Genomic DNA, 57,079 nt, shown 5'->3' on the forward strand with positions numbered 1-57,079 from the left:
TTCCTACTTCGCCAACCGCCGCCCGCGCTTCCTCGTGCGCCGCACCACCGGCCGGCTGGGCGTCGCCATGAAGATCGAAGGTAAGGAAATCATCGCCCGGACTTAAGCGAAATCGCGAAAGTCCCAATGTGGTAATGCCATTTTGAAACCCGGCGCCCGCGCCGGGTTTATCGTTTCATTCATCGTCCCAATCAGGGAATGGCGAAGAGCAGCGAGACGAAAAGGCCGAAGAAGATGATCAGGCCGACGCGGTTGTTTGACTTGAAGAGCGCCAGGCACTGGTCGGGATCGTTGATATCGAGCCGCACGATCTGCCAGGCGAACATGCCGGCGGCGCCGAGCAAGGCCAGAAATGCGATGAGATTGGCGCCGGCGAGAGCGAAAGCGATAAACATCAGCAGCAGCGTCAGCCCATAAAGGCCGATCAGCCATAACCGTGTCCTGTCGCCGAACAGGCGCGCGGTGGAGCGGACGCCGATCAGCTCGTCATCCTCCTTGTCCTGATGCGCATAGATCGTGTCATAACCGATCGTCCAGGCGACGGAGGCGGCGTAGAGCAGGATAGCGGCGAAGGAGAGGCCGCCCATAATCCCGGCCCAGCCCATCAGCGCGCCCCAGGAGAAGGCAAGTCCGAGGTAGAATTGCGGCCAGTCGGTGAAACGTTTGGCAAAGGGATAAAACGCCACGATCCCGAGCGAGAGCACGCCGAGGAAGACGTTGAGCCAGTTGAACTGCAGCAGCACGATGAGGCCGACCAGCGCCTGCAGGCCGATGAAGATCTTCGCGTGGGCGCGCGTGACGCGGCCGGAGGGCAGCGGACGCGACCGCGTGCGCGCCACTTCCATGTCAATCTCGTGGTCGACGAGATCATTATAGGTGCAGCCGGCGCCGCGCATGGCGACCGCGCCGATGAAATAAAGGAACAAATGAGACACCAGCAAGCTGCCGGAATAGATCCCCTCGCCGATCGCCGCATTGGCCGCAAGTGTCGCCGACCAGAAGCACGGCCACATCAAGAGCTGCCAGCCGATGGGGCGGTCCCAGCGTGCGAGCTGTGCATAAGGCCAAAGCCATGGCGGCAGGATCCGGTAGACCCAGTTATCGGAAGGTGCGTCGGAGACGCGATCGTTGAAGTCGCCGGTATCGTGCATGCCGCTCATCTAGCGGCGGGCCGTCGATGCGGTCAAGAAGCGATCATTGCACTGCCATTTGCATCACCGTTGGATCGATTCTGATCCAACGGTGAAATTATAGGGCAATTCAAAGCATTACAGCGCTGCGCATCTGAGATGGGATGCGCAGCCGCGTCAATCACTGCAGTGAGAAATTGAACTTGTAGGTCGCCGAGACGCCGATCAGGACCTGGTTCTTCGAGCCGCGGTCACGCACGAGGCTGCTGTCGGCGGCAGGGCCTGCCAGCCGCTTATATTCGAGGAAGGAACTTGCCGAGAGGTTTTCCGTCGCCTTCCAGGTCAGCGCCGCGCCTGCGCCATAGGATTGGATGCCAGACGACGGCTTATAGGGATCAAGGCCGCTTGCCGCCGCCTGCTTGGCGTTGACGCCATAATAGGCGTCGTAATAGCCGCTGGTGGCGAAGGTCGCACGCGGGCCGCCTGATAGCTGCAGGTCGGGGGCGATATCGGTGAAGGCATCGACCGCGAGATCGGCGACGATGCCGTCATGCGAGCGGATGCCCTGGCGGACTTCGGCGCGGGCACGAAGGAAATCTGTCGGGTAGACCTCGACGAAACCGCCGGCTTCCGCCCCCCATTTGACCTTCTTCAAGCCCTTCAGCTCGCTGCCGTCGCCGTCATCGCGCGACGGCACGAACCTGCCGACGATGCCGGCGCGGAAAGCGCCCTTGTCGATGAGGGCGAAGGACGGATTGTCGTTGCGCGAGGAAAAACGCGGGCCGGCGCCTTGGCGACCGACCGAGATCAACGGGCTGAACTTGAATTCATTGTGCGACGAGCCCTCGAATTTCGGGGCGGAGAAGCCGGCGACGCCGACGCTCAGATACCAGTCGCCGGACCAGAAGTGCTGGCCGCTTTCCTGGGCGGCCGCCGAGCCAGCAGATAAAAGGGCAATAGCCAAAGAGATCGATACGACTGATCGATGAGACACGTCCACACTCCAGAAAACGCAAAAACAAAGCCGCGGAGGGCGGCGCTCGCTACATCTATCCCGATGTCGTTACCCCAATGTTAACCACGGCGGCGAGATTGAGCAGGCAGACGACTGCGTCTGGTTTTTACCGCTGGTTCCAGCGGCGGATGACCGGCTCGGTCAGATCGTGCTCGTAGCCGAGCACGCTGATGCTGGCCGTATCGAGTACGAAACGGGAGCCGTCTTCCGGCGGCAGGCCGAGCCAGCGGGCGGCGAGGACGCGCAGGAAATGCGAGCTCGAAAAGACCAGGATGGTGCCGGCCGTTTGACGAAGTCCGCTAATCACGGCGTCGGCGCGATCGCCGACATCGGCGGCGAATTCGCCCTTCGGGCAGCCGTCGCGAAAGAGCTGCCAGCCGGGGCGGTTGGCAAGGATCGCCTTGGTGGTGATGCCTTCATAAGAGCCGTAGTCCCATTCGGCGAGATCGTCCTTGATCACCGCGCCCGATCCGAACCCGGCGAGCGCGCAGGTCTTGCGGGCCCGCTCGGACGGGCTCGACCAGACGGCGGAGAAGCTAAGGCCCGCCAGCCGGTCGGCGAGTTTGCGGGCGGCGGCCTCGCCGTTCGCCGTCAAGGGAATATCGCTGCGTCCGGTATGCCGCCCCGACAGGCTCCATTCGGTTTCACCGTGGCGGACCAGGTAGATCTCGGGAAACGCACTGCTCATCGGCACAACCTTTCATGAGAATTGGCTCCTCGGCAAAATCGCCAGCGGAAGCGGCATTTCCGGGGGATCAGAATGTCACCTTTTCGAGCGGGGCGCGCCTCGCCTCGAATTCCTTCAACTTCGCTTCATTCCGCGCAATGTAACTACGATTGTCGGGAACGGCGAACTGGTTCTTGGCGATCTGGATCTGCAGGATGAAAAGCTCGTCCCAGCGGAAGCCCATTTCGGAACCCGCCAGATAGAATTCCCACATGCGGAAGAACTGCTCGTCGTAAAGTGCCACCGCTTCGGCCTTGCGCGCCACGAAACGCTCGCGCCAATGACGCAGCGTATAGGCATAATGCAGCGGCAGGATTTCGATATCCTTGACCAGCAGCCCGGCCTTTTCAAGCGGCGGCACGACCTCGCCGACGGAAGGGATGTAGCCGCCCGGGAAAATGTATTTCTCGATGAAGGCATTGGTGCCGAAGCTCGGCTTGGGGCGGCCGATCGAATGCAGCACCATGACGCCGTTGTCATCGAGGAGATCCGATACCTTACGAAAGAAATTGCCGTAATGGCCGATGCCGACATGTTCGAACATGCCGACCGAAACGATGCGGTCGAACTTCCTGCCCGTCATGGTGCGGTAGTCCTGCAGTTCGAAACGCACCCGATCGGCAAGGCCGCGCTTTTCGGCGCGCTTACGCGAGACCTTGAGCTGTTCCTCGCTCAGCGTGATGCCGGTGAACTCGGCACCTTCCGTCGCCTCCGTCAGGTACATGCCCATGCCGCCCCAGCCGGAGCCGATCTCCAGGATGCGCTGGTTCGGCGCGAGCAGAAGCTTGGCGGCGATATGGCGCTTCTTGGCGAGCTGCGCCTCGTCGAGACCAATCCCCGGCGGCTCGAAATAGGCGCAGGAATATTGCCAGTCCTCATCGAGGAAAAGATCGAAGAGCTTGGCCGACAGGTCGTAATGATGGGCGACATTGTGCTTGTTGCGATTGACCGGCACGCGGTTCTTCAGTTGCTGCCAGGCAATGCGGCCGAGAAGCAGTGCCGCCATCTTGAAATCGAAGATCTCGTTGGTGGTGTTCTGCTTCACCAGCGACAGGAAATCATAGATGTTGCCCTGTTCGAGAATGAACCGGCCTTGCATGTACATTTCGCCGAGCTTCATGGTCGGGTCGCGCCGGATGGCGTCCTCGGCCTCTTGATCGGCAAGGCGGGCGACAACGGGTTCACCGGTGCCGTCGCCGATAATGTGGGTTTCGCCATTGGCAAGGGTAAGTTTTAATGAACCCTTGCGGACGATTTGCTGGACGATCGATAAGAATGCCGACGCCATGGACGCCTCGCAAATGTGACAGGATAGTCACATCAACTTAATAGCTCTCTTTCGCCTTACAAGCGCCCGATTTAGCACTCCGCTCAGAACGCTGCCAAACTGTTGCATTTTTGCCGAAATTCCGGCTAAACCTTTATTTTCGCTTCATGGCTTCGGCAAGTGCTGCACCGAATGCACCCTGGCTTTCGGCTTTCTGCGCCGCCGGCCGGCGTTCGTTCTGCGGCCGGGAACCCTGACTTCCGCGAGAATCACCACGCGGCGGAGAGGCTGAAGAGCCGTCATCACGTTTCATCGAGAGAGCGATGCGCTTGCGCTTGGCATCGACTTCGACAACCCGCACCTTGACGACATCGCCGGCCTTCACGACTTCGTGGGGATCCTTGACGAAGCGATCGGCAAGCTGGGAGACATGCACCAGGCCATCCTGGTGCACGCCGATATCGACGAAGGCGCCGAAGGCGGCGACGTTGGTCACCGTGCCTTCCAGCACCATGCCGGGCGTCAGGTCGGAAATTTCGTTGACGCCCTCGGCAAAGGTCGCGGTCTTGAAGCTCGGACGCGGGTCGCGGCCAGGCTTTTCCAATTCCGCGATAATGTCCCTGACCGTCGGCAGGCCGAATTTCTCGTCGATAAACTGGCGCGGATCCACCGATTTCAACACGGCACTATCGCCCATCAGCGCGCGCAGATCGCGGCCGCAGGCGGCGACGATCTTCTTGGCGACGCCATAGGCCTCCGGATGCACCGAGGAGGAATCGAGCGGCTCCTTGCCGTTGGGAATGCGCAGGAACCCGGCGCATTGCTCGAAGGTGCGGCCGCCCAATCTGGCGACCTTCAGGAGATCCTTTCGCGTCTCGAAACGGCCCTCGCTGTCGCGGTGGCGGACGATGGCGTCGGCGATCGACGGGCCGAGGCCGGAGACACGCGCGAGCAGCGGCGCTGACGCCGTGTTGAGGTCGACACCGACGGCATTCACCGCGTCTTCCACCACGGCATCGAGCGAACGCGACAGCTTCTGCTGGTCGACATCATGCTGATATTGGCCGACGCCGATCGACTTCGGCTCGATCTTGACGAGTTCGGCCAGCGGATCCTGCAGGCGCCGCGCGATGGAGACGGCGCCGCGCAGCGACACGTCGAGATCGGGGAATTCTGCCGCTGCGGTCGCCGAGGCGGAATAGACCGAGGCGCCGGCTTCCGACACGATGACCTTGGTCGGCTTCGGCGCCGGCAACTCGGCCAGCATGTCGGCCACCAGCTTTTCGGTTTCGCGGCTGCCGGTGCCGTTGCCGATCGAGATCAGCTCGACATTGTGCTTGCGGACCAGCGATGCGAGCTCGACCTGGGCACCGCGCACATCGTTCCTCGGCTGGAATGGATAGACGGTCGATGTCGCCACCACCTTGCCGGTGCCGTCGACGACAGCGACCTTGACGCCGGTGCGGATGCCGGGATCGAGACCCATCGTCGCGCGCGAGCCGGCGGGCGCTGCCAAGAGCAGGTCCTTCAGATTGCGGGCGAAGACATGGATCGCCTCCTCTTCGGCCCTTTCGCGCAGTTCCCGCATCAGGTCGAGCGAGAGCGACATGGAAAGCTTGACGCGCCAGGTCCAGCTTGCGACCTCCATCAGCCAGCGGTCGCCGGGACGGCTCGTACCGATCTCGTAAGCCGCCACGATCATGCGTTCGACCGGCTTGTTCGGAGAGGCGGTTTCGGCGTCGGCCTCGATCGTCAGCGTCAGCACCTCCTCGTTCCAGCCGCGCAGCATCGCGAGCGCGCGGTGGCCCGGCGCAGTCGCCCAGCGTTCGGAATGGTCGAAATAGTCGGAAAACTTCTCGCCCGTTGCCTGCTTGCCGTCGACGACTTTTGCCTTCAGCAGTGCGGCCTGGCGCATATGGGCGCGCAACTTGCCGAGCAGGTCGGCATTTTCGGCAATGCCTTCGGCGATGATGTCGCGCGCGCCTTCGAGCGCCGTCTTCACATCGGGCACATCAGCTGTGACGAAGCCTTCGGCCAATACCGCCGGTTCCCTGGCTCGGTCGGCAAGGATCGTCTCGGCGAGCGGGCCGAGGCCGCGTTCGCGGGCGATTTCCGCCCGTGTGCGGCGCTTCGGCTTGTAGGGCAGATAGAGATCTTCGAGCTCGGCCTTGGTTTCGGCGCCTGCGACCTTGGTCATCAGCTCGTCGGTCATCTTGCCCTGGCCGGTGATCGATTCGACGATCGCGTCGCGCCGGGCTTCGAGTTCGCGCAGATAGACCAGCCGTTCGGCGAGATTGCGCAGCTGCGTATCGTCAAGCCCGCCCGTCACTTCCTTGCGGTAGCGGGCGATGAAGGGCACGGTTGCGCCCTCGTCGAGCAGCTCGATGGCGGCTTTGGCCTGTTCGGGCCGGGCGTTGATTTCGGCGGAGATGCGGGCTGCGAGAAAACGGAGGTCTGCGGCCATGGGATTTCCTGTTTCGTCAGAGGTGGCGGGACCATAGCGGCGAAAAGCGGCAAGGCAATGCCCGACTGTGGTTTTCACAGGTTAATGGATTGGAGGATCATCGACGTGTTGCCGTGTGGCCCCCTCATCTGCCTGCCGGCATCTTCTCCCCGAGGGGAGAAGGGATATGCCGTACTGCTTTCCTCCATCACAAACGGCAGCGGCAAGAATGGATCGCTGCCGCAACTCCCCTTCTACCCATCGGGGAGAAGGTGCCCGGCAGGGCGGATGAGGGGCCACGCGGCAACACGCCTGCCGGTTGCCCCACCCCATCGCTCTCGTCCGTTTTTGCGGTTGTGCAGATGCGGCATTCTTTGATAGCAGAAGCAACGTTTTTGGATCGCCCTGCCCGCGGGCGCAAGGAAAAGATTGACATGCCAAACCTTCTTCTCGAACTCCGCTCCGAAGAGATTCCGGCCCGCATGCAGCGCAAGGCTGCCGGCGACCTGAAGAAGCTCGTCACCGATGCGCTTGTCGAAGCGGGTCTATCCTACGAGGGCGCACGCGAATACTGGACGCCGCGGCGGCTTGCGCTCGACATCCATGGGCTGACGGCACGCTCCGCCGATGTGCGCGAGGAACGCAAGGGGCCGCGCACCGACGCCAACGAAAAGGCGATCGAGGGTTTTCTGCGCGGTGCAGGACTGTCCTCCGTCTCCGAGGCGCAGGTGATGAGCGATCCGAAGAAGGGCGATTTCTACGTCGCAGTCATCTCCAAGCCCGGCCGTGCGACGGAAGAGATCGTCAGCGATGTGATGCCCGGCATCATCCGCGATTTTCCCTGGCCGAAGTCGATGCGCTGGGGCAAGGCTTCATCGAAGCCCGGTGCGCTACGCTGGGTGCGGCCGCTGCAGTCGATCGTCTGCACCTTCGGCCCGGAGCATGAAGAGACCACCGTCATCCCCTTCGAGATCGACGGCATCACCGCTTCCAACATCACCTACGGCCACCGTTTCCACGCGCCCGAGGCGATCACGGTGCGGCGCTTCGACGATTATGCGGCGAACCTGGAAAAGGCGAAGGTCATCCTCGACGCCGAGCGGCGCAAGGACATCATCCTGCACGACGCCCGCGACATCGCCTTTGCCAACGGGCTGGAGCTGGTGGAAGACGAAGGCCTGCTGGAGGAAGTCTCCGGCCTCGTCGAATGGCCGCAGGTGCTGATGGGCAGTTTCGAGGAGGATTATCTCTCGATCCCCTCAGAAATCATCCGGCTGACGATCAAGACCAACCAGAAGTGTTTCGTGACGCGCGCGAGCGGCAGCGAGACGCTGTCGAACAAGTTCATCCTGGTCTCCAACATCCAGGCGAGCGACGGCGGCAAGGAAATCGTCCACGGCAACGGCAAGGTGGTGCGGGCAAGGCTTTCCGATGCGCTGCATTTCTGGAAGCGCGACCAGGGCGATCTGCCGGATCTCGAAACGCTGACGGCTTCGGCGGCAAAGTTCGGCCTCGACATCAAGAAGCCGCTCGACCAGCGCATGGCCAAGCTCGACGCGCTCGACGTGACCTTCCATGCCAAACTCGGCACGCAGGGCGCACGCGTTGCCCGCATCCGCGCCCTGGCCAAGGAATTGGCTGGCATCACAGGCGCGGATTCAGCTCTCGTCGATCGTGCTGCGGTACTTGCCAAGGCCGATCTGCGCACCGAAGCGGTTGGCGAATTCCCGGAATTGCAAGGCTTGATGGGCCGCAAATATGCGGTGCTGCAGGGCGAGAATGCCTCCGTTGCCGCAGCAATCGAGGATCACTACAAGCCGCAGGGTCCGTCCGATCGCGTGCCGGAGGATAAGGTAGCGATCACTATCGCCCTTGCCGACAAGCTCGATACGCTGATCGGCTTCTGGGCTATCGACGAAAAGCCGACCGGGTCGAAGGATCCGTTCGCCCTGCGGCGGGCGGCGCTCGGTGTCGTCAGGATCCTCTTGGAGCGAAGAATCCGCCTGCCGCTTTTGGCGTCTTTAATTGGGGTAGCCTTCGACGCTAAGGTGCTCGGAACGGAGAAAATCGAGGTTACCGGAGAAGCCATCTCCGACCTGCTCTCCTTCTTCCACGACCGTCTCAGGGTCTATCTGCGCGACCAGGGCGCCCGCCATGATCTGATCGACGCCGTGCTGACGCCCGATGCCGACGACCTGTTGATGGTGGCGCGCCGCGTCGAAGCGCTGACGGCTTTCATCACCTCGGAAGACGGCAAGAACCTGCTTTCCGGCACAAAACGCGCGACGCAGCTGCTTGCCGCCGAGGAAAAGAAGGGCACCGTGATCGCCGACGGCGTTTCGCCAGCGCTTCTGAAGCTCGATGCCGAGAAGGAGCTCTTCGCCGCAATCTCCAGCGCCTCGAAGGATGCCTCGGGCGCCGTTGCCGGAGAGGATTTCCGCTCGGCGATGGAAGCGCTTTCCAAGCTGCGCGGCCCAGTCGACCGCTTCTTCGAAGAGGTGCTCGTCAACGACGAGGACGCTGCCATCCGCGCCAACCGTCTCGCGCTGCTGCGACTGATCCGCGAGGCGACGGGAACGGTTGCGGACTTCTCGAAGATTTCGGGGTGATGTTCGGCCGCCATCGGCGGTCTGGCATTGCCGCCGCCGTGGCGTTATTCATGCAGACATGCAGAGCAAGATTCTCGTCAGCGCCTGTCTCATGGGGCACGCCGTCCGCTATGACGGGCGGGCGAAGCCGTTGCTTCACCCTGCGATCGAGCGTTGGCGGGCCGAGGGCCGGCTGGTGACGATCTGTCCCGAGATGTCGGCTGGCATGACGGTGCCGCGGCCGCCCGCGGAGATCGCAGAGGCGGCAACCGGCGAAGAGGTGCTGGCCGGCAAGGCGCGGGTTGTCGAGCTGACGGGCGCCGATGTAACGGAAGAATTCCTGCAGGCTGCCAAGAATGCCGTGACGCTCGCACTGCAAGCCGGCTGCCATTATGCGCTGCTCATCGACGGCAGCCCGTCCTGCGGGTCCGGTTTCATTTATGACGGCACGTTTTCCGGCCGTAAGCAGGCCGGCAACGGCGTGACGGCGGCGGCGCTGAAGGCAGCCGGCGTCGAAGTGTTTTCCGATCACGAAATCGAGCAGTTGATCGACCGTATCGCGGAATAGGGGTCCAAATGGCACGGCCGCCGGAGAACCGACGGCCGCTAAGAATTTGGTGATAAAAACGCTTTTGTCACGCGCCGTTTAAGCGGCACGGCGACCTTGATGCATAGCCGGGGCAGCGCTTTCGCCACTGACGCGGAAGCCGCGGATAAGGTCGATCAGCTCGTCGGTATCGCTGGCCAGCGTCTCTGCCGATGCCGTGGTCTCCTCGGCCATGGCGGCATTCTGCTGGGTGGCGGCATCGAGCTGGTTCATCGACGACGAGATCGAGCGCAGCGTCGTATCCTGTTCGGAGGCGCTGTGGGCGATCTTGGCGACGATCTCGTTGGCGGCTTTGATCTGATCGGAGATGCGCTTCAGCGCCTCGCCTGCCTCGCCGACCAGACGGACGCCGTGGTCGACCTGGCTGGAGGAGCGGGCGATCTGATCCTTGATCTCCTTGGCCGCAGCGGCGGAGCGCTGGGCGAGTTCGCGGACTTCCTGAGCGACGACCGCAAAACCCTTGCCGGATTCGCCGGCACGGGCTGCCTCGACGCCGGCATTCAGCGCCAGCAGATTGGTCTGGAACGCGATCTCGTCGATGACGCCGATGATCTTGGTGATCTCCGACGACGACTTCTCGATGCCGCTCATCGCCTCGATCGCCTGGGTGACGATCGCATCGCTATGGGTGGCTTCGGTGCTGACCGAATGGACGCGCTTGCTGGCTTCATGGGCGCCATCGGCCGTCTGACGGACGGCGACGGTGAGTTCGTCGAGGGCCGCCGAGGTTTCTTCGAGGCTGGCAGCCTGGCGTTCGGTGCGCTGCGACAGTTCGTTCGAAGCCCGGCGGATCTCTTCCTTGCTGGTGCCGATATCGGTGCCCTTCGCGCTGACCTTGGCCATGGCGGCTTCGAGATGCGACAGCGCATCGTTGAAGTTGTCGCGAAGGGCGGCGTATTTCTGGCCGAGATCGGCGCAGCGGACGGTGAGATCACCGCGGGCGATCATCTCCAGCGCCTGGCCGATCGTCGTCACCACGCGCGCCTGCAGCGTTGCCTCGTCCTGCTGCTGGCGCAAGTTGTTTTCGCGCTCGCTTTCCAGCGCCAGCTGCTGGGCCGCCTCGCGATCGGACATCTGATGGCGCTCCCTGATCTTTTCCTGCAGCGAGAGAGTCGCCTTGGCCATCATGCCGACTTCGTTATTCATGCCGGTATGCGGGATGGCGATGGAAACGTCCTCTTCCGAGACCGCCTTCAGGGCGGCGTGGACATTGTTGAGAGGCCCCGATATGCCGCGAATGACGATGTAGGCGGCTGCCATGGCAAGGAAGAACAGAACGATGCTGCCGGAGAGTGCAGTCAGGATCGTGCTGTTTATCTGAGCATCAAGATCGTCCATATAGACGCCGGTAACGACGACAACCTTCCAAGGTTCGAAGGCCTGTGCATAGGCCGTCTTGCGGAAATCGCCCGCCGGCTGGCCCGGTTTGCTGGTGGAATAAAATTCGACGAGACCGCCGCCCTGCTGCCCGAGCTTGACCAGCTCTTCGCGATAGAGCTTGCCTTTGCTGTCCGGCTGACCCTTCAGGTTCTGCCCGACTTTCGCGGCATCATAATGGAACATCATCTGGACGTCGTAGCTATAACCGAAGAAATAGCCGTCCGGATCGTATTTCATCCCGTTGACGGTGGTGTAGGCCTGCTTTTGGGCATCCTCGAGCTTCATTTCGCCCGCGGTTACCTTGGCCTGGTAAAGCTTGAGGACCGAGACCGCCGACTGAACCTCGGCGCGGAGCATGTCATAACGCTCCTTGTAGATTGCATCGACCGAGGAGCGGATCTGCAGAGAGGTGGCGATCGCAAAGGCGATCATCAGGCCGACGACCAGCAATATGAGCTGCTTCGATATCTTCAAATTTTTCATGACGCCTCGCAACGGGAATGGATGGCTGCATTCCGGTGCGGTTTTCTACCGCCTGTGCGAGCGCGCCGAAAAAGAGGACGCGTCTACCGCTGCTAAAACAAACATGCTGCGACCGGGTGAGGAACAATTGATGCCCACCCGATAAAAAAGCTTTAACTTTATTGTTCGCGATCCGAATTTCCCTTAAAATCCAGGGTGCTTACAAAGAAAAACCGCCGGATCTTCATCCGTCGGCCAAATATCATTTTTTTTCGAACTCTCGGCGTGCCCGGCGCATCAAAACATGAATGCACCCTCGCTGCTCATCGAGGGTGCATTCGGTCCACCGGTGGTGGAACCCCAATCGATCGAAACCTTGATCAGGCAGGGGCAGGGAACTTTTTTGTTTTTCGCAATTCCCGGCAAAACCGCTTCGCGCTTTGCCTGGGAAAGCCGTTGCGCACTTTTCCAGGAAGTTGCTGTTAGAAACGCAGCTTGAAATCGGAAGCGTTAAGGGCTGCCGGTTGTTCCGCCATGCCGGCCGCAACGGGCCTGGCGTCGCCGCCGATGACGGCTGCCGTCGTCGCACTCATGTCGATGCCGTCGACAGGCGGGGCGGAAGGTGCCGCGGCAAGCATCGCTTCCGGGGTTGCCTTGCTGACGAAGACGACGGGCGAGCCGCCCATCCAGCCTTCGGTGCGATAGAGCTTCTTTTCGCCGCCGACATCGCGGATTTCACTCGCCTGGAGGACGCCGGGCTTCAGCTCCGGCACCGTATAGTCCCTCTTGGTCAGCTCGGCCTGGAGCGGCGGGCAATGGGCGCAGGTTTCGGTGACGATGCTGCCTTCAGCGGACGGCGCGGTCTTGCCGACCACCTCTATCGAGGACGCCATCGCAGAACCTGCCATCAGCAGGATTGCCGCACCGAGGAAAATCTGACGCATCAAAGTTACTCCCTCTCATCTCAGGAGCAAATTAGCGCAGCTTTGTTTCCATCCCGTCAGGGGAAAGGGTAAAAATTTAAAGAACTTGGCGGTTTATACTCATTCCGAGCCGGTTTCGCGCTCGATCGCCCGCCAGCCTATGTCGCGCCGGCAGAAGCCGTTTTCCCATCTCACCCTGTCAAGCAGCGTGTAGGCGCGGTCCTTGGCCTCGGCGACCGTGCCGCCTGACGCGGTAACATTCAGCACACGGCCGCCAGTCGCAACCAATGCGCCGTCCTTCAGACCCGTACCGGCGTGAAACACCTTCTCGCCCTCGCCTGCATCGGGCAGGGAGAGAATCGGCGTATTCTTGTCGTAGGCGCCGGGATACCCCTTCGAGGCCATGACCACCGTCAGTGCCGGATCGTCGCTCCATTCGGCCTTGACCTGATCGAGCGTGCCATTGGCGGTGGCGAGCAGCAGCGGCAGGAGATCGCTCTTCAACCGCATCATCAGCACCTGGCATTCGGGGTCGCCGAAGCGGACATTGTATTCGATCAACTCCGGCCCCTTGCTGGTGATCATCAGCCCGGCGAAAAAGACGCCGGAGAAAGGATGACCGCTCTCGGCCATGCCGCGCATCGTCGGTTCGATGATCTCCTTCATAGTGCGCTCGACCATTTCGGCAGTCATCACAGGCGCCGGCGAATAGGCGCCCATGCCGCCGGTATTGACGCCGGTATCGCCCTCGCCCACCCGCTTATGATCCTGGGCGGTTGCGAGCGGCAGCGCATTTTTGCCATCGCAGAGACAGAAGAAGCTCGCCTCCTCGCCATCGAGATAGGCTTCGACGACGACTTCAGCGCCGGCAGCGCCAAAGGCGCCCTCGAAGCAGTCGTCGACGGCAGCCAGGGCCTCGTCCAGCGTCATCGCGACCGTCACGCCCTTGCCGGCGGCAAGACCATCGGCCTTGACGACGATCGGCGCGCCCTGTGCCCGGATATAGGCTTTCGCCTTCGGTCCATTGTTGAAGCGCTGGTAGGCGCCTGTCGGAATATCGTAGCGGGCGCAGATATCCTTGGTGAAGCCCTTGGAACCCTCGAGCTGGGCGGCGGCAGCGGAGGGACCGAACACCGCCAGGCCATCGGCGCGCAGCCGGTCGGCAAGGCCGGCAACCAGCGGCGCCTCCGGGCCGACGACGACGAAATCGATCGCCTTCTCCTTGCAGAAGGCCACGACTGCTTCGTGATCCTCGATGTCAACGGGCACGAGGATGGCATGTTCGGCAATGCCGGGATTGCCGGGTGCGGCGTAGAGTTCCGTCATCAACGGCGATTGCGCCAGCTTCCAGGCAAGCGCATGCTCGCGTCCGCCCGATCCGATCAACAGAACCTTCATGCGCCACCCTTTCCTTTTCTGTCTGGCGGTTAAGGGCCAGGGGCCGAAAGGTCAAGCAGGAAAGCTTACCAGCCCCCGCCTCCACCACCCCCGCCACCGCCGCCGGACGAGCCGCCGCCGGAAAAACCGGAGGATGAGCTCGATGGCGGCGGCGAAGGTATCGTCGACGCAATGGTCGAGGCCATCGAAGAGGAAAAGCCGCCGATACGATCGGAGAAGCTGCCACTGTTGAAATTGCCGGAATACCAGGCGGGCGCATAGGCAGCAGCCGCGCCGGCGGCAGCGGCCGCAAGCCAGGTTTCGAAGGTGCGCGACCAGGGCTTTTCGACGCCCAGCGCCACCGCATAGGGCAGCAGCGTCTCGAAATGCCGCGGCGACATTTCCGGGGCGCCAGTCGTGTTCATCCGGTCTTTCTCGGCAAGCGTCAGATACTGGCGCAGGCCGTCTATGCCATCCATCATCTTGGCGCCGAGCGGGGTCGGCGCACCCATGATGAAAAAATAGAGAATGTTCAAAAGCACGATGCCGCCGACAGCAAAGAGCATCGGCGTTTCGTGCAGTTCCACCAACGAGGAGGCAAGCGCCAATCCCATGGTCGCCAGGATGCTGGTGCCGACGAAGACGCCGATCGCGGCGGAGATGATGGCGATGATCTTGCCGAACAGCGACTTGCCGCGATGCAGCGACCTGACGAGGCCGGCGACGAAGACCGAAACGAAGACCGAGATGACGATCGGGATCAGCATCACCGCGATGGTGTCGGGCTCCAGCGAACCGAAAACGAACAGGATCACCAGGGCCGCGGCACTGAGCGCGATGCCGCCTGCGGTATAGATCAGGTTGGAATTGTAATATTTACCGCGATGCTCCTTCTCGATCGCCGAGCGGAAGGACTGGCCGACGGACTTCACCCGCTCGCCATTGGCCTTGTCGATCGTCAGCGTCGCGCCGGCGCCGCCGGCAACTCTCAGCAATTCGATCTCGCCGGCCTGGAACTTCTCCTTGCCGAGCGGCTTGCCGGTGCCTTGGATGACGATCGAGTTCTTCAGGTCTTCCAGCTTGACGTAACCGCGGACGGCAAGATTGAGCGCGGTGGCGGACAGCGCCGTCCAGCCCTCACCGGAGAAGCCCTTATTGTCGATGTAGTTGACCAGCGCCGGCGAGATGCCGTCAGGCGCGTCCCAGCGCGGCACGACGACACCACGGGCGGGATCGCGACCGACCTTCAGCCAGGAGCGCGTGTAATAGGCGAAAACCAGGATCAGGCCGCCGAAGCCGATAAAATAATTGCGGTTGTCCTTCAGCCACCAGGTGCTTTCCATATCCGCGCTCGGCGGGTCGATCGAACCCTTCGGCATGCGGATCGCAAACGTCAGGCCTTCGTGGGCATCAAGCGGCGCGGTGGTGGAAAAGACCAGGCCGGCGCCGGTTTCGCTGACGCGGGCATCCTTTTCCGTCGCGCCCTCAGGGCCGGTGAAGAAAGTCGTCTCCGTCGCAGCGACGCCGGGCGGCAGCTTCACCGCCGCGGTTGCCAGGCGGATCGGGAAGTTCCAGCCATTGCCGGTGACGTTCCAATAGAGTTCGTCATGATCGTCGAAATAACGGATCTGGCGATTGGTCCTGTAGGTGAAGACATAGCGATGACGGCCCGGCGTTACCGTCACATCGACAGAACCGGCATAGATACGGATGCCGCCTGAGATCGATTCGGTGTGCCAGGGCTCGTCCTCGCCGTCGCGCTGAACCGAGACCATGTCGAAATCGACGCTGCGGCGACGGCCCGCGGCATCGGTGAAATAGAGCGGGAAGTCACGGAAGATGCCGTGGTTGATCTGATTTCCCTCGGCATTGACGGTGATCGTCTCCGTCACCGACATCGCGCCGTTCTTGTCGAGCGTGATATCGGAGGCGAAACTGTCGATCACCTCGGCGGCAAAGGCCGCGGGGGCGGCAAGCATCAACAGGAGTGCAAAGCAAAATCCGAAAAACCGACGCCCCATCCCTGTCTCCCCGCCGGCAGCCTCGGCTGCGTGTTTCGTCAATCTTAGTCCTGATAGGTCACGCCAAGTGCTGCCAGCGTCCGCCAGTAGGCGGGGAAGGTCTTGCCGACGCAATCGGGATCGAGAATGGTGATGCCGTCGATCTTCAGCCCGGCGAGTGCGAAACTCATGGCGATGCGGTGATCGGCGAAGCTGTCGATCTCAGCCGGCAGCGTCTGACCGGCGAGAGCAGGATCGGAATGGACGATCAGATCGTCGGCGTCCTCGACGGCTAGGCCTGCGCGGATATTGTTGAGCCCCGTGGACAGGGCGCGGATGCGGTCGCATTCCTTGACTCGCAGATTGGCGATGCCAACGAAGCGGACCGGCGTCTCATTGAAAGCGGCAAGTACCGCGATCGTCGGAACGGCATCCTGCATCTGCGAGCCGTCGATTTCAGCCGGCAGATGCGGGAATTTGGCGATCGCCTCGTAGGCCTTGGCATCCGGCTGGGTGAAGGCATCGTTCGGCACGCCGAGATCGATCCTGCCACCACTCAGCACTTCGGCCGCCCAGAGATAGGTCGCGGCGGATGCATCCGGCTCGATGATGAAATCGGCGGCCCGGTAGCCGGTCGGCTCGACGCGCCAGGTGGCGGGACTGGTCTTTTCGACGTTGGCGCCGAAGGCCTTCATCGCCGCCGTCGTGAGATCGATATAGCCAAGCGCGCCGATATCCTCACCGACGAGTTCGATATCGACAGGACGGTCGCCGCCGGCCGCCATCATCAGCAGCGCCGAAACATATTGGCTGGACAGGCCGCCATCGATCAGGATTCGGTCGGCCTCAAAGCGGCCGGTGCCCCTGACGGTGACCGGCGGGCAGCCGGTCTCGGCGGTGACGTCGATGCCGAGCGTGCGCATCGCTTCGACCAGCGGGCCGATCGGGCGCTTGCGCATATGCTCGTCGCCATCGACGATGACGGTGCCGTCGACCAAAGCCGCAGCCGCGGTCAGGAAGCGCGTGGCCGTGCCGGCATTGCCGAGGAAGAGCGGCGCTTTCGGCGGCAGCAGCCTGCCGCTGCCGGTAACGACGAAGGTGGTGTCATCGGGTTCGTCTATCGCGACACCCATGGCGCGCAACGCTTCGGCCATATAACGCGTGTCGTCGCTCTTCAGCGCCCCGGTCAGCCGGCTCGTGCCCTTCGCGAGGCCGGCGAGCAGAAGCGTGCGATTGGTGATCGACTTGGAGCCCGGCGGCATGGCGCGGCCCGAAAGCGGCCTGCCCGGTGGGATGATCGTGAGTTTGGCTGTGCGTGTCATGCTGTTCTTCCGTCCACAGGGCGACCCTAAAACGCGTCGCCATCTGCCCCTGCTCTTAATCGCTTTTTCGCAAAGGCAAAATGCCGGATCGTCAGAATTTCACGGTGGGAACAGCGCGGTCGGCCTCGTTGGTGATTTCGAAATATTCCCGCTTGGCAAAACCGAACTGGCCGGCGACGAGATTGGACGGAAAGCTCTCGACCTTGACGTTCAGGTCGCGGGCGGCACCGTTGTAATAACGCCGCGCCATCTGCAGTTCGCCTTCCATGGTTTCCAGCGAGGCCTGCAGCTCGGCAAAGTTCTCGTTGGCCTTGAGATCGGGATAGGCCTCGGCGAGCGCGATGACGCGGCCCAGCGCCTGACCGAGCAGACCTTCCGCCTGCGCCCTGCCGGCGACATCGCCTGATGGCACGGCTTGCGCCTTGTTGCGAAGGGAAACGACCTCTTCGAGAGTGGTCTTTTCGTGAGCGGCATAACCCTTGACCGTCTCGATCAGGTTCGGGATCAGGTCGGCGCGGCGCTTGAGCTGGACATCGATACCCGACCAGGCCTCTCCCGCCATCTGCCGCGCGCGAACCAGGCCGTTGTAGACGAAGACGAGATAAAGCGCGACCAGAACGATGACGCCAAGCGCAATATACATCGCGAATCCCCCGCAGCGAAGCAATGACGGGCGGAGACTACGCGGGTTTGCCGGCTGCCGTCAAACGCCGATATCCGCGACGATTCGGGGTGCCCGACCAGCCGTCGATATCGACGATACGGCTAGCAGGCTTTGCGTTACGCCGCCTCTTTGGGGAGGTTGACGCCGCCGGCGTCGGTCAGCAGGAAGGCTTCGCCACAGGCCTTGGCGAGCGTACGCACGCGCAGGATATAGCTCTGGCGCTCGGTGACCGATATGACGCCGCGGGCATCGAGCAGGTTGAAGACATGGCTTGCCTTGATGCACTGGTCATAGGCCGGGAAGACGCATTTGTGCAGGCGCTGGTTTGCGTTATCGCCGGGGGCGCCGGCATCGAGCAACGCCCGGCATTCCTTCTCGGCATCGACGAAGTGGCGATGCAGCATCTCGGTATTGGCGAATTCGAAATTATGGCGCGAATATTCCTGCTCGGCCTGCAGGAAGACGTCGCCATAGCTGATCTTCTCGTCGCCGTCGCGGCCGTTGAAGTTCAGGTCGTAGACATTGTCGACGCCCTGGACATACATGGCGAGGCGTTCGAGACCATAGGTCAGTTCGCCGGCGACGGGCGAGCATTCGATGCCGCAGACCTGCTGGAAATAGGTGAACTGCGAGACTTCCATGCCATCGCACCAGCACTCCCAGCCGAGGCCCCAGGCGCCGAGCGTCGGGCTTTCCCAGTCGTCCTCCACGAAGCGGATATCATGCAGCAGCGGATCGAGGCCGATCGCCGCCAGCGAGCCGAGATAAAGCTCCTGCAGATTCGCAGGGTTCGGCTTCAGGATGACCTGGTACTGGTAATAATGCTGCAGCCGGTTCGGGTTCTCGCCATAGCGGCCGTCGGACGGGCGCCGCGACGGCTGGACGTAGGCCGCCTTCCAGGGCTTGGGGCCGAGGGCGCGTAGCGTCGTGGCCGGGTGGAAGGTGCCGGCGCCGACTTCCATGTCGTAGGGCTGCAGCACCGCGCAACCCTTGTCCGCCCAGTAGTTATGCAGGGTCAGGATCAGCGCCTGGAAGGAGCGCTTCGGGTTCATATGGTCTGGTATAGCTGACATCGAACGGCACCGATTGCTTGGGATTTATCGGCGCGACAGGTGCCATGGAGGGCGGCGGGGGTCAAGACTTTTGCGGCGGCGGAGAGATCTAAAACCCCTCCCCAACCCTTCCCCACAAGGGGGAGGAACTAACTCGGAGTACCACCTCGCTCCTCCCGAAACGTCGAAGATCTGGAAAGCGGGTGTGGCAAGTTAAGCCCCTCCCCCTTGTGGGGAGGGGCTGGGGAGGGGTCTAGGATGCCGGATGGGCAGAGCAGTGGCGAGGCCCCTTTAATTTGTGCTCTTAATTTTATTCTCCCTCGCGCTTCAGCCGGTATTCTCCCGTCGCCGGGTCCTTGACCAGCGTGCCGATCGCGCCGGTCTGGCGCTCCTTTTCAGCGCGGCGCGACTTTTCGGCGAGCTTGCGGGCATCGGAGACGAAGCGGCGGTAGAGCCACCAGGCTGAGAAAACCAGGACCAGGATCGTAATAAGCTGTGCCATGCCCCTCTCTTGCTCCTCTCAAAGTCCGAAACGGCTCCACAATGCTCTCTCTTCCGCCGCTTCGACAAGTCCCGTCGCGAGACCGAATGCAGCACCTTCGAGCGAGACCGGCGATACACCGGGAATCCGGCGGCCGAACAGGCCGCGGCCAGCGGTGACGAGCTCCAGCTTGGTCTTCTGGCCGTAGCGCCGCTTCAGCTCCTGGCGCATGTCGCCGAGGCCGTCGATGAGGCCGAGTTCGAGGCCGCGTGTGCCGCTCCAGAACAGGCCGGAAAACACCGCCGCATCGTCCCTCAGCTTACCGGCGCGACGTTCGCGCACCATGGAGATGAAGACCTGGTGGATTTCGAGCTGCAGGCTCTTCAGGTACTCGATGTCCTTTTCCTTTTCCGGCTGGAACGGATCGAGGATCACCTTGTTTTCACCCGCCGTATAGACGCGGCGTTCGACGCCGATCTTCTTCAGAAGCTCGGGAAAGCCGAAACCGCCGGAGACGACGCCGATCGAGCCGACGATGGAGGTGGCGTCGGCGATGATCTCGTCGCCGGCAAGCGCGATCATGTAACCGCCCGAGGCGGCGACATCCTCGACGAAGACCAGAACCTTCTTCTGCTTCTCGCGGGCGAGCTCGCGAATGCGGGTGAAGATCAGGCGCGACTGCACGGGCGAGCCACCCGGCGAATTGATCGAGATGGCGACCGCCGGTGCGTCCTTCATGGCGAAGGCCTTTTCCAGAACCGGAGAGACATTGGCGAGGTTGAGGGTCGGCCGGAACTGGCCACCGCCACTGATGATCGCCCCCTGCAGGCGAACGACCGGAATGGTGATGCCGTCCTTGCGGAACCGTTTCGGCATCAGTTTTCTCAAGAGTCCGGCCATTTCCCATCCTTCGCTTCGGGTCGCACGATCGTCACCCATGTATGCGCTGGAACGACAAACACAATGGCTGCGTTCCTGAAAACATTGGGCTTGAATTTGTTGTTGCGAATGACTTGCATTATCATTCTAACTCGTCATAGTGCGTGCACGATAAAACAGGTGGAAATCGCATGGACGTGCTCAATCCGAATACAAAGAGCGGCTGGCGGCACGAACGCGGAGAAGCGTCGCTGTCGGATGTCTACCGCACCGTCGGAACCGGGCGTCACAGCTCGATGTGGCGAAGGGCGGCGGCCTTCGCCGGGCCGGGCTACATGGTCGCTGTCGGCTACATGGACCCCGGCAACTGGGCGACATCGCTCGCCGGCGGCTCGAAATTCGGCTATGCGCTGCTCACCGTCGCGCTGCTTTCCAACCTGATGGCGATCGTGCTGCAATCGCTCTGCGCGCGCCTCGCGATCGCCTCCGGCCGCGACCTCGCGCAGGCCTGCCGCGACGCCTTTCCGAAATATGTCTCGCTGCCGCTCTGGGCCTTTGCGGAAATCGCCATCATCGCCACCGATATCGCCGAGGTGATTGGCACGGCGATCGGCCTCAACCTGTTGATGGGCATCCCGCTCGAACTCGGCGTGCTGATCACCGCGCTCGACGTCTTCGTGATCCTCTTCCTGCAGAAGCTCGGCTTCCGCTGGGTGGAAGCCTTCATCATCGCGCTGCTCGGCGTCATCGCGGTCTGCTTCGGCGTGCAGATCCTGCTGGCCGACCCGCAATGGGGCGCGGTTCTCACCGGCTTCTTCCCGACGACCGAGATCGTCACCAATCCCGAGATGCTCTACCTGGCGCTCGGCATTCTCGGCGCGACCGTCATGCCGCACAATCTCTACCTCCACTCCGGCATCGTGCAGACGCGGGCCTATGGCCATACGGTTCCCGAAAAGAGGGAGGCGCTGACCTTTGCGACGATCGACTCGACGGTCGCGCTCTGTTTCGCGCTGCTGATCAATGCCTCGATCCTGATCCTGGCGGCCGCCGCCTTCAATGCGCACGGCAAGACCGACGTCGTCGAACTCGGCGATGCCTATTCGCTGCTGTCGCCGCTACTCGGCCTTGCCATCGCGCCGACGCTGTTTGGCATCGCGCTTCTCTGCTGCGGTCTCAACTCGACGGTGACGGCGACGCTTGCCGGCCAGATCGTCATGGAAGGCTTCCTCAAGATCCGGCTGAAGCCGTGGGTGCGCCGCCTGATTACCCGTGCCATCGCCATCGTGCCGGCGGCGATCGTCACCATCTGGTATGGCGACCAGGGCACGGCGGAGCTGTTGATCCTTACCCAGGTGGTGCTCAGCCTGCAGCTTTCCTTCGCCGTCTTCCCGCTGGTGATGTTTACTGCCAACAGGGCCAAGATGGGCGAGCTCGTGGCGCCGCGCTGGCTGAGCGGCATCGCCTATCTGATCGCGGTCGTGATCGCCGGACTGAACGTCAAGCTGCTCCTCGACTTCGTCACCGGCTGAAGCATTTTCAGGAAAAGTGTGAAGCCAGCCTAAAGCCTGGCATAGGCCGCCCGGCCATTGTTGAAATCATCGACGAGAGGGGAGAACTTGTGGCTCCCCTCTTCGTGCATGATGAGGGCCGCACGCAGCGACAGCCGCGCCCGCGATCCCTTGATACCAGTCACCAGTATCCGCACGGCATTTTCGCCCGGACGCGGATGGATGGCGGTGATCTCGATGCCGCCGAAGCGCCGGCCGCAGGCCGTGATGATCTCGGCGATCGACTGGGGCCTGGCGATCAGCGACAATTGTCCGCCTGGGATCATGATGGCGCCGGCGGTGCGGATCCAGCTTTCGAACAGACCATCGGTCATGGCATGAGCTTCGGCCTTCAGCACATCCGGCGTGCGCCGGTCGCCGGCGTCGTTGAAGGGCGGGTTCATGATGACGTGGTGGAAGCTCTCATCGGTGAGCCCCGCATCGTTGCGCGCCTTGGCGGTCAGCGTCACATCGGCCGTAACGACGCTGACGCGGCCGGCGACATGGGCATTGCCGAGCAACAGGATGCTTCGACGGGCATAATCGGCCATCTCGGCCGAGCGTTCGAACAGCACCACTTCTGCATCGGCAAGGCGCGAGGCGACGGCAAGGCCGGCAGCGCCGGCGCCGGCGCCGAGATCGGCAACCCTGACCGGGCGATCGTCGGCGACGAGAGCGGCAAGCAGCATCGCATCCATGCCGGAGCGATGGCCCCTGCCCTTCGGCTGCACCACATGGAAGCCGCCGCGATGAAAGGCATCGACAGTGTCAGTGGCGGTCATCGGAGCTCACTTCCGCTCGCGCAGCTCGCCGCCGAGACCGGCATCGGTGAGGATGCGGCGCGCCTGATCGGCCATCTCCTCATCCACCAGCAGGCGGCGCGACAGCATGCCGAGCGAGCCTTCCAGCACGCTCATGCCCTGATCGGCGATGAAGCAGTGAATTCCGGCATCCTTCATCAAACTCTCGGCATAGGAGAGAAGAACGGGATCGTTGGCGCGGATAAGCTCATGCATTTGCCGTCGTTTTCCTTCCAATTTCGCTCAGCGCGACAATTCACCCCTTGCCGCGTCCATCGCCCCTTTCTATTGTCAGGTGCAATGAATGAATAGGAGTCCGGGTCGTTGGGCGTGGTCATACCGCTTGAAGAAAGCAAAAACAAACTGGCATCCATAAAGCCGCTGGTCGATCTCACCAGGGCGGATATGGAGCGAGTAAACCAGCTCATTCTCTCCAAGGCCGGCTCCGATGTGCAGATGATCCCCGAAGTGGCGAACCATCTGATCTCGTCCGGCGGCAAGCGGCTGCGGCCAATGCTGACGCTGGCTTCCGCATCGCTGTTTGACTACAGGGGCGAAAATCACGTCAAGCTCGCCACATCGGTCGAGTTCATGCACACGGCAACGCTGCTGCATGACGACGTCGTCGACGAAAGCGATCTGCGCCGCGGCAAATCGACGGCGCGGATGATCTGGGGCAACCAGGCAAGCGTGCTGGTCGGCGATTTCCTGCTCGGCCAGGCCTTCCGCATGATGGTCGATGTCGGCTCGCTCGATGCGCTGGACGTCTTGTCTGCCGCCGCCTGCGTGATCGCCGAAGGCGAGGTGCTGCAGCTTTCCGTCGCCAAGAACATGGAGACGACGGAGGACGATTATCTCTCCGTCATCCGTGCCAAGACGGCCGCTCTCTTTGCCGCCGCCGCCGAAGTCGGGCCGATCGTCGCCGAAGCCGGCCGGTCCGGCCGCAATGCGCTGAAATCCTACGGCATGAATCTCGGGCTCGCCTTCCAGCTGGTCGACGATGCGCTCGACTATGGCGGCAAGGCCGTCGATCTCGGCAAGAATGTCGGCGACGATTTCCGCGAGGGCAAGATCACCCTACCGGTCATTCTCGCCTATCGCCGCGGCACCGAGGATGAGCGCGCCTTCTGGCGTGATGCGATCGAGGCCGGCAACAGCACCGACGCCAACCTCGAAAAAGCGCTGGGACTGATCACCAAATACGGCACGCTCAGCGACACGATCGGCCGCGCGATCCATTACGGCACGATCGCGCGCGATGCGCTTGCGCCCCTTCCCGATACGGTCTGGAAATCCGCCCTGATGGAAGTGATCGACTTCTGCATCGAGCGCGTCAATTGATCAAACGTCCTTGATCGCAGGCTGATTTTCTTGCAGCGCCGCTTCAAAAAAGCCATCCTGTTATGAATCAGTGATCGCAACTGATTTTGCGGCCGGCACCATTTGTCGGGACGCTGTCGAAGAAAGGTTTCCTAATGCGGCAGAGAATTGCCATCCGTCTTCTTACGAGCGCAGCGCTAGCCGCTGTCCTTTCGCTCAGCGGTGTCGGCGGCGCAAACGCCGAGGATGCGGCCAAGACAGACGATGCCGGCACGGCCGTTCACTTCGATGCGGACAGCGTCACCACTTTCTCCGGCGCCTTTCTCGCCGCGCGCACCGCCGATGTCGATCATGATTATGAAACGGCGATCGAACTCTACAAGAAGGCGCTGCAGATCGAGCCCGGCAATCCGGAGATTCGCCAGCGGCTGATGATCTCGCTGCTGCTCAATGGCGATATCAAGGACGGCGTCAAATATGCCAATGACCTGAAGGGCGATCCTTCCGTCGAGCGTATCACCACGATCGTGCGCGGCATGGATGCCGTGCGCCGTGATGACTACAAATCCGCCGAGGCCATCCTGAAATATAAGGGGCCAAACGATCTCGACCGGATGATGAACGATCTGCTGCTCGCCTGGGCCCGCGTCGGCGCCGGCCGCGGCAAGGAAGCGCTCACGATGGTCGAGAAGATGAAGGGGCCGGACTGGTTCCGCATCTTCCAGAATTACAATGCCGGCGCGATCGCCATCGCCATCGGCGACGTGAAATCCGCCCGAAAGCATCTGAACGATGCCGTGCTCGACAAGGAGGGAGGCGCAACGGCGCCCGACACCTTCATGCGCGCCGTGATGGCGCTTGCACGCCTCGAAGCAGCACAAGGCAATAAACAGAAGGCGCTCGACGCCGTTTCCGTCGGCGACAACCTATTGCCGAACTATGCGCCGCTGAACGCGCTGCGCGACAGTATCGAAAAGAACGAGAAGCAGGAGCAGCAGGTCAAGACGGCCGAAGAAGGTGCCGCCGGCGTGCTCTTCTCGGTCGGCGGCGCGCTAAACCGCGACGGCGCCGAGGACATCGTCTCGCTTTACCTGCAGACGGCCAAGGCCCTCGACCCGAACAGCGCCGATACGCTGGTGCTGCTCGGCGGCATTGCCGAGAAGCAGAACCAGATGAACCGCGCCATCACGCTCTACAAGAAAGTGCCGGAGAATTCGCCGATGCGGCGTATCTCCGAGCTGCAGCTCGGCCTGGCCCTTGCCCAAGGCGGTAAGGTCGACGAGGCCCGCAAGCACCTGCAGGCGCTGATCGCCTCCGATCCGAAGGACATCCGCAGTTACCTGGCCTATGGCAGCGTGCTCTCCGACGCCAAGGACTACCAGGCGATGGCCGCCAATTATGACAAGGCCGTCGAAGTCATCGGCCCCATCCCCGGCCGGGCCAACTGGAGCGTCTTCTTCCAGCGCGGCATTGCCTATGAGCGGCTGAAGAAGTGGGACCAGGCGGAACCGAACTTCCGCAAGGCGCTGGAGCTCAATCCCGACCAGCCGCAGGTGTTGAACTATCTCGGCTATTCCTGGATCGACATGAACCGGAACCTCGACGAAGGTCTCGGCATGATCAAGAAGGCCGTCGATCTTCGCCCTGACGACGGCTACATCATCGATTCGCTTGGCTGGGCCTATTTCCGCCTCAACCGCTTCGAAGATGCCGTCGACGAGTTGGAGCGGGCGGCACAGATCAAGGCCGGCGACGCAACGATCAACGACCATCTCGGCGATGCCTACTGGCGCGTCGGGCGTAAGCTCGAGGCCGTCTACCAGTGGAACCGGGCGCTCGCCTCCGAGCCCGAAGCTGCCGAGATCCCGAAGATCAAGGACAAGGTCGCCAACGGCCTGCCTCCCGTCAGCGACGATGCCAAGGCAGCCGACAAGAAGCAGCCGGATCCGGCGCCCGTCATCCCGCCGCCGGTCGACAAAAAATCCTGACGGGCAGGAGGCATGCCTGAAAGGACTTGGCCGGATACAGGTCAAAGAAATAGAGCATGATGTCGTCCGAAAACCGCTCACACTTTTCGGCATCATGCACTAGCGTTTCCGAGGAGGCGCGCGCGAAAATCAACCTGGCCCTGCATGTGACGGGCCAGCGGCCGGACGGCTATCATCTGCTCGATATGCTGGTGACCTTCGCAGATCATGGCGACCGGCTGGACTTCATGCGGTCGCCGGCCGATGCATTCACCCTGTCGGGCCGTTTCGGCGAGATACTTGCCGGCGACAGCGGCACCAACCTGGTGCTGAAGGCCCGCGACCTCCTGCGCGAGGCGATCGGTCCCCTCGCCTTTCCCGTCCGCATTCATCTCGAAAAGAACCTGCCGGTTGCCTCCGGCATCGGCGGCGGCTCGGCCGATGCCGCCGCGACGCTGCGCGGGCTGATGCGGCTCTGGGGCACGACATTATCGGCGGAGACGCTTGCCGCGCTGGCGCTGAAGCTCGGCGCCGACGTGCCGATGTGCCTGGAGAGCCGGCCGCTGATTGCCCGCGGCATCGGCGAAAAGATCGAAGCTGTGCCTGATCTGCCGGCCTTTGCCATGGTGCTCGCCAATCCGCTGAAGGGCGTCTCGACGCCTGAGGTTTTCCGCCGGCTGGCGACAAAGAACAATCCGGCCCTGAGCCTGGCACCGAGCCCGCCTCAGACTGCCGACTGGCTCGCGGCGATTGCTGCTGCCCGCAACGACCTGGAGCCGCCGGCGCGCGAACTCGTGCCCGAGATTTCGGAGATCTCGGCGATGCTGCAAGCTCACGGCGCCCTTTTGACCCGCATGTCCGGTTCCGGCGCCACCTGTTTCGGCATCTTTGCGAGCATGACTGTTGCCGAAGATGCGGCGGCAGCTCTTCACGACGAGCGCCCTGGCTGGTATTTCCAGGCGACGGAAACGGCTTCGGTAGGCGCATGATGGCAGGTCTGGACGAAAAGCGGCCCTTCATCGCGGTCGGCATTGCGGTTCTCACGATCTCGGATACCCGCACGCCGGAGACGGACAAGTCAGGCGACACGCTGGCGGCGCGGATCACCGAGGCAGGTCACAGGCTGGTCGACCGGGGGATCGTGCCCGATGATCGCCAAAAGATTGCCGCACGGGTGAAGGCCTGGACTGAGAGAGAAGACATAGACGTCGTCATCACCACGGGCGGCACCGGCTTTACCGGTCGCGATGTGACGCCCGAAGCGCTGGAACCTTTGTTCGAAAAGCGGATGGACGGCTTTTCCGCCATCTTCCACCGGATCTCCTACGAGAAGATCGGCACGGCGACGATCCAGTCGCGCGCCACGGCAGGTGTTGCCAACGCCACCTTCATCTTCGTGCTGCCGGGTTCGCCCGGCGCCTGCCGGGATGCCTGGGACGGCATTTTGAAAGGACAGCTCGACTATCGCAGCGTGCCGTGCAATTTCGTCGAGATCATGCCGCGTCTGGACGAGCACCTGAAACGCGGCGCGACCAAATAGACCGATGTGCCTGCGCTATGTCGCAAGGCCTGGCAGGACGGGCATCGTGTCCCAGCTGTCACCCGACAGCAGGACGCAGCTTATGCCGTGAACATCCGTGACGATGAGTGTCCAGGTGCCGCTTTCGGCGGCATAGACCTCAAGAACGGCGTTCTGGTTGATCAGTCCGACTGCCGTGAGCTTTTCGGCGAAATTCTTGTCCAGGAAATTGACGATTTCGGGTCGGCCTGCGCAACTGCGCATCATCTGCGATGCTGCCGAATGCGGATGCGCGATCACCAATGTCGGCAATATGACGGCCATGAGGCCGTAGATCATACCGCGTACGCCGTAGATCCTACCGCGCGCCATGACGCACCTCCTTTCGCCGGGAACCCGGCAGAAGAGGAGATTGTCGCTGACCTGTTCTGCCGTTCACCGGCATTCCATGGCCATTCCGTTGCGGGCGCCATCTTTTGCTCATCGAGAGGGTTGCGGCCCTATCGCGCAGCGCGGGCGACCCAGGACGGAATCAGTTCGCTCGCGAGCTTGCGCGGCTTCTGGCCCTTGACGAATTCGGTCAGCCGCATGCCGCTTTTGGCAATGGCGAGCGCCTGCTTCTTCGGCAGGAGAAAGCCCAGTTCCAGCGGCGGCACGGCTCGGCCGACACGCTGGAAAAACGGGCGCCGGTAGCCGCGCGACGCGGTGAAGCGCGCCGGCAGCTTGTTCAGCGCGACATATTCGGCGATCTCATCGATCCAGCCGGCCTGGGGTCTGGCGCCCGGCTCGACGAAGAGCAGCCATTCGCCGCGCGCTGCGCGGACGATGTCCTTGATATCCCATTGCGAATGGAAGCGGCAGCCGGCGGCGTCGGCCACCCGCGAGGTGCCGTCGCGCGAGCCGTGATCGAGCACGACCACATCGCTCACCAGCCCCTCCACCGCGCCTGCCACCAGTACCGATAAAGTCTGTGCCAGTTCAGATTCCTGATCCTGACATTCGAGAACAACCGTCAACATTGACTATTTATAATGCGCCGCACAAATTTTTGCCAGCGCCGTTTTCCTCATTTTGTTCTTGCATTGTTCTCATTTTGCGGATAGGAATTTAATCAGCAAAACGGGCGAAGGCGATGGCTTTCCGCCGCGGGAGAATCCGATGAGAGAGCAGTCCCTGGCAGGGCAGGCCGCATTCGCGCCTGCCAATACGGCAGATATTGCCGATGCGATGATCGTGTCCTCCGGCCTGAGAGTCGAGGTCGACCGGCGGCGCGGACGTGGGGCGGGACTGAACCCGACAGGTCGGTTCGAGCCGCTGCAGCGGGAGACCGTCGACGATGGCTGGCAGACCTGGGAAGAGCTGCCGCCATTCAAGACGGAAGTGCAGGTCGAGAAGCCGCGCACGGCCATCACCCGCAACGAATCGCCGGACCTTTCCTTCGACCGCTCGATCAATCCCTATCGCGGCTGCGAGCACGGATGCATCTATTGTTTCGCCCGGCCGACACACGCCTATATGGGGCTTTCCGCAGGGCTCGATTTCGAGACGAAGCTCTTTGCCAAGCCCGATGCGGTAAAACTGCTGGAGCGGGAGCTCGCCAAGCCGGGCTACAAGGTGCGGGTGATCGCAATCGGCACCAATACCGATCCCTATCAGCCGATCGAGAAGGAATGGCGCATCATGCGCGGCATTCTGGAGGTGTTGAACAAGGCGAACCATCCGGTATCGATCGTCACCAAGTCGGCGATGATCCTGCGTGATCTCGACATTCTGCAGGAGATGGCAGCTAAGAACCTGGTGCGCGTCGGCATCTCGGTGACCACGCTGGATCGCAAGCTTGCCCGGACGATGGAGCCGCGTGCCGCCACACCGCCGCGGCGGCTGGAGACGATCCGCACCCTTGCCGAAGCAGGCATCCAGACGGCAGTCATGGCCGCCCCGCTCATCCCGGCGCTGAACGACCACGAGCTGGAGCGCATCCTCGAATCGGCAAAGGCTGCGGGCGCTGCCGAGGCGAGTTATGTCATCCTCAGACTGCCGCTCGAGGTCAGCCCGCTGTTTCGAGACTGGCTGCTGCAGCATTATCCCGATCGCTACCGGCATGTGATGTCGCTGGTACGCTCGATGCGCGGCGGCAAGGATTACGATGCCGAATTCGGCAAGCGCATGAAGGGCGCCGGTCCCTATGCCTGGCAGATCGCCCGGCGCTTTGAAATGGCCGCCAGACGTTTCGAGCTGACGCGACGTAGTGTGCCGCTGCGCGATGACCTGTTCGTACCGCCTGATGGCAGCGGCGTGCAATTGTCGCTTCTTTGATTTTTAAGCTTGCGTTTCGGCATCTCGACAAAACCGCCCTGTTTTCGAGCACCGAGCGCAATTCCCGCGGATGGCCCTGACCGCCACCATCCGCCGGACCGGTCCCCGGCCGCCGCCCTGATCCGGGGACTTGCGGGAAATCGGGTTGGCGTGCGAGGTTCAGCCGCATGAAACCTCGCACGCCACCCGATTCTCCCCTGCTTTTCGACACGGCTCCACTCGTGCCGGATTTCCGACTGGAACTCAAAGCCCGCAAGGCCGGCCACTGGCCGGTCGCCGGTGCCGACGAGGCTGGCCGCGGCCCGCTGGCGGGACCCGTCGTGGCGGCCGCCGTCATTCTCGATCCGAAGCGCATCCCTGAGGGGCTGAACGATTCCAAGCAGCTTTCGGCGCAACGGCGCGAGGAACTGTTCGTGCAGATTCTGGCGACTGCGACCGTCTCCATCGCCTCCTCCAGTTCGACGCGCATCGACGAGACGGATATCCGCAAGGCAAGCCTCGACGCCATGCGCCGGGCCATCTGCAGCCTCGCCATTCCGGCCAGCTACGTGCTGACCGACGGGCTCGACGTGCCGCCCGGTCTCGACTGCCCCGGACAGGCGGTGGTCAAGGGCGATGCCCGCTCGGTCTCGATCGCCGCAGCCTCGATCGTCGCCAAGGTGACGCGCGACCGGATGATGGCGCGGGCACATCATGTGTTTCCGGATTACGGTTTTGCCGCGCATGTGGGCTACGGCACGGCGCAACACCGCGCCGGCATCGAAAGGCACGGCCCCTGTTCGCTGCACCGGATGAGCTTCAGGCCGCTGCGCAAGACCGAGGACGGACCCGAGACGGACGAGCTGCTTTCGGAATAAGTCATTCAACAGAAAAGCCGGGCAAAAAAAGACTGCCAAAAGAAAAGGCCGGGACATGCCCGGCCTTCCCTCTCAATCCTTTTCGAAGCTGCTCAGTTCAGCCGCGTCTTGACCTGGCCGACGGCATTGCCGAAGAGCTCGGACTGGATTTTGGTGTCGGCCCGCTTGGCAAGCACGGTTTCAGCGGCCGCGATTGCGAGATCGACAGCAGCGGAACGCACCGCCTTCATCGCCTCAACCTCGGCCTGCTTGATCTTCTGCTCGGATAGCGCCGTGCGGTTGGCGACGAATTCTTCCGTCTTCTTCTTCGCTTCGGCGGTCAGCATTTCGGCTTCGCGCTCAGCGGCGGCAACGATGTGGGCCGCTTCGGCTTCTGCTTCCTTGCGCTTGCGCTGGTATTCGGCGAGCAGGTGTTGGGCCTCCTCGCGCAGACGCTTGGCTTCAGCCAACTCGTTGCGGATCTGGTCGGCGCGGTCGTCGAGCGACCGTGCCATCATGCCCGGAACCTTCAGGTAAACGACCAGCGCCAGGAACAGGACGAGGCCGACAAAGGCGAAGAAAGTCGCGTCAAAGGCAAATTCCATCGATCAAGCCTCCTTCTTGGCAGCCGCGACGGCGGCAGCGACATCGGCCTTGGCGACGGTACCGCCGATCAGCTGATCGACCACGGCAGCCGCCGTTTCCTCGGCAATGGTGCCGACGTCGGCGAAGGCCTTGGCCTTGATCTCGCCGATACGGAGCTCGGCAGCCTTGATCTTTTCCGAAAGGCTCGCCTCGACAGCGCGGCGTTCCTCTTCGGCCTTGGCCTTGGCGGCGTCGCGTGCGGCGGAGCCGATCGCGTTGGATTTGGCGCGGGCGGCGGCCAGTTCACCTTCATAGGTCTGGACGGCGGCGTCGGCTTCGGCCTTCAGGCGGCCGGCCTCTTCCAGATCCTGGGAAATGCGCGTGTGACGCTGATCGAGGATGGCCCCGATGCGCGGCGCGATGACCTTTTGCATGAGCAAATAGAAGACGCCGAACGTGATCACCAGCCAAAGCAGCTGGGACGCGTAGGTCGTCGAATCGAAAGGCGGGAAAGGGCCGCGGGCGTGTTCGCCTTCGGCAACACCAGTCTCGGTATGGACCTCGCCTGCGGCCGGAGCGGCATGCGCATCCGTACCCGTCGCTGCCGCCGGTGCTTCCTCAGCGTAAGCCGGGGTCACAAAAAACATGCTCACCTCCAGGTGGACTGCAAATGCAAAGGATCACGGCTTGCGGTCGCAGGCCGTGATCCATCTATTCGCCGATATCAGACGGCGAAGAGGAGGAGGAGAGCGACGAGCAGCGAGAAGATGCCCAGAGCTTCCGTAACGGCGAAGCCGAATACCAGACGGCCGAACTGGCTGTCAGCGGCAGACGGATTGCGCAGTGCGCCGGAGAGGTAGCTGCCGAAAATATTGCCGAGGCCGAGAGCCGTACCGGCCATACCAAAGCAAGCCAGGCCTGCACCGATGTACTTTGCTGCTTCCGCTTCCATGTTGAACTCCTTTGAAATGGTTGTTGCGGCGAATGACTGACGCCCTTTGACGTCGATGTCGTTATCCTTAGTGCCCGCCCGGATGGATTGCATCGTTGAGGTACATGCAAGTCAGCACCGCAAAGACGTAAGCCTGAAGGAAGGCGACGAGGAACTCGAGACCGGTCAGGGCGACGGTCATGATGAGGGGAAGAACGGCGCCGCCGATACCCAGAGCACCCATGGTTCCGAGCGAGGCGACGAAGCCTGCGAACACTTTGAGCGTGATGTGACCGGCGAGCATGTTGGCGAAAAGACGAACCGAGAGCGAAATCGGTCGCGACAGGAAGGAGATGATTTCGATCGTGACGACCAGCGGCAGCAGAATGCCCGGCACGCCCGAAGGCACGAAGACATTCAGGAAGTGGAAGCCGTGCTTATAGAAACCGTAGACGAGAACCGTACCGATAACCAGAATCGCGAGCGCGAAGGTGACGATGATCTGGCTCGTCACCGTGAAGAAATACGGGAACATGCCAAGCAGGTTGGCCGTCAGGACGAACATGAAGAGCGAAAAGACCAGCGGGAAGAACTTCATTCCCTGCTTGCCGGCGCCTTCCTTCAGCATATTGGCGATGAACTCATAGGACATTTCGGCGACCGACTGCGAACGGCCCGGCACGATGGCGCGGTTCGAGGTCGAGAAATAGAGGAAGCCTGCGGCAGCGGCAGCCGAAACGGCCATGAAGAGCGATGCATTGGTAAACGAAAAATCAACTCCGCCGATTTCGATCGGCACAATCTTCTGGATCAGGAACTGATGAGTCGGATCGTTAGACACCGCTTGTTCTCTCTCTTTGGCCCGCAGGACGCGGGGTCATTGCACTGGACCGGAACCGGTCCTTATTTCTTGTCGTCCTTGTCGTCCAGGGGATGGGCCACCACCCCCGCAGAACGCAGCACGTTCAGAACGCCGGCACAAAATCCGAGAAGCAGAAGAACAATCAAACCCCAAGGCGCCGTGCCAACAAAACGGTCGAGGAGATAGCCAAGGAGAGCACCGACGACGATTGCGGAAATGAACTCGCTGGAAAGCTTCATCGCCTGGGCATAACCTTTGCGGCTTACCTCGGCGCGGGCTTCCCTAGCCTCGTCCTGTCCCGTCTCGACACGCTTGGTCGCGAGTTTCGCTCCCAATTGCGCACGGCGCTTTTCAAGACTTTCCTCGCGGTCATCCGCCATGGATCTCTCCTCACCTGTCCGTCGCCCGCACTCCCGCTACCCCGGTCATTCGGACCCCGGACGCGAAGGTTGAGACCCTTCCGGCCCGTTCTGAAGTCGCGCGCAACATAGTTTTAGGGATTAGCATAGTCAAGGCGTAGACAGCTTCTGTCCAGCGAGAAAATAATTCCATCAAATCAAAGAGATAAATCGACTCCGGGTCGATCGCGCAAATTCGACGGAAAGAATCCGCTTTTGCGGGCCGGAAATCGGCTTGCCCCAGCGATTTATCTCAGCTCCAGCCGCCGCCATAGGTGCGATAGAAGACGTGAAGACCGATGCGGCCGACCTTTTCCATGGTCCTTGCCCATTTTGGTCTGACATAGACGGCATGGTAATGCGTCGCCGAACCCACCTGCGGCAGCCAGATCTTGCCTGATGTCACAGCCATCGCCACGTCGCGGGCGACTCGCCAGTGATATTCCGAGTTCACCCTGTCCTTGATGCTGTCGCAGGCGAAGGAAAACTGGCAGCGGTTGCGCCAATCCTCGTTCTGATAGACGACGCCGCAGATGGTCTTCGGATAGGAAGGGTTGCGGACGCGGTTGAGGATGACCTGGGCGACGGCCGCCTGTCCCTTCACCGATTCTCCACGCGCCTCGAAATAGATGCCGGAGGCAAGGCACTGCTGTTCTTGGGCGGAAAAGACGCTCGGCGCCAGCACGCTTGCGGCCCAGGCATGATCGCGAGGGCCGATCTCCGGGACGAAGCGGCCGCTGTCCTGTTCGGTCAGGATGGAATCGAACGGCGATTGGCGGGCATAGTCGGGTGTGGCCGGGGCATAGGCGGTGGCCAGAACATCGGCCTTGCTGCTGGTGACGAGGCTTGCGAGCATTGCCGGCACGCCATTATCGGTCACAACCGGCTGCGTCTTATAGAAAGATGTGGCGATCTCGATTTCCTTGCCCTGGATCTTCGGCTTGACGAAAGCCGACCGGTCCTTGAGATCGAAGCTCGGGGTGAAGAGCATCTTGGTGCGCTCGAGGATGGAGCCGGCTGAAAAGTCCTTCGGCGGCTGCATCTTCTCGACGGCGACGACGCGGCCTTTCTTGCTGCCACGGTTGACGCGATCCTCGTCCGGCGTGTCCTCGTGGCCTTTGTTCTTGGCAGTGAAGGCGACCTTGCGGCCGTCAGGCAGAACCATGCCGGCACCGGCGGAGATCGAACCGGTCACCATCGGCTCGGCGAAGGCGAGTTCGGCCTGGTGGATGGAGCCGGCCGGCGAATTGGTCAGCACCATGCGCCAGTTCTCCCCCTCATGATCGAGGCCGGCGAGCATGGCGGCGAGATCGGCATGGGATGCGGCGCTCGGGAAAATCAGCCAGCCGGCGAGACCGAAGATTGCGGGCGACACCCAATTCTCGGGAATAAGACGCAGCTTGCTACGGGAAGGGCTCTTTCGACGCAACACGGACTCCGGGCATGGAACGCGGGAACATTCCAATAAAAATCCCGCATTAACCTTGATGTCCGGTTAACAGGCCGTGCCGAAATGTGCCCATGAGAAGTTTTGGATATTCTAATGTGATGGATAATTTCGTGGGATGAGGTGTGTCGCAGCTTTGTGAAAAGCCCCTCCCCAACCCTCCCCACAAGGGGGAGGGACTAATGTGCGGCGCTCGACGCAACAAACATCAGCCGTTCTGCGGATGAAGCGATGAAGTGGGAAGCGTCGGAGCGGCAAGTTAAGCCCCTCCCCCTTGTGGGGAGGGGTTTGGGGCGGGTCTTTGCCCCACTCATCAAATAATAACGTGCGAGCCCAGTTCCACCACCCGGTTCGCCGGCAGGCGGAAGTAATCCGAGGGGTTGGCGGCGGCGTTGGCGAGCGCGATGTAAAGCCGGTCCTGCCAGTAGGGCATGCCAGATTTGGCGTCCGGCACCAACTTGCGGCGGCCGAGATAGAATGAGGTCGACATGATGTCGAACTTCAGTCCCGTCTTGCGCAATGTCGCCAAGGCCTGCGAGACGTTCTGCGATTCCATGAAGCCGAACAGCAGTTCGACGCGGGAGAAGCGCTCGGAAATCTGCTCGACCCTGTAGCGGTCGTGGCTCGGCACGCGCGGTTTGTTGATCGTGCGGATGGTCAGGATGACGTTGCGGTCATGAAGCACATGATTGTGCTTGAGATTGTGCAGCAAGGCGGCGGGAGCCGATTCCGGATCGCTGGTCAGAAAGATCGCCGTGCCCGGAACCTGCGCCGGCGAGTGTTCGCTCTTGCGCTCGATCGAGCTGACGAAGGAGGCGAGCGGAATATCGGTGTGGCGGGTCTTTTCCATCAGGATCGCGGTGCCGCGACGCCAGGTCCACATGACGATGGTAAAGGCCGTGGCGATCATGATCGGGATATAGCCGCCGTCGTGGATCTTCAAAAGGTTGGCGCCGAGGAAGATCATTTCAAGCACGACCAGCGGCGCGAGCGCGAGCACCGCAACCGGGAGCGACCAGTTCCAGCGGGCCCGGACGAATTCGAAGGCCATGATCGAGGTGACGACCATGGCGCCGGTGACCGAGATGCCGTAGGCGGTCGCCAGCGCGTCCGATGTCTTGAAACTCAAGACCAGGAAGATGACGCCGATGAACAGAACGGCGTTGACCGAAGGCACGAAGATCTGCCCGGTATTGGTTTCCGAGGTGAAGAGGATTTCCATGCGCGGCAGGAAGCCGAGGTTGATGCCCTGGCGCACCATCGAGAAGGCGCCGGTGATGACAGCCTGGCTGGCGATGATCGTTGCGGCGGTCGCCAGGATGACGACCGGCAGCAGCGCCCATTTCGGATACATCAGATAGAAGGGATCGGACATCGTCGCCGGATTGCCGAGAACCAGCGCGCCCTGCCCGAGATAGTTCAGCGTCAGCGCCGGGAAAACCAGCAGGAACCAGGCCCACTGGATCGGGCGGCGGCCGAAATGGCCGAGATCGGCATAGAGCGCCTCAGCACCCGTCACCGTCAGGAAGACGGCGCCGAGCACGACGATGCCGTAGAAGCCCTCATGCAGCAGGAAGGCGACGGCATAATAGGGATTGAAGGCAGCAAGGATGCCGTAATCGTCAGAGATATGGGAAATGCCGGCGGCGGCCATGACGAGGAACCAGACGGCGGTGATCGGGCCGAAGAACCTCGCGACGGCGCCGGTGCCGCGCGATTGCACGACGAAGAGCAGCGCCAGGATCACCACCGAGATCGGCACGATATATTCCGCGAGGCTGGGTGTGACGAGCTTCAGGCCTTCGACGGCCGACAGCACGGATAGAGCCGGCGTGATCATCGCATCGCCGAGGAAGAGGGCTGCACCCATCAGGCCGAGCAGCATCAGGACGGCAGTGTGGCCGTTGGCGGTCTTCATCAAAAGGGCAAGCAGCGACAGCGTGCCGCCCTCGCCGTCGTTGTCGGCGCGCAGCAGGAAGAGCACATATTTGATGGTGACGATGATCGTCAGCGCCCAGATCATCAGCGAGATCAGGCTGATGATCTCGAAACGGGTGACGCCGTCATGGGCCACCGGCTTCAGCGCCTCGCGAAAGGCATAGAGCGGGCTGGTGCCGATATCGCCGTAGACGACACCGACGGAACCCAGCCCGAGATAGAACAGCTTTTTCGGCGTCATATGGCGTTCGTTCGGATGGCTATCTTCGGACATGAAGTTTTAACAGGCTCCTCAGAGCCAGCCTTTCCAGCGGAAAAAGAAAAAAGGGATGACGGCGGATAACACCATCAGGGCCAGCGAATAGGGATAACCCGCGGCCCAGGTCAGCTCCGGCATGACCTGAAAGTTCATACCATAGACGGAAGCGACCAATGTCGGCGGCAAGAATACCACCGAGGCAATCGAGAAAATCTTGATGATCGAGTTCTGCTCGATGTTGATCAGCCCGAGCGAAGCATCGAGCAGGAAGGTGATGTTGGCGGCGACGAAGGAAGCATGCTCCGACAACGACTGGATATCGCGCGAAACGGTGCGGCAGAGTTCCTTCGCCTCACGGTCCTGCTGGATCGCCGGGATCGTGTGAAAGAAGGTCAGCAGGCGGGCAAGCGAACCGAGACTGTCGCGCACCTTGCTGATCATCCGGTGATGGCCGGCAATATCGCGCAACTTCTCCTCGAGGTAGTTCGAGGGCTTGCGCACCTTCTTTGCCCGGTCGCCGAAGACATGCGTCGACAAGATGTCGATGCGCGAGACGGAGATCTCGAGGATCTCGGCGGTGCGGTCGACGATCGTCTCCAAGAGCTTGGCGAGAAGGGCAGCGCCGCTGCGCCAGTTTTCCGGCAGCCGGTGAAGGGCGGCGATGAACAGTGCAAAGGATTTGGGATGGGCGTAGCGAATGGTGACCAGGCGGTTTCCAGCCAGGATGAAGGCGACATCGGTCAGCGTCGGCACGTCGGTGTCAGCCTTCCAGAGCAGCGAGGCGGTCATGAAGACGGCGTCGTTTTCGACATAGAGACGGGCGGAAGGCTCTATATCCTTGAGATCGTCGCGGGTCGGGACCTCGATGCCGAGAATCTTCTCGACATAGAGTTCCTCATCACGGGTCGGCTCGATCATGTCGATCCAGACGACATCCTCGGGAAAGGAGGCGGCATGCGACAGATCGTGGATCTCCACCGACCTGCAATTGGAACAGTAGGCGGTAATCACCGGTCGTCTCTCCGGCTGCATCCAACCTTAAAGGCCGGCATGCGCGTTGTGCTCAACCGCATCGCAGTTCCCAATCCTTCGATCGACAAGACAACTCCGAACTTGCAGGCGGGCCGGCCTCTTCGAAACGAAGACCGCCGTCACTGAGCATCTGCAGCAAAACGCCATCATGGCGCCGCGGCATATGAAGCAAAGCCGTGAAATAATCAAGGCATCTTCCGTGAAGCGCGGCTTTTCATCACGTTTCCCCCACAATTGGGGGTATCTGCCGCAGTGATTCGGCTCGCTCAAGCACCTCGCATCGACACGATTTAACCGCTGCACTTCCGGCGGCATGCATTTGTTGTGATGTATGCCTTTATCCCGGAACCGCTGCACACTTCCGGGCGGCATGCACTTTGTTTTATGCATGCCTTTATCCCGGAACCGCTGCACACTTCCGGGCGGCATGCATTATTCGAAGACGATTGTCGGCGCCGGGCGCTGGGACTGACCGGCGACCTGCTCCCAGACCTTGGCGGCGATGCCGCGATAGATGCCGGCGACGACGCCGTTCGGCTCGGAGGCGACGAGCGGCGTGCCGGCGTCGGAGGTTTCGCGAATGTTCATCGTCAGCGGCACTTCGCCGAGGAAGGGCACGCCGATGCGCTCGGCCTCCTTGCGGGCGCCGCCATGGCCGAAGATATCGTAGCGGGTGCCGGTGTCCGGGGCGATGAAATAGCTCATATTCTCGACGATGCCGAGCACCGGCACCTCGACCTTGCGGAACATGTTGAGGCCCTTGCGGGCATCGATCAGCGCGAGATCCTGCGGCGTCGAGACGATGACGGCGCCGGCAAGCGGCACCTGCTGGGCCATGGTCAATTGGGCGTCGCCGGTGCCGGGCGGCATGTCGACGACGAGGACGTCAAGTTCGCCCCAGGCGACTTCGCGCAGCATCTGCAGCAGCGCCGACTGGACCATCGGCCCGCGCCAGATCATCGCCGTCTCCTCGTCGACGAGGAAGCCCATCGACATGACCTTGAGGCCGTAATTCTCCATCGGATTGATGATGCGGCCGTCGATCTGCGTCGGGCGGCCCGATATCTTCAGCAGGCGCGGCATCGAGGGACCATAAATATCGGCATCGAGAATGCCGACCCGAAGACCGTTGGCGAGCAGGCCGAGTGCGAGATTGACGGCGGTGGTCGACTTGCCGACCCCACCCTTGCCCGAGGCGACGGCGATGATGGCGCCGATGCCGGGCACACCGATCTTGCCGGCGCGCGGCGGCTGTTGAGGCGCGTGAGCATGGCTCGCATGATCATGTTGGTGATCGTGGCCGGCATGACCGTGAGGCGGGTTCGGCGCAGGGCGGGCAGCCGGAGCGGCGGCGGCCGCCTTCTTGTCGGCGGTCAATGTGACGAGGGCACCCTTGACGCCCGGCATTTCCTTGATGACGCGCTCAGCGGCGAGCCGCATCGGCTCCAGCTCCCTGGCGCGATCGGCCGGGACGGTGATGGAGAAATAAACCTTGCCGTCGGAGATGAAGACGTCGGAGACCATGCCGAGCTCGACGATATCGTGCTCGAGGTCGGGCCCACGCACGGTCTTCAGCGTTTCGAGAACCTGTTCTTTGGTGACGTCGGCCATTCCACCCTCACTGCTTCTTCTTGCAGATCACAGATAGTGGAGACGGAAGCCTTCGCCAAACAAAATCATCGGGAGGGAAATCGATTGCCGGCGCTCAAAAAGGCGCCGGGGAGAATTGGCGATCCGTTGCGGCCATCAAGTCCGCCGGGCTTTCGCCCTGATGGCCGCAACGGTCTCCCCGAGAACCGGCGCAATCCGGGGCGAACTAGAGCAAGTCGAAAAAAAGACCAGCGAAAAATGAACAGGGAAGACGAAATCGCGGACAGCCGGGAAAGAAGCGGTGCCAAAACGCAACAACCGCCGCCGACACCGAAGAGCCGGGAGAAAGCGGCAACGGCGTCGGACAGCGGTGTGTCGGCCGCGCCATTTCCTGGCGCTGGCCTCAAAGTCCCCTCTGGACCTCTCGCATGAAGAGATGCAGAAAGCGTGCCAGATGGAAAATCAAGGAAAAGACTGCAAAAGCGCTTGCGACAGCCCCTCAACGGGAAAGACTTGCCTACGCGCTGGGCGGCTTCAAAAGCAGTCGGTTGTTTTTTGCAACTTATTTGATCAGGCCGATGCGCAGCGCCTTGGCGACCGCCTGGGTGCGGTTGACCGTATCGAGCTTCTTGGTGGCGCGGTTGAGGTAGTGATTGACCGTATGCTCGGACAGGGTCAGGATTTCAGCGATTTCGGCACTGGTCTTGCCGGCCGCCGTCCAGTTGAGGCAATCGATCTCGCGGTCGGTCAGCGTGTCCGTCATGCGCGTATCGAGGTTGCGGATCTCGGCAAGCCTGTCGAAGACATGGATGGCGATGTAGCAGAGCTCGCGCATCTCGGCAGGGCTGAAGGGTTCGCGGTCGCCGGCGAAAGAGACGGCGCCGCGCAGGCCGGAGGGCTCATGCGTCGGGAAATAGGCGCAGCGCATCATCTTGAAACGTTCGAACAGGGAGGCGACGAGAATGGACTTGCCGTCGTCCCGCGACCAGTTCTGCCGCGACATATCGTAGAAGAAGGGCCGCGCGGATGTTCTCAGCCGCCTGAGGACCGGGCTGTTCACCATCAGGCCCTCCTGGTCGTAAAGGGCCAGCAGCTCGGCCGGCCAGCTGGTGATGACAGTGCTGCCCTGAAGATCGAAGGAGGTGATCGGCGGCAGGTTGAGAACCATGAAGGCACGGCTGCGATAGGCTTCCGTCACGCGTTTCATGAAACGGAAAATATCGAACTGGGTCTTCAGGCCCGCTATTTCCTGAACATAATCGTCTTCTTCCGTGGATGTTTGCGACAAGGGTGCCATCACATTTCTTCATCTTCGGCACAGCGGCCGGCAAAGCGTTTGCGAAATCTGCCCGCCGCGGCCGGCTCGATTGCATCGGGAAACGACGATCGCTGGTTGGAATCGGCTTCGGCGTTGAGCGTTCGGCCGGTGAATGGTTGTAGATTTCGCGGACCGTTCTAGTTGTGGTGATTCGCCGGAAAATCTCAATATCGCGCTTAACATAAGCATGCTCTGCGATTACGTCCAGCAGTGGCCGACGGCGATCTTCCGTCAGCGGCGCGGACCGAGACGAACGCGCATGCCTTGCATGATGCTCGCAGCCGCCAGTTGCACCGGAACGGACCATTGGTGCAGAAGTTCCATCGACAAGCGATAGGCCGGGCCGGTAATCGAAATGCCACCCATAAAGGTCCGATCCTCCGACCAGATGGGTGCGGCAACGCAGCGGATGCCGGCCTCATGCTCTTCGCGGTCGAAGGCATAACCCTGATCGGCAATCTCCCGGATTTCGGCAAGCAGCGTTTTGGCAGAGACATGGGTCGAGGCGGTAAAGCTGGTGAAGCTCAGGCCGGCAAGCAGATCGACAAGGCTTTCGGCCGGCAGCAGCGAAAGGGCGGCCTTGCCGACGCCGGTGCAATAACAGGGCGAGGCATTGCCGATCTGCGAATACATACGTACCGGCTGGCGGCCTTCGACCTTATCGAGATAGATGATCGACTGCCCTCTCAGAACGCCGAGATGCACCGTCTCGCCGGTCGCCCGCTGCAGATCTCTAAGGTGCGGTTCGGCAATCAGGCGGAATTCGTTGCGCGCCCAGCTGCGCGCGGCGAAATCGAGCAGGCGCAGGCCAGGCGCATAACGGCCGTCGCCATCAAGCTCGAGCAGCCCCTCCTCGACCAGGTGGGTGAGCTGGCGATGCAGCGTGCCGCGCGGCTGGCCGGCAAGGGCCAGGATATCGGTGAAACGCAGCGGCGCATCGGCATGGGTGACGAGATCGAGCAGAACCATCAGTTTGCCGAGCGTCCCGGTCTCGCGTGCCGGTGTTATGTTTTCGCCGTTTGAACTCATCGCCTCGTCCGCCCTTGACAGAAAGGGCAGTGTAATTCGATAATTCCATATAGTCAAATTAAGTTCCAAATAATGGAACAATTCAGTCGGGAGGCGACGGTGACCATGATGGCAGCACAATTTCCCGAATTCAAAGACCGAGCCGTGCTGGTGACCGGCGGCGGATCGGGCATCGGTGCTGCGATCGTCGAAGGTTTCGCGCGCCAGGGCGCCAAGGTCTCGTTCATCGATATCGCCGAGGCCGCCGGCCGCGAGCTTGCCGAAAGGCTGTCGCGGGAGACGGCGCATCCGGTCTCCTTTTACCATGCCGACCTGCGCGACATCGCGGCGATCCGGCGCACGGTCGATACTGTCATTGCCAGCTCGGGGCCGATCCGCGTGCTGGTCAACAATGCCGCCTGGGACGACCGCCATGAATTCGACGCGGTGACCGAGGCCTATTGGGACAACAACCAGGCGGTCAACCTCAAGCACGTGTTCTTCACTTCGCAGGCAGTCGTGCCGTCGATGCGGTCGGCTGGCGGCGGCGCGATCATCAATATGTCGTCGATCGCCTTCAAGCTGAACATGGGCGGTTTTCCCGCCTACGCGGCGGCCAAGGCGGCGGTCGTCGGGCTGACGAAGAGTATGGCGGGCAGGCTCGGGCCGGAGAACATCCGGGTCAACTGCATCCTGCCCGGCATGGTGGTCACCGAGCGGCAGATGCAGCACTGGCTCACCGAGGAAAGCATTGCGCGCTCGGTCGAGGATCAGTGCCTGAAGGTTGCGCTCAAACCCGATGCGATCGTCGGTCCCTGCCTGTTTCTTGCATCCGACTGTGCGGCGGCGATGACCGCCCAGTCCCTGATTGTCGATGGAGGCGTTCTGTAATGACAAATCCCGCTTATGTCGCGGTGGACTGGGGCACCAGCAGTTTCCGGCTCTGGCTGATCGGCAGAGACGGCACCGTGTTTGCCGAACGCCGTAGCGGCGAAGGCATGACGAGCGCGGCAAAGACCGGCTTTTCCGCGGTGCTTGCCGGCCATCTCGCCGCCATCGAGGCGCCGGAAAACCTGCCGGTGATCGTCTGCGGCATGGCCGGCGCCAGGCAGGGCTGGGTCGAGGCCGGTTATATCGATGTGCCGGCGCCGCTCGCCTCGATCCTGACCGGGGCGGTCTCCGTGCCCGGCGAAAGCCGCGACATCCGCATTCTGCCGGGCCTTGCCCAGCGGGACGTGGCGAGGCCCGACGTCATGCGCGGCGAGGAAACTCAGCTTCTCGGTGCGCTCGGTCCCGCGAGCTCAGGCGCGCAGGCGGTCTGCATGCCCGGCACGCATTCGAAATGGGTGCATGTGACGGACAGCAAGGTGACCGGCTTTTCGACCTTCATGACCGGCGAGCTTTTCGACGTCATCAGCAAACACACGATCCTTTCGCATGCCGTGGCCGGTGCGGAAGAGCAGCCGGCGGATGCGGCGGCCTTCGAGGCCGCGGTCTCGGCCGCTTTCGCACGCCCGGCCCTTGCCTCCAACCTGCTCTTTGCCGCCCGTTCCGGCCAGCTCCTGCACGCGATTTCTGCCGCTGCCGCACAAGCCCGGCTTTCCGGTACGCTGATCGGCCTCGAAATCGCCGGGGCGCTGCAGGATGCGGCAAACGGCACCACCATCACCCTCGTCGCCTCCGGGCGCCTGCAGGCGCTCTACGAACAGGCCTTTAGAACCCTCTCCCTTGCCTTCACCGCCATCGACGCCGACGCCGCCGTGCGCCGCGGGCTTTCGGCCGCCGCCGAAGCCATCTGGCCGAATTGAGAAAGCTGACACGATGAACCGTATCCCCTTCCCCGACATGAAGCGCCCGCTGATTGCCATCCTTCGCGGCATCCGGCCCGACGAGACCGAAAGCGTCGTCGGCGCTCTGATCGAAAATGGCTTGACGGCGATCGAGATCCCGCTCAACTCGCCGGAACCGTTCAAATCCATCGAACTCGCCGCGAAGATGGCGCCGCCCGAGGTGCTGATCGGCGCCGGCACAGTGCTGACCATCGAGGCGGTCGACAGCCTGCATGCAGCCGGCGGCAAGCTGCTGGTCACCCCGAATGTCGAGCCTGAGGTGATCATCCGGGCGCGCGAATACGGCATGGTGACGATGCCGGGCGTCTTTACGCCGACCGAGGCGCTGGCGGCTGCGCGCGCCGGCGCCTCCGGTCTCAAATTCTTTCCGGCCAGTGTGCTTGGCCCTTCCGGCATTACGGCGATCCGGGCAATCCTGCCGCCGGAGCTGACGATAGCCGCCGTCGGCGGTGTGTCGGACAAGAATTTCGGCGATTACACCAAGGCCGGCATCTTCGCCTTCGGCCTTGGCACCAGCATCTACAAGCCGGGAATGACCGCATCAGAGGTTGCCGAGCGCGCCAAGGCGACCATTTACGCCTATGATGCAGCCATTGGGAGCGTGACCGTATGACCGATATTTATGAGTTCGAGGGCAAAACACTTTGCAATACCAATTCCGTCCTCGGCGAAGGCCCGACCTATGATCCGGACAGCAACACTGTCTGGTGGTTCAACATTCTCGGCAAGGAACTGCACGAGCTCAATCTTTCGACGGCTGCGAAAAAGGTGCACCCACTGCCTGTGATGGCGAGCGTGCTGGCCCGCATCGACGCCGGACGTCAGCTGATCGCGACGGAGGAAGGACTCTTCGTGCGCGATGTGGCAAACGGCAACCTCACCTTCTACGCCGCGCTTGAAAACGACAGGCCGGAAAACCGTTCGAACGACGGCCGCACCCATCCTTCCGGTGCGCTCTGGATCGGCACGATGAGCAAACGGGCGGAAAACCAGGCCGGCGCCATCTATCATGTCGCCAGCGGCAAGGTGACGAAGATCTTCAACGGCATCAGCATCCCGAATTCGATCTGCTTTTCGCCTGACGGCACGGTCGGCTATTATACGGATTCCCGCATCAACCGGCTGATGCGCGTCATGGTCGATCCGTTGACCGGCCTCCCCTCGGGCGAGCCGATCGTACTGGTCGACAGCATGGACGAGCCCGGCAGCATCGACGGCTCGGTGGTCGATGCCGACGGCTATCTGTGGAATGCGCGCTGGGGCGCCGGCGTCGTCGACCGCTATAGTCCGGACGGTCTGCGCATCTCGCGCTATATGGTTCCCGCCGTCCAGCCCTCCTGCCCCGCCTTCATCGGCGTCAATGCCGACCGGCTTGCGGTAACGACCGCCTGGGAAGGGCTGGATGAGGATGCCCGTTCGGCCCAGCCGAGTGCCGGCGCGCTGTTGGAACTCGGCATCGACGTCAAAGGCGTGTTCGACCCCGTCTATGTGATCTGACTTTTGCTTGCCATCGGTGATCAGAGGCGCCCCTTACCGGGGCGCTTTCTCGTTTTGGCGGCCACCCTTCGATAAATGTTCCGTGAGAATCGAGAAATTTTCCGTGTTTTCAACCGGAACCAATCGCGCCACCAGCCATTTTCCTTTCGAACTGACGCGGCAACGAGACCTGAAAATAGGTGTTGCCGGGTTGGCGGTTACTCTAAAGAAAAACGAAGGTAGGTTCGAAATGACACGCAAACTCTTGACGACCGTTGCCGCTGGCGCACTGTTTGCCACGGCTTTCGCACCGGCGGCATTTTCGCAGACGGCACCGCAGCCGGCGGATCCCGCCGCTCCGGCACAGACGGCTCCCGCCGATCCGGCAGCACCGAAGCCGATGACGCCTGATGTCACCAAGCCCGCAGGCGATGCCGCACAGGCTCCGGCCCCGGCACCGACGGCAGATACGGCTCAGGCCGCCTATCTGACGGAGCAGGCTCCGGACCAGGTCAGCGCCAACACCTATATCGGCCAGTCGGTCTATAACGGCAACAATGAAAGCATCGGCAGCGTCAACGACCTGATCATGAAGAAGGATGGCGGCATGGTTGCCGCAATCGTTGGCGTCGGCGGCTTCCTCGGCATCGGCGAAAAGAATGTCGCCGTGCCTATGGAAAAGATCACCGTCGCGCAGAACACCCAGGACGGCAGCGTCAAGCTGACGACCAGCGAAACGGCTGAATCGCTGAAGGCTGCACCCGAGTTCAAGACGCTGGCAATGCTGGCCGCCGAAAAGGCTCCGGCTCCGGCTGCGACCGGTACCGATACCACGGCAACCGGCTCGACCACGCCTAAGTAATCCGCGCGCGGTAGTATAGCGTAGGCGATGGCGCTCTCAGGGGCGCCATCGTTTTTATGTGGCGCCATCGCTTTATGCGCTGGCTCGCTCCATCATGGTCGGATCGTAATAGTTCTCGTGCAGGAAGCGCAGCGTGGCGATACCGTCGGCCGGACGGCCGAAGTGATAGCCCTGGCCCATGCCGCAGCCGAGCGTGCGCAACTTCACCGCCTCCGCATAATCCTCGATGCCTTCCGCTACGACTTCCAGCTCCAAGCCCTCGCACATGGTGAGGATCGCCTTGATGATGTGTTCGGAGGCGCGATCGGAATTGATGCGCGAGACGAAGGCACGGTCGATCTTGATCTTGTCGAAGATGAAGTCGCGCAGGCGCCCGAGGCTCGACTGGCCGGTGCCGAAATCGTCGAGCGAGATGCGCACACCGGCGGCGCGCAGATCGGCGATGATGCGGTGAGCGGTATCGGCCGAACTCATCACCGCCGTCTCGGTGATCTCCAGCTCCAGGCGATGCGGATCGAAGCCGACGCGGCCGAGGATCGACAGGACGCTGCTGCTCGTACCCGGATCCATCAGCTGGGCCGAGGAAAGATTGAACGACAGGAAGAGTTCGCGCGGCCAAGAGAGCGCTGCCTCGGCGGCTTTGCGCAGCAACGCCTCCGACAGCGCGTCGATGAAGCCGCGCTCTTCGGCGAGCGGCACGAAGACGCCGGGCGACACGAAGCCGAGATCGGGATCGTTCCAGCGGGCGAGCGCCTCGAAGCCGACGACCTGATTGTTGGACAGCGAGACGATCGGCTGGAAATGCACGTCGATCGCGTCGGAGATGATGGCGTTTCTGAGCGCCTGCTCCAGCTGTGTCGCGCGCTTCATCTCCTGGGCGATTTCGCGCGAATAGACGGTGATCTGGCCGCGGCCGCGGCGCTTGGAACGGTAGAGGGCGGTTTCGGCGCTCTTCAGCAGTTCCTCGCAATCCTCTCCGGCGAAGGGATAGATGGAAAAGCCGAGGGAGGCGGAGAGACGAACGTTGCGGTCGCCGAGGTCATAAGGCGCCGACAGCACCTCGCGGATCATCTGGCCGAATTTCTCGGCACTCGCCCGCTCGAAAATCAACGGCAGCACGAAGGCGAATTCGTCGCCATCGTGGCGGGTAACCAGCGCGCCGTCAGGAATGCAGGCCCTGAGACGATGGGCGACCTGACAGAGGATTTCATCGCCGGCTGTCGAGCCGAACAGATCGTTGATCGGCTTGAAACTGTCGAGGTTGACGATGCCGATGGTGAAGGGGGCCGGATCGCTGGCGCGCTCGGAAGAGATCTGCAAGACCTTGTCGCGCATGCGATTGCGGTTGCCCAATCCGGTCAGCGGATCGGTATAGGCCATCGCCTGAAGCTCATTCTGACCGACGGTCAAGAAAGCTATGTCCGCCGATTTCATCATCCAAACCCGAGCTTTCCTCCGGAGCCATGCAGAAGAATGACCGGCAGGTCTTAACAATTTGATAGTAAATCAGCGACATAGCCGCCTGAACCTGCCCAAAATCTAGGGAATTGACGGGTATTTTGGCGCCTGCACACTTTTGCGCGGCAGGTTTCAGTTTTGAGCCCGCACGGCCTCACTCATTAGGTATTTCTGAAATATAGTTTCCAGCATGTCAGGGCTGACCGGTTTCATGATGACGTCGTCCATGCCCGATTTGACGCATTCGGCGCGGTCACGCTCGAAGGCCTGGGTGAGCACGCCGATGATCGGGGTGCGGGTGCCCCCGCCGGTTCCCTCCATCTGCCGGATGAGGCGGGCGGCCTCGAAGCCGTTGAAGCCCGGCAGGGAAATATCCATCAGCACGATCTGCGGCCGGTGCTCGGCCCACAGGCGCACGGCCTCGTCGCCGGTCGCCGCAAGCATGTGGCGATAGCCGAGACCTTCGAGGATCTGTGAAAAGACGATCTGATTGATATCATTGTCTTCGGCGACGAGAACCTGCAGGCCGACCGGATCGTCGGAAATGGTGATTTCCCAATCCGCATCCGAACCGGCGCTGCGGCTGTTGCGATTGAAATGGCGGGCGATCTGGAAGGTGAGCTCGTTGGCGATCTGGAAACCGTCCATGACGAGCGCCGGGATGCCGTATTGCTCGGCAAGTTCGAGGCAGCGCATGCCCATCTGGTTGTCGATGATCAGAAGATCGAGCGAGATGCCGGAGGAAGTGGCGATCTCCAGGAACCGCTCCTCTTCGTCCTCGCCGCGGACCGAGCAGGATTCGAAGCCGTATTTCGTCAGCGTCCGCAGCGCGGCGGTCTCGGCGGCGAGGTCGGCCGTGACGACGAGGACCTTGCGGCCGGAGAAATTCTCCGGAACGATCGCTTCCATCGCCGCCGGTTCGCGCCGCGCGATGCCGGTTGGTACCGGTACATAGGCCCGTCGATAGCTTTGATTGCTGGAGGCGGTGATCGCGGACGCTTGACCGAACTCGTCGAGATCGGCGCCGTCGCGCGGCAGGTCCTGCATGGTCGACACCAGGAAGTAGCGGCCAGGCTTGCCGATGCGGTGCTTCCGACTGACGATATCGCGCTCGATGCCGTCGCGGGAGATCTGCCGCTGGCGGGAGACGGACATCTCGCCGGTCTCCAGCACATGGCGGTCGCTTTCTTCGAAGCGCTTGGCGATCTCTTCTGAAAAAAGATCGCCGCTCTTGCGCCCAAGCACCTCGTCGGCGCTTGTCTGATATTTCTCGCAGAAGGCGAGATTCACCGCGACATAGGTGAGGTTGCGATCCTTGACGAAGAGCGGGAACGGCAGATTGTCGAGAATGTCCTCAGTGAGCTGCACCCGCTCCAGATCGGAGCGCCATTGCTCTTCGCGCTTCTTGTTCTCGGAAATGTCGGAGATGATGGTGACGCCGTAACCGCCGGGCAGCCTGCGCTTGACGAAGCGGACCCAGCTATCGGCACCGTGGCGCTCGACGGCATCGAAGCGCTCGCGCCAATGCGAGGCGATTTTCTGCGACAGCCAGTCTTCGCGGCTCAGCGAGCCACCCTGCCTGACATCAAACTGCTGGCGAATGCCGGTGTCGTACATCGCGCCGAGGAAATCGCGAAGCCGCGTCCCCGGCTTCAGCATCTCGGCGGGCAGCGGAAAGAACTCGAGAGTCTGGCGGCTTGCAAAGATCAGATGATCGTTCTTGTCGTAGATGATGAAAGCTGCCGAAAGGCTGTCGCACACCACATCGAAAAGCGCCGTCTGCAGATCGGCCTCGGCGGGAGACCCATCCATTTCTGATGATGTGTCCGCCTTTTCGAAGCCGGCACTCATTCTGTTGCGTCCCACATCTGTTCGATTTCGCAGCTTCCGGAGGTATGTGATTAGAAATGCCATTTTTATGTTAAAACCGGCTTAACATTACCTATTCCCAAATTTGGGAGAGCCCCAGATCACGTTTCGGGAAAGCCTGTCGAAACCCCTTCCCTCCGGCCCGCGAATCCCCGAAAATAGACCATGGCCATCAGACAGCTTTCCGAAACGCTCATCAACCAGATCGCCGCCGGCGAAGTCATCGAACGGCCGGCGAGCGCTGCCAAGGAACTGATCGAAAACGCGCTCGACGCGGGTGCGACGCGCATCGAAATCGCCACATCAGGCGGCGGCAAGGCGCTGCTGCGCGTCAGCGACAACGGCTCGGGAATGGACGCGGCCGATCTGGAACTGGCGGTCAGGCGCCACTGCACCTCGAAGATCTCAGAGACGCTCGAGGATATCCGCACGCTCGGCTTCCGCGGCGAGGCGCTGCCCTCGATCGGCTCGGTCGCGAGGCTCAGCATCGCAAGCCGCAGACGCGACAGCGCCGGCGGCCACGAGATCGCCGTTGCCGGCGGCAAGATCGCGCATCTGCGCCCAGCCGCCGCCAATCCCGGGACGATCGTCGAAGTGCGCGACCTGTTCTTCGCCACACCCGCCCGGCTCAAATTCCTGAAGACGGAAAAAGCCGAGGCCGGCGCCATTACCGAGATCGTCAAGCGCATGGCGATCGCCTTTCCTGCGGTACGCTTCGTGCTGTCGGGCTCGGACCGCACGACGCTGGAATTTCCAGCGACCGGTGACGATCATCTGGGGCGCATGGCGCAGGTGCTCGGCAAGGAGTTCCGCGACAACGCCATTGCGCTCGACGCCATGCGCGAAGAGATCGCGCTTACCGGCTTTGCCGGCGTGCCGACCTTCAATCGCGGCAACTCCGCTCATCAATACGCCTTCGTCAACGGCCGGCCGGTGCAGGACAAGCTGATCCTCTCGGCGATCCGCGGCGCCTATGCCGAGACGATCCCATCCGGACGCCATCCGGTGGCGGTGCTGTCGATCACGCTCGATCCCGGTCTCGTCGACGTCAACGTGCATCCGGCAAAATCCGACGTGCGGTTCCGCGACCCTGGCCTGGTGCGCGGCCTGATCGTCGGCGCCATCCGCGAGGCCTTGGCGCGCGACGGCAGCCGGGCGGCAACGACCGGGGCGAGCGACATGCTGCGTTCCTTCCGCGCTGGCTTCCAGCCGAATGGCCAGCGGCCGCAGGCGCAATGGTCGGCCGAAACGTCGCCCTCCCGGCCCTATCAGCCGACAACGGGTTTCGGCGAGCGGCCACAGGCGTCCTTCGACGGACTTTCGATGCCGACGGCGCGGGCCGAGCCGCAGTCTTCGCCGCAGCCGGCAGCCCCTGAACCGACCGCGCGCTATCCGCTCGGCGCGGCGCGGGCCCAGATCCACGCAAACTACATCGTCGCCCAGACCGAGGACGGGCTCGTCATCGTCGACCAGCATGCCGCGCATGAGCGGCTGGTCTTCGAGGCGATGCGCAAGGCGCTGCATTCGAAGCGACTGGCCTCGCAGGTGCTGCTCATCCCCGAGATCGTCGATATTCCGGAAGAGGATTGCGACCGACTGATGCAGCATGCGTCCGAGCTTTCCGAACTCGGCCTGGCGATCGAGCGTTTCGGCCCAGGCGCGATCGCCGTGCGCGAGACGCCGGCGATGCTCGGCGAGGTCGATGCGCATGGGCTGATCCGCCAGCTTGCCGACGAGATCGCCGAATGGGACACGGCGTCGGGCCTGTCGGCCAAGCTCGAATATGTGGCGGCGACCATGGCCTGCCACGGGTCGGTGCGCTCCGGACGGCGGCTGCGGCCGGAGGAAATGAACGCGCTGCTCCGGGAGATGGAAGTGACGCCCGGCTCCGGCCAGTGCAATCACGGCCGGCCGACCTATATCGAATTGAAACTCAGCGATATCGAGCGGCTTTTCGGCAGAAGCTAAAAAAGCTGGAAAAGCAGCCTTTGCGGGAGTATGGCAGACTAAAGCGTGTTGCGATCTTTCAGATCGCTTGGCCCACGCTTTAGGTCTTTGGTGTTCCGCATGTCGTGATCGCAAATCCGCGGCACACTTTTGCGCGACATGCTCTAATGACAGACTGCAGGGAACGGAGCGCATGAATTTGTTCGAAGGGCACGGAAACCGCGAGGCGAAGATCCGGTATCTCGATGGCGATTTCCAGATTCTCTCACCCGGCTCCTATGTCGTCTGCGCGATGACGGGGAAACAGATCCCGCTCGACGAATTGCGCTACTGGAGTGTCGCCCGGCAGGAGCCCTATGCCGACGTGATCTCGGCCATCGATGCCGACAAACGCGCTGGCGTGCTGCCGAACCAGCGGCTCTAGAGCGGTTCAGCCTTTGCTGGAATCGCGTTAACCCCGGCCTTCATCTCCCGCAGCCGCCGCTCGCGGCAAGCGACGATCGCCCGGTCGATGATGAGGCTGGGGGCGAGGTGATCCTCGAAGACCATGTCGACCTCGATCACCCGGCTCTTTTCGACGAGCCGCGCCGCCTTGCCGTGATGGCCGGCAAGGCGGACGAAATCCTTGGAGGTGGTGACGATCAGGAGGCCTTGACGCTCGGCGGTCGTCAGGATGTCCTCGATCTCCTCCTCCGTCAGGTGCTCGTGATCGCCGAAGGATTTGGCGACGACGATCTCGGCGCCGCGGGATTCAACGGTGCGGAAGAATTTGGCGGGATCGGCAATGCCGGCAAAGGCGAGCACCTTCGTGCCGGCCAGCGTATTGTCGCCGCGGACTTTCAGCGATGCGGTGAAATAGGGCTTTGCCGCGCGCGCCGCCATGCGGACGATCCTGTCGGCGGCGTTGCCGCCACCGACCTTCAGCAGGGCAGTCGCAGAACGCAGCTGCTGGCGGATCGGCGCGCGGACCGGACCGCCCGGCACGATATGGCCGTTGCCAAGGCCGCGCGTCGCGTCGATGACGAGCAAGGCATAGTCGATCGCCAGCCGGGCACTCTGGAAACCGTCATCCATGATGATGAGATCGGCGCCCTCCGCCACCAGGCGCTGAGCCCCTTCGACGCGCCGGCGCGAAATCACCGTCAGCGCCTCCTGGGCAAGCAGCAAGGGCTCGTCACCGACGGCAATCGCCCGGTGATGATCGGGGTCGACCACGGTCGTCACATCGAGCGAGCCGCCGTAACCCCTGCTGAGAAAGCCGGGCTTCAGCCCCTTCGCCTTGGCAGCGCGGGCAATCGTCAGCGCCGTCGGCGTCTTACCGGCGCCGCCGACGGTGAAATTGCCGACGCAGATGACGGGAACCGGAACCGAGGCGCGGCGCGCATGGGCCATGCGGTGGCCGGCGATACGGCCATAGAGAAAAGAAAGCGGCAGCAGCAGCCAGGCCCGCCAATCGGCTTTCCTCCACCAGAACGGTGGCGCTTCGGATATCATCTTGCCGTCCCGCTCCCCTGCCCGGCCACAGAATTTTCGTTTCCCGGCCGGATTGAGAAGCCAAAACCTGAAAAAATGCAAGCCCTTACCCGTCAGGCCGGCTGCAGGTCAGGCAGCAGGGTCTCGATGGCGGTGATATCGTCGAGCACATGATCGGCCGCGGCGGCAAGCGTCTCCCGCGAACCGGTGCCGGTCAGCACCGCGATCCTCAGGCCGGTGCCGGCATTCAGACCCATGTGCAGATCGTGGTTGTTGTCGCCGACCATGGCGACCTCTTCAGGCAAAAGACCGGTCGCGGCGCAGAAGCCGAGCACCATGCCCGGCTCCGGCTTGACGCCGAAACCGCTGTCATATCCGGCGATGTAATCGATATAGCGGGCAAAACCGAAACGTTCCGCCGTCTGGCGGATCGAGCGCTCATTGTCGCTGGAGGCGACACCGAGCTTGAAGCCGCGTCGATGCAGCCGCGCGAAGAAGCCGGCGAGGTCGGTCACCGGCACGGAAAATTCGGCGGCGCTGGAAAAGAGGTCGTCGAGGCGGACCGTCAGCTCGTCGACATCGACCATCGAACCCGCCGCAACGAGGCCCTCGGCGATCTGGCGGGTATTGCCGGCGGCAAGCAGGCTGTCGGGAACGATATGGCCGGTCGCAGGATCCATGCCGCAGGCCGACAGCAGCCGGTCGGCGAGAAGCTGATCCCCTTTGGCGGCGATGCGGGCAAGCTCGCGGTTGACCGGCAGCCAGCTCTCGTCATAATCGAGCAGCGTGCCGTCCTTGTCGAAGAGAATGCCTTTGATAGGCGACGCTGCCGACATCTTCGCTCCTCAGACCTGGGCCACGGCCTTGGGCAGCAGCCGCGCCTTCACCGTCAGCGGATTGATATAGGGTTCCAGCCCCTTTACCGTCGCCGTCAGCGCGCCGCGCATCTCGTGCACGGCGGTGATGCCGGCCTCGATCATGTTGCGGCGGGCGTCGTCGTTGATCAGCAGATAATGCACGCCCTTGGCCAGCATTTCAGTATCGCGCACCATGCGGGCGCTGCCGCTGCGGGCAAGCTTCTGATAGGCATCGCGGAAATTCTGCACATGGCCGCCGGAGAGAATGGCGCAGCCGAGCATGGCGGGCTCCAGCGGGTTCTGGCCGCCTTCGGCAAAGAGCGAACGGCCGACGAAGGCGATTTCCGTCAGGCGAAGATAGAGGCCCATTTCACCGATCGTGTCACCGAGGAAGATATCGACATCGGCGGACAAGACATCGTCGCGGGTGCGGCGGGCGACCTTCAGCCCCTGCTTGACGAGCGCTGCCTCGATCTCGTCGCTGCGCTCGGGATGGCGCGGCACGATGATGGTCAATTGACGGTCGCGCTCCCTGAGCGCCCGGTGAACGATGGCGGCGGCATTCTCCTCGCCGTCGAAGGTCGAGATCGCCGCCCAGGTCTTGCGTTCGGCGATCTGCTTCTTGTAGCGGGCGAAGACGGCGCTGTCATAAGGCGGCGCGTCGGTATCGACCTTCAGATTGCCCGAAGTGATGACGGGGACGGCGCCCAGATCGCGGAAACGTTCGGCATCGACATCCGACTGGGCGATGACGAGGGCAAGATTCTCGAACAAGGCTTCGGCGATCGCCGGGCGGCGGCGCCAGCGGGCAAAGGAGCGATCCGACATGCGGGCATTGATCAGGATCTGCGGAATGCGGCGTCGGCCGAGCTCCAGCACAGTTGCCGGCCAGATCTCGGATTCGGCGATGATGGCGCAATCGGGCTGCCAGTAATCGAGGAAGCGGCTGACGGAGGGCTTCAGGTCGAGCGGCACATATTGATGGATCGCTTCCTGGCCGAGGCGCTCGGCGGCGAGCTTGGCCGAGGTGATGGTGCCGGTCGTCAGGATGACATGGATGTCACGGCGGCGGATTTCACGGATCAGCGGGATGACGGCGTTGGTTTCACCGACGCTTGCGGCATGGAACCAGATAAGCGGGCCCTGCGGCCGGTTGGCGCTCGGATAACCGAAGCGCTCCAGGCGGCGGGCCCGGTCTTCCTTGCCCTTGGCCGTGCGGTAGGTGATATAGAGGCCGACGACTGGAGAGGCCACGGTTCCCGCCAGACGGTATGCGCTCAGACCGAACCGCGCCATCCGGGAACTCATCGCGCCAGCCTCCGATCAAAACCGATCGACATCAAACCCATTCCCTAATTATCGTTGCGGCCGCAATGGCCGATTAATTTGTTCAGAATGCGTCAAACAATCCGGATCGACGGGCGCCCCGATGCAGCAAAGGCCGATCGAGGAGCGGCCGGCCGGCGGCACTTGCTAAGTTCAGCCCTTGGGCTTTTCCTGCGGATCGAGCAAACGATGCATGTGGACGATGAAGTAGCGCATATGCGCATTGTCGACCGTCTGCTGCGCCTTCGCCTTCCAGGCCGTCAGCGCCGCGGCATAATCCGGGAAAATGCCGACGATATCGAGACCCTGCAGGTCACGGAACTGGACGTCATCGAGGCTTTCCAGTTCGCCGCCAAAAACGAGATGCAGAAGCTGCTTCTTGTCACCGGAGTCAGTCATTTTTTTCTTCTCTTTCTGCCTATTCTCCTCCGCCACCCATCTGCGGGATTTTGACGGAAACGTCAACTGTCTCGTCGCCCCGCAAAGGCCGCGAGGAATTCACTGATGCGGGGCGTTGGGGCCGCACAGAGGACCTTGTGGGTGACTTCGGCGCGATTGTAGACGATCGGTTCGCCTTCGATGTCGACGAGGCCGCCGCCGGCGCAAACAAGGATCAGATCGGCAGCGGCAAGGTCCCAATCATGTGAATTGCCCTTGACGAAGGTGCCTTCGAGACGACCGTCCGCCACCATCGCGATGCGATAGGCGAGCGAGGGAATGTATTTCTCGCGCGTCACCCGGTCACGGAACGCCGGCGGAAAGGTCTTCAGCAGGTCTTCACCGATCGCAAGGCGGCTCATCTCTTCCGGTCCGGCGGCCGAGACGGTGAAGGGAACGCCGTTCTTCAGCGCCACGCCGCCCTCGACCGCCTCATAGAGCTCTTCGAGCGCCGGGGCATAGAGCACGCCGGCGACCGGCCGGCCGCGATGAACCACCGCGACGCTGACGCACCAGACCTTCTGCCCGCCGAGGAAGGCGCGCGTGCCGTCGATCGGATCGATGATGAACAGCGTCTCGCGTGAGAGACGATCGGCGTCGTCGTCGGTTTCTTCCGACAGCCAGCCATAATCCGGCCGGGCCTTGCGCAGGATAGTCTCGAGCGTCTTGTTGGCGGCGAAATCGGCGGCGCTGACCGGAGAACGGTCCTCGTTCTTCCACCAGACCTCGGGAGACTGGTTGAAGAAGCCGAAAGCGACGGCGCCCGCCTCTCTCGCAGCATCGGCGATCAGCGTCAGATCGCTCTGCCAGCGGGCTTTCTCCATGTCGCTCATCAGATCAATCCATTTCTCAACGTCCGGCAAGCGTCATGCCTTCGATGGCGAAGGTCGGGGCCGCGACGCCGAACTTGCGGTCGATGTCGTTTGCCGGCGTCAGGCGCATGAACATCTCCTTGAGGTTCGAGGCGATTGTCACCTCGGAGACCGGGAAAGTGAGTTCGCCGTTCTCGATCCAGAAGCCGGTGGCGCCGCGGCTGTATTCGCCGGTGATCATGTTGACGCCGTGGCCGATCAATTCGGTGACATAAAAACCGTTGCCGACGCTGCGGATCAGATCCTCCGGCGAGATGTCGCCAGGTTCCAGGGCAAGGTTGGTGGAGGACGGCGAGACGGCGCTGCCGCCTCGCACGCCGCGGCCGTTGGTTTCGAGACCGAGTTCGCGCGCCGTCGAGGTCGAAAGGAACCAGTGCTTCAAGACACCATCCTCGATCATCACCAGCCGCTCGCCGGACACGCCCTCGCCGTCGAAGGGCCGCGAGGAAGGCCCCCGCACGATCAGCGGATCGTCGGTGATCGACAGGCCTGATTTCAGCACCTGCTGACCCATCCTGTCGCGAAGGAAACTGGACTTGCGGGCGACGGCAGCACCATTGATCGCACCGGCGATATGGCCGACGAAGCCCCGGGCGACACGCGGATCGAAGATGACGGTGACGTCCTTGCCGGTCGGCACCTGGCGCGGATTGACGCG

At 62.3% G+C, this 57,079-nt stretch carries 54 protein-coding genes (1 of these 54 cut by a window edge); 17 read left to right on the forward strand and 37 right to left on the reverse strand.

Features of this window, described 5'->3' with window-relative positions; translation table 11 throughout:
• Positions 1-106 (forward strand): DUF6101 family protein (locus tag FY112_RS37985; RefSeq protein ID WP_246700730.1); only part of this gene is annotated, 106 nt, incomplete at its 5' end.
• A gap of 85 nt (positions 107-191) precedes the next feature.
• On the opposite strand, the gene ubiA is transcribed toward FY112_RS37985, so the two are convergent.
• The 5 genes from ubiA to FY112_RS23375 form a co-directional block, all read right to left on the reverse strand.
• The gene (ubiA, locus tag FY112_RS23355) at positions 192-1,151 is read right to left on the reverse strand and encodes a 4-hydroxybenzoate octaprenyltransferase (protein ID WP_017959211.1); all 960 of its coding nucleotides are present in this window, start codon (positions 1,149-1,151) and stop codon (positions 192-194) included.
• A gap of 160 nt (positions 1,152-1,311) precedes the next feature.
• Positions 1,312-2,124, reverse strand: a complete 813-nt coding sequence (locus tag FY112_RS23360) for a MipA/OmpV family protein (protein WP_017959210.1) — start codon at positions 2,122-2,124, stop codon at positions 1,312-1,314.
• Positions 2,125-2,251: 127 nt separating this feature from the next.
• Positions 2,252-2,833 carry a histidine phosphatase family protein gene (locus FY112_RS23365; protein ID WP_077976573.1) on the reverse strand — a complete coding sequence of 194 codons (582 nt, stop codon included), beginning with the start codon at positions 2,831-2,833 and terminating at the stop codon, positions 2,252-2,254.
• A 67-nt stretch (positions 2,834-2,900) separates the two neighbouring features.
• A complete protein-coding gene (locus tag FY112_RS23370; protein ID WP_151519382.1) occupies positions 2,901-4,160 on the reverse strand; it encodes a cyclopropane-fatty-acyl-phospholipid synthase family protein in 1,260 nt (419 codons plus the stop codon).
• A gap of 133 nt (positions 4,161-4,293) precedes the next feature.
• The gene (locus FY112_RS23375; protein ID WP_151519383.1) at positions 4,294-6,603 is read right to left on the reverse strand and encodes a Tex family protein; all 2,310 of its coding nucleotides are present in this window, start codon (positions 6,601-6,603) and stop codon (positions 4,294-4,296) included.
• Between the two features lie 413 nt (positions 6,604-7,016).
• Between FY112_RS23375 and glyS the strand changes: the two genes are divergently transcribed.
• Positions 7,017-9,191 (forward strand): glycine--tRNA ligase subunit beta, encoded by a 2,175-nt coding sequence (gene glyS / locus FY112_RS23380; RefSeq protein ID WP_094086613.1) that lies wholly within the window; start codon positions 7,017-7,019, stop codon positions 9,189-9,191.
• Between the two features lie 58 nt (positions 9,192-9,249).
• Positions 9,250-9,738, forward strand: a complete 489-nt coding sequence (locus tag FY112_RS23385) for a DUF523 domain-containing protein (protein ID WP_094086614.1) — start codon at positions 9,250-9,252, stop codon at positions 9,736-9,738.
• 78 nt (positions 9,739-9,816) lie between these two features.
• On the opposite strand, the gene FY112_RS23390 is transcribed toward FY112_RS23385, so the two are convergent.
• The 9 genes from FY112_RS23390 to FY112_RS23430 all read right to left on the reverse strand — a co-directional run bounded on the left by FY112_RS23390 (position 9,817) and on the right by FY112_RS23430 (position 20,338).
• The gene (locus tag FY112_RS23390; RefSeq protein ID WP_131623077.1) at positions 9,817-11,640 is read right to left on the reverse strand and encodes a methyl-accepting chemotaxis protein; all 1,824 of its coding nucleotides are present in this window, start codon (positions 11,638-11,640) and stop codon (positions 9,817-9,819) included.
• 461 nt (positions 11,641-12,101) lie between these two features.
• Complete coding sequence (locus FY112_RS23395) at positions 12,102-12,563, reverse strand: plant virulence effector HPE1-like domain-containing protein (protein WP_151519384.1); 462 nt, start codon at positions 12,561-12,563, stop codon at positions 12,102-12,104.
• Positions 12,564-12,662: 99 nt separating this feature from the next.
• Positions 12,663-13,940: a phosphoribosylamine--glycine ligase gene (gene purD, locus FY112_RS23400; RefSeq protein ID WP_151519385.1), complete on the reverse strand. Its 1,278-nt coding sequence runs from the start codon at positions 13,938-13,940 to the stop codon at positions 12,663-12,665.
• Positions 13,941-14,005: 65 nt separating this feature from the next.
• The gene (locus FY112_RS23405) at positions 14,006-15,940 is read right to left on the reverse strand and encodes a DUF2207 domain-containing protein (RefSeq protein ID WP_151519386.1); all 1,935 of its coding nucleotides are present in this window, start codon (positions 15,938-15,940) and stop codon (positions 14,006-14,008) included.
• A gap of 44 nt (positions 15,941-15,984) precedes the next feature.
• Positions 15,985-17,241, reverse strand: coding sequence for a 3-phosphoshikimate 1-carboxyvinyltransferase (locus tag FY112_RS23410; protein WP_151519387.1), 1,257 nt, complete (start codon positions 17,239-17,241; stop codon positions 15,985-15,987).
• 91 nt (positions 17,242-17,332) lie between these two features.
• Entirely contained in the window at positions 17,333-17,884 is a 552-nt protein-coding gene (locus FY112_RS23415) for a LemA family protein (RefSeq protein WP_151519388.1), read from the reverse strand.
• 137 nt (positions 17,885-18,021) lie between these two features.
• Positions 18,022-18,978 (reverse strand): glycine--tRNA ligase subunit alpha, encoded by a 957-nt coding sequence (locus FY112_RS23420; protein ID WP_151519389.1) that lies wholly within the window; start codon positions 18,976-18,978, stop codon positions 18,022-18,024.
• Between the two features lie 289 nt (positions 18,979-19,267).
• Complete coding sequence (locus tag FY112_RS23425) at positions 19,268-19,459, reverse strand: hypothetical protein (RefSeq protein ID WP_003545875.1); 192 nt, start codon at positions 19,457-19,459, stop codon at positions 19,268-19,270.
• Between the two features lie 18 nt (positions 19,460-19,477).
• The gene (locus FY112_RS23430; RefSeq protein ID WP_131630614.1) at positions 19,478-20,338 is read right to left on the reverse strand and encodes a S49 family peptidase; all 861 of its coding nucleotides are present in this window, start codon (positions 20,336-20,338) and stop codon (positions 19,478-19,480) included.
• Between the two features lie 170 nt (positions 20,339-20,508).
• Between FY112_RS23430 and FY112_RS23435 the strand changes: the two genes are divergently transcribed.
• Positions 20,509-21,849 carry an Nramp family divalent metal transporter gene (locus FY112_RS23435; RefSeq protein WP_131630615.1) on the forward strand — a complete coding sequence of 447 codons (1,341 nt, stop codon included), beginning with the start codon at positions 20,509-20,511 and terminating at the stop codon, positions 21,847-21,849.
• Positions 21,850-21,878: 29 nt separating this feature from the next.
• On the opposite strand, the gene FY112_RS23440 is transcribed toward FY112_RS23435, so the two are convergent.
• A complete protein-coding gene (locus FY112_RS23440; RefSeq protein WP_151519390.1) occupies positions 21,879-22,649 on the reverse strand; it encodes a methyltransferase in 771 nt (256 codons plus the stop codon).
• A gap of 6 nt (positions 22,650-22,655) precedes the next feature.
• On the reverse strand, positions 22,656-22,883 hold the full coding sequence (locus FY112_RS23445) for a DUF2007 domain-containing protein (protein ID WP_003545870.1): 228 nt from the start codon (positions 22,881-22,883) through the stop codon (positions 22,656-22,658).
• Between the two features lie 108 nt (positions 22,884-22,991).
• Here FY112_RS23445 and FY112_RS23450 point away from each other — a divergent pair, with 108 nt between their 5' ends.
• The 4 genes from FY112_RS23450 (at position 22,992) to moaB (ending at position 27,494) form a co-directional block, all read left to right on the forward strand.
• On the forward strand, positions 22,992-24,008 hold the full coding sequence (locus tag FY112_RS23450) for a polyprenyl synthetase family protein (protein WP_131630617.1): 1,017 nt from the start codon (positions 22,992-22,994) through the stop codon (positions 24,006-24,008).
• 134 nt (positions 24,009-24,142) lie between these two features.
• On the forward strand, positions 24,143-25,975 hold the full coding sequence (locus FY112_RS23455) for a tetratricopeptide repeat protein (protein WP_151519391.1): 1,833 nt from the start codon (positions 24,143-24,145) through the stop codon (positions 25,973-25,975).
• A gap of 56 nt (positions 25,976-26,031) precedes the next feature.
• Positions 26,032-26,943 carry a 4-(cytidine 5'-diphospho)-2-C-methyl-D-erythritol kinase gene (locus FY112_RS23460; RefSeq protein ID WP_151519392.1) on the forward strand — a complete coding sequence of 304 codons (912 nt, stop codon included), beginning with the start codon at positions 26,032-26,034 and terminating at the stop codon, positions 26,941-26,943.
• Positions 26,943-27,494 (forward strand): molybdenum cofactor biosynthesis protein B, encoded by a 552-nt coding sequence (moaB, locus tag FY112_RS23465; RefSeq protein WP_131642884.1) that lies wholly within the window; start codon positions 26,943-26,945, stop codon positions 27,492-27,494. The genes FY112_RS23460 and moaB overlap by 1 nt, the downstream gene beginning before the upstream one ends.
• A 15-nt stretch (positions 27,495-27,509) precedes the next feature.
• On the opposite strand, the gene FY112_RS23470 is transcribed toward moaB, so the two are convergent.
• A complete protein-coding gene (locus tag FY112_RS23470) occupies positions 27,510-27,845 on the reverse strand; it encodes a hypothetical protein (RefSeq protein WP_077976594.1) in 336 nt (111 codons plus the stop codon).
• A 128-nt stretch (positions 27,846-27,973) separates the two neighbouring features.
• The gene (locus FY112_RS23475) at positions 27,974-28,492 is read right to left on the reverse strand and encodes a glycosyltransferase family A protein (protein WP_017959187.1); all 519 of its coding nucleotides are present in this window, start codon (positions 28,490-28,492) and stop codon (positions 27,974-27,976) included.
• A 139-nt stretch (positions 28,493-28,631) separates the two neighbouring features.
• Here FY112_RS23475 and FY112_RS23480 point away from each other — a divergent pair, with 139 nt between their 5' ends.
• Entirely contained in the window at positions 28,632-29,789 is a 1,158-nt protein-coding gene (locus FY112_RS23480; protein ID WP_077976595.1) for a PA0069 family radical SAM protein, read from the forward strand.
• 167 nt (positions 29,790-29,956) lie between these two features.
• Entirely contained in the window at positions 29,957-30,646 is a 690-nt protein-coding gene (locus tag FY112_RS23485) for a ribonuclease HII (protein WP_131642883.1), read from the forward strand.
• Positions 30,647-30,738: 92 nt separating this feature from the next.
• On the opposite strand, the gene FY112_RS23490 is transcribed toward FY112_RS23485, so the two are convergent.
• From FY112_RS23490 to FY112_RS23545, 11 genes are all read right to left on the reverse strand, one after another.
• Positions 30,739-31,230 carry a F0F1 ATP synthase subunit B gene (locus FY112_RS23490; protein WP_012756242.1) on the reverse strand — a complete coding sequence of 164 codons (492 nt, stop codon included), beginning with the start codon at positions 31,228-31,230 and terminating at the stop codon, positions 30,739-30,741.
• Between the two features lie 3 nt (positions 31,231-31,233).
• Positions 31,234-31,857, reverse strand: a complete 624-nt coding sequence (locus tag FY112_RS23495; RefSeq protein ID WP_077976597.1) for a F0F1 ATP synthase subunit B — start codon at positions 31,855-31,857, stop codon at positions 31,234-31,236.
• 77 nt (positions 31,858-31,934) lie between these two features.
• A complete protein-coding gene (locus FY112_RS23500) occupies positions 31,935-32,162 on the reverse strand; it encodes a F0F1 ATP synthase subunit C (RefSeq protein WP_003545854.1) in 228 nt (75 codons plus the stop codon).
• 67 nt (positions 32,163-32,229) lie between these two features.
• Positions 32,230-32,982, reverse strand: a complete 753-nt coding sequence (locus FY112_RS23505; RefSeq protein WP_077976598.1) for a F0F1 ATP synthase subunit A — start codon at positions 32,980-32,982, stop codon at positions 32,230-32,232.
• 62 nt (positions 32,983-33,044) lie between these two features.
• Positions 33,045-33,383: an AtpZ/AtpI family protein gene (locus FY112_RS23510; protein WP_077976599.1), complete on the reverse strand. Its 339-nt coding sequence runs from the start codon at positions 33,381-33,383 to the stop codon at positions 33,045-33,047.
• Between the two features lie 271 nt (positions 33,384-33,654).
• The gene (locus FY112_RS23515) at positions 33,655-34,866 is read right to left on the reverse strand and encodes a cell wall hydrolase (protein ID WP_181018270.1); all 1,212 of its coding nucleotides are present in this window, start codon (positions 34,864-34,866) and stop codon (positions 33,655-33,657) included.
• Between the two features lie 295 nt (positions 34,867-35,161).
• A complete protein-coding gene (locus tag FY112_RS23520) occupies positions 35,162-37,060 on the reverse strand; it encodes a potassium transporter Kup (RefSeq protein WP_131624335.1) in 1,899 nt (632 codons plus the stop codon).
• A gap of 18 nt (positions 37,061-37,078) precedes the next feature.
• A complete protein-coding gene (locus tag FY112_RS23525) occupies positions 37,079-38,056 on the reverse strand; it encodes a magnesium transporter CorA family protein (protein ID WP_131630390.1) in 978 nt (325 codons plus the stop codon).
• Between the two features lie 453 nt (positions 38,057-38,509).
• The gene (locus tag FY112_RS23535; RefSeq protein ID WP_131630389.1) at positions 38,510-39,688 is read right to left on the reverse strand and encodes an Mrp/NBP35 family ATP-binding protein; all 1,179 of its coding nucleotides are present in this window, start codon (positions 39,686-39,688) and stop codon (positions 38,510-38,512) included.
• A 541-nt stretch (positions 39,689-40,229) separates the two neighbouring features.
• Entirely contained in the window at positions 40,230-40,964 is a 735-nt protein-coding gene (locus FY112_RS23540; RefSeq protein WP_130654733.1) for a LuxR family transcriptional regulator, read from the reverse strand.
• Positions 40,965-41,216: 252 nt separating this feature from the next.
• Positions 41,217-42,014, reverse strand: coding sequence for an IclR family transcriptional regulator (locus tag FY112_RS23545; RefSeq protein WP_131624329.1), 798 nt, complete (start codon positions 42,012-42,014; stop codon positions 41,217-41,219).
• Between the two features lie 108 nt (positions 42,015-42,122).
• On the opposite strand from FY112_RS23545, the gene FY112_RS23550 reads away from it, so the two are divergent.
• From FY112_RS23550 to FY112_RS23570, 5 genes are all read left to right on the forward strand, one after another.
• Positions 42,123-42,884 (forward strand): SDR family oxidoreductase, encoded by a 762-nt coding sequence (locus FY112_RS23550; protein WP_043294413.1) that lies wholly within the window; start codon positions 42,123-42,125, stop codon positions 42,882-42,884.
• Positions 42,884-43,801: a 2-dehydro-3-deoxygalactonokinase gene (locus FY112_RS23555; RefSeq protein ID WP_131710047.1), complete on the forward strand. Its 918-nt coding sequence runs from the start codon at positions 42,884-42,886 to the stop codon at positions 43,799-43,801. Before FY112_RS23550 ends, FY112_RS23555 begins: the two co-directional genes overlap by 1 nt.
• A 13-nt stretch (positions 43,802-43,814) precedes the next feature.
• Positions 43,815-44,456, forward strand: a complete 642-nt coding sequence (locus FY112_RS23560) for a 2-dehydro-3-deoxy-6-phosphogalactonate aldolase (protein WP_151519394.1) — start codon at positions 43,815-43,817, stop codon at positions 44,454-44,456.
• Positions 44,453-45,340: an SMP-30/gluconolactonase/LRE family protein gene (locus tag FY112_RS23565; protein ID WP_072639514.1), complete on the forward strand. Its 888-nt coding sequence runs from the start codon at positions 44,453-44,455 to the stop codon at positions 45,338-45,340. Before FY112_RS23560 ends, FY112_RS23565 begins: the two co-directional genes overlap by 4 nt.
• A 229-nt stretch (positions 45,341-45,569) precedes the next feature.
• Positions 45,570-46,181, forward strand: a complete 612-nt coding sequence (locus FY112_RS23570) for a PRC-barrel domain-containing protein (protein ID WP_131624323.1) — start codon at positions 45,570-45,572, stop codon at positions 46,179-46,181.
• A gap of 72 nt (positions 46,182-46,253) precedes the next feature.
• On the opposite strand, the gene FY112_RS23575 is transcribed toward FY112_RS23570, so the two are convergent.
• Both FY112_RS23575 and FY112_RS23580 read right to left on the reverse strand, forming a co-directional pair.
• The gene (locus tag FY112_RS23575; RefSeq protein WP_017959168.1) at positions 46,254-47,618 is read right to left on the reverse strand and encodes an EAL domain-containing protein; all 1,365 of its coding nucleotides are present in this window, start codon (positions 47,616-47,618) and stop codon (positions 46,254-46,256) included.
• Positions 47,619-47,771: 153 nt separating this feature from the next.
• Entirely contained in the window at positions 47,772-49,490 is a 1,719-nt protein-coding gene (locus FY112_RS23580) for a response regulator (RefSeq protein ID WP_151519395.1), read from the reverse strand.
• A 183-nt stretch (positions 49,491-49,673) separates the two neighbouring features.
• On the opposite strand from FY112_RS23580, the gene mutL reads away from it, so the two are divergent.
• Together mutL and FY112_RS23590 are read left to right on the forward strand one after the other, a co-directional pair.
• Positions 49,674-51,476 (forward strand): DNA mismatch repair endonuclease MutL, encoded by a 1,803-nt coding sequence (mutL, locus tag FY112_RS23585; RefSeq protein ID WP_151519396.1) that lies wholly within the window; start codon positions 49,674-49,676, stop codon positions 51,474-51,476.
• Positions 51,477-51,648: 172 nt separating this feature from the next.
• Positions 51,649-51,879: a DUF2093 domain-containing protein gene (locus FY112_RS23590; protein WP_151519397.1), complete on the forward strand. Its 231-nt coding sequence runs from the start codon at positions 51,649-51,651 to the stop codon at positions 51,877-51,879.
• Here FY112_RS23590 and lpxK read toward each other — a convergent pair.
• The 6 genes from lpxK to FY112_RS23620 all read right to left on the reverse strand — a co-directional run.
• On the reverse strand, positions 51,876-52,949 hold the full coding sequence (gene lpxK / locus FY112_RS23595) for a tetraacyldisaccharide 4'-kinase (RefSeq protein WP_151519398.1): 1,074 nt from the start codon (positions 52,947-52,949) through the stop codon (positions 51,876-51,878). The two genes, FY112_RS23590 and lpxK, sit on opposite strands and share 4 nt — an antisense overlap.
• 92 nt (positions 52,950-53,041) lie before the next feature.
• On the reverse strand, positions 53,042-53,764 hold the full coding sequence (locus tag FY112_RS23600) for an HAD family hydrolase (RefSeq protein ID WP_131645400.1): 723 nt from the start codon (positions 53,762-53,764) through the stop codon (positions 53,042-53,044).
• 9 nt (positions 53,765-53,773) lie between these two features.
• Positions 53,774-55,093: a lipid IV(A) 3-deoxy-D-manno-octulosonic acid transferase gene (gene waaA, locus FY112_RS23605; protein ID WP_151519399.1), complete on the reverse strand. Its 1,320-nt coding sequence runs from the start codon at positions 55,091-55,093 to the stop codon at positions 53,774-53,776.
• Positions 55,094-55,264: 171 nt separating this feature from the next.
• Positions 55,265-55,510 carry a DUF4170 domain-containing protein gene (locus FY112_RS23610; protein ID WP_017993077.1) on the reverse strand — a complete coding sequence of 82 codons (246 nt, stop codon included), beginning with the start codon at positions 55,508-55,510 and terminating at the stop codon, positions 55,265-55,267.
• Positions 55,511-55,572: 62 nt separating this feature from the next.
• Positions 55,573-56,382, reverse strand: a complete 810-nt coding sequence (locus FY112_RS23615; RefSeq protein ID WP_027666576.1) for a 3'(2'),5'-bisphosphate nucleotidase CysQ — start codon at positions 56,380-56,382, stop codon at positions 55,573-55,575.
• Between the two features lie 16 nt (positions 56,383-56,398).
• A protein-coding gene (locus FY112_RS23620; protein WP_131624306.1) for a TldD/PmbA family protein crosses the window boundary here: on the reverse strand, positions 56,399-57,079 show its 3' portion. Its footprint extends 666 nt past the window's final position; the window shows 681 of its 1,347 coding nt (coding positions 667-1,347); the start codon falls outside the window, past its right edge; the stop codon is at positions 56,399-56,401.

Origin of the sequence: Rhizobium sp. PEPV16 (genome assembly GCF_008919455.1) — a bacterium.
In the GTDB taxonomy this organism is placed as follows: domain Bacteria; phylum Pseudomonadota; class Alphaproteobacteria; order Rhizobiales; family Rhizobiaceae; genus Rhizobium; species Rhizobium leguminosarum_Q.

Excerpts from the sequence above, each read along its gene's own strand:
- FY112_RS23575 (WP_017959168.1), bottom strand. The coding sequence starts at position 47,618 with ATGATGAAATCGGCGGACATAGCTTTCTTGACCGTCGGTCAGAATGAG.
- FY112_RS23370 (WP_151519382.1), bottom strand. The coding sequence starts at position 4,160 with ATGGCGTCGGCATTCTTATCGATCGTCCAGCAAATCGTCCGCAAGGGT.
- FY112_RS23535 (WP_131630389.1), bottom strand. The coding sequence starts at position 39,688 with ATGGCCGACGTCACCAAAGAACAGGTTCTCGAAACGCTGAAGACCGTG.
- purD (WP_151519385.1), bottom strand. The coding sequence starts at position 13,940 with ATGAAGGTTCTGTTGATCGGATCGGGCGGACGCGAGCATGCGCTTGCC.
- FY112_RS23405 (WP_151519386.1), bottom strand. The coding sequence starts at position 15,940 with ATGGGGCGTCGGTTTTTCGGATTTTGCTTTGCACTCCTGTTGATGCTT.
- FY112_RS23395 (WP_151519384.1), bottom strand. The coding sequence starts at position 12,563 with ATGCGTCAGATTTTCCTCGGTGCGGCAATCCTGCTGATGGCAGGTTCT.
- FY112_RS23545 (WP_131624329.1), bottom strand. The coding sequence starts at position 42,014 with ATGAGTTCAAACGGCGAAAACATAACACCGGCACGCGAGACCGGGACG.
- FY112_RS23590 (WP_151519397.1), top strand. The coding sequence starts at position 51,649 with ATGAATTTGTTCGAAGGGCACGGAAACCGCGAGGCGAAGATCCGGTAT.
- FY112_RS23440 (WP_151519390.1), bottom strand. The coding sequence starts at position 22,649 with ATGACCGCCACTGACACTGTCGATGCCTTTCATCGCGGCGGCTTCCAT.
- FY112_RS23385 (WP_094086614.1), top strand. The coding sequence starts at position 9,250 with ATGCAGAGCAAGATTCTCGTCAGCGCCTGTCTCATGGGGCACGCCGTC.
- FY112_RS23415 (WP_151519388.1), bottom strand. The coding sequence starts at position 17,884 with ATGTATATTGCGCTTGGCGTCATCGTTCTGGTCGCGCTTTATCTCGTC.
- FY112_RS23600 (WP_131645400.1), bottom strand. The coding sequence starts at position 53,764 with ATGTCGGCAGCGTCGCCTATCAAAGGCATTCTCTTCGACAAGGACGGC.
- FY112_RS23580 (WP_151519395.1), bottom strand. The coding sequence starts at position 49,490 with ATGAGTGCCGGCTTCGAAAAGGCGGACACATCATCAGAAATGGATGGG.
- FY112_RS23390 (WP_131623077.1), bottom strand. The coding sequence starts at position 11,640 with ATGAAAAATTTGAAGATATCGAAGCAGCTCATATTGCTGGTCGTCGGC.
- FY112_RS23490 (WP_012756242.1), bottom strand. The coding sequence starts at position 31,230 with ATGGAATTTGCCTTTGACGCGACTTTCTTCGCCTTTGTCGGCCTCGTC.
- FY112_RS23445 (WP_003545870.1), bottom strand. The coding sequence starts at position 22,883 with ATGCATGAGCTTATCCGCGCCAACGATCCCGTTCTTCTCTCCTATGCC.
- FY112_RS23365 (WP_077976573.1), bottom strand. The coding sequence starts at position 2,833 with ATGAGCAGTGCGTTTCCCGAGATCTACCTGGTCCGCCACGGTGAAACC.
- lpxK (WP_151519398.1), bottom strand. The coding sequence starts at position 52,949 with ATGATATCCGAAGCGCCACCGTTCTGGTGGAGGAAAGCCGATTGGCGG.
- FY112_RS23555 (WP_131710047.1), top strand. The coding sequence starts at position 42,884 with ATGACAAATCCCGCTTATGTCGCGGTGGACTGGGGCACCAGCAGTTTC.
- FY112_RS23485 (WP_131642883.1), top strand. The coding sequence starts at position 29,957 with ATGAAACCTCGCACGCCACCCGATTCTCCCCTGCTTTTCGACACGGCT.
- waaA (WP_151519399.1), bottom strand. The coding sequence starts at position 55,093 with ATGAGTTCCCGGATGGCGCGGTTCGGTCTGAGCGCATACCGTCTGGCG.
- mutL (WP_151519396.1), top strand. The coding sequence starts at position 49,674 with ATGGCCATCAGACAGCTTTCCGAAACGCTCATCAACCAGATCGCCGCC.
- FY112_RS23510 (WP_077976599.1), bottom strand. The coding sequence starts at position 33,383 with ATGGCGGATGACCGCGAGGAAAGTCTTGAAAAGCGCCGTGCGCAATTG.
- FY112_RS23375 (WP_151519383.1), bottom strand. The coding sequence starts at position 6,603 with ATGGCCGCAGACCTCCGTTTTCTCGCAGCCCGCATCTCCGCCGAAATC.
- FY112_RS23615 (WP_027666576.1), bottom strand. The coding sequence starts at position 56,382 with ATGAGCGACATGGAGAAAGCCCGCTGGCAGAGCGATCTGACGCTGATC.
- ubiA (WP_017959211.1), bottom strand. The coding sequence starts at position 1,151 with ATGCACGATACCGGCGACTTCAACGATCGCGTCTCCGACGCACCTTCC.
- FY112_RS23455 (WP_151519391.1), top strand. The coding sequence starts at position 24,143 with ATGCGGCAGAGAATTGCCATCCGTCTTCTTACGAGCGCAGCGCTAGCC.
- FY112_RS23495 (WP_077976597.1), bottom strand. The coding sequence starts at position 31,857 with ATGTTTTTTGTGACCCCGGCTTACGCTGAGGAAGCACCGGCGGCAGCG.
- moaB (WP_131642884.1), top strand. The coding sequence starts at position 26,943 with ATGGCAGGTCTGGACGAAAAGCGGCCCTTCATCGCGGTCGGCATTGCG.
- FY112_RS23500 (WP_003545854.1), bottom strand. The coding sequence starts at position 32,162 with ATGGAAGCGGAAGCAGCAAAGTACATCGGTGCAGGCCTGGCTTGCTTT.
- FY112_RS23570 (WP_131624323.1), top strand. The coding sequence starts at position 45,570 with ATGACACGCAAACTCTTGACGACCGTTGCCGCTGGCGCACTGTTTGCC.
- FY112_RS23425 (WP_003545875.1), bottom strand. The coding sequence starts at position 19,459 with ATGGCACAGCTTATTACGATCCTGGTCCTGGTTTTCTCAGCCTGGTGG.
- FY112_RS23475 (WP_017959187.1), bottom strand. The coding sequence starts at position 28,492 with ATGTTGACGGTTGTTCTCGAATGTCAGGATCAGGAATCTGAACTGGCA.
- FY112_RS23430 (WP_131630614.1), bottom strand. The coding sequence starts at position 20,338 with ATGGCCGGACTCTTGAGAAAACTGATGCCGAAACGGTTCCGCAAGGAC.
- FY112_RS23560 (WP_151519394.1), top strand. The coding sequence starts at position 43,815 with ATGAACCGTATCCCCTTCCCCGACATGAAGCGCCCGCTGATTGCCATC.
- FY112_RS23565 (WP_072639514.1), top strand. The coding sequence starts at position 44,453 with ATGACCGATATTTATGAGTTCGAGGGCAAAACACTTTGCAATACCAAT.
- FY112_RS23610 (WP_017993077.1), bottom strand. The coding sequence starts at position 55,510 with ATGACTGACTCCGGTGACAAGAAGCAGCTTCTGCATCTCGTTTTTGGC.
- glyS (WP_094086613.1), top strand. The coding sequence starts at position 7,017 with ATGCCAAACCTTCTTCTCGAACTCCGCTCCGAAGAGATTCCGGCCCGC.
- FY112_RS23470 (WP_077976594.1), bottom strand. The coding sequence starts at position 27,845 with ATGGCGCGCGGTAGGATCTACGGCGTACGCGGTATGATCTACGGCCTC.
- FY112_RS23420 (WP_151519389.1), bottom strand. The coding sequence starts at position 18,978 with ATGTCAGCTATACCAGACCATATGAACCCGAAGCGCTCCTTCCAGGCG.
- FY112_RS23520 (WP_131624335.1), bottom strand. The coding sequence starts at position 37,060 with ATGTCCGAAGATAGCCATCCGAACGAACGCCATATGACGCCGAAAAAG.
- FY112_RS23540 (WP_130654733.1), bottom strand. The coding sequence starts at position 40,964 with ATGGCACCCTTGTCGCAAACATCCACGGAAGAAGACGATTATGTTCAG.
- FY112_RS23410 (WP_151519387.1), bottom strand. The coding sequence starts at position 17,241 with ATGACACGCACAGCCAAACTCACGATCATCCCACCGGGCAGGCCGCTT.
- FY112_RS23435 (WP_131630615.1), top strand. The coding sequence starts at position 20,509 with ATGGACGTGCTCAATCCGAATACAAAGAGCGGCTGGCGGCACGAACGC.
- FY112_RS23480 (WP_077976595.1), top strand. The coding sequence starts at position 28,632 with ATGAGAGAGCAGTCCCTGGCAGGGCAGGCCGCATTCGCGCCTGCCAAT.
- FY112_RS23460 (WP_151519392.1), top strand. The coding sequence starts at position 26,032 with ATGATGTCGTCCGAAAACCGCTCACACTTTTCGGCATCATGCACTAGC.
- FY112_RS23550 (WP_043294413.1), top strand. The coding sequence starts at position 42,123 with ATGGCAGCACAATTTCCCGAATTCAAAGACCGAGCCGTGCTGGTGACC.